General features: G+C 63.8%; 63 protein-coding genes (1 of these 63 cut by a window edge). 58 read left to right on the forward strand and 5 right to left on the reverse strand.

The genetic code is table 11. The annotated features are described in order from the left end of the window. Positions 1-286 precede the first annotated feature (286 nt). The 40 genes from IAE40_RS05095 to IAE40_RS05290 all read left to right on the forward strand — a co-directional run bounded on the left by IAE40_RS05095 (position 287) and on the right by IAE40_RS05290 (position 38158). A complete protein-coding gene (locus IAE40_RS05095) occupies positions 287-1147 on the forward strand; it encodes a flagellin domain-containing protein (protein WP_054891891.1) in 861 nt (286 codons plus the stop codon). Positions 1148-1219: 72 nt separating this feature from the next. Further along, positions 1220-1576 (forward strand): flagellar protein FlaG, encoded by a 357-nt coding sequence (locus IAE40_RS05100; RefSeq protein WP_153774594.1) that lies wholly within the window; start codon positions 1220-1222, stop codon positions 1574-1576. A 79-nt stretch (positions 1577-1655) separates the two neighbouring features. Then, positions 1656-3062, forward strand: a complete 1407-nt coding sequence (gene fliD / locus IAE40_RS05105; protein WP_153774593.1) for a flagellar filament capping protein FliD — start codon at positions 1656-1658, stop codon at positions 3060-3062. Between the two features lie 132 nt (positions 3063-3194). Then, the gene (gene fliS, locus IAE40_RS05110; protein WP_054891888.1) at positions 3195-3590 is read left to right on the forward strand and encodes a flagellar export chaperone FliS; all 396 of its coding nucleotides are present in this window, start codon (positions 3195-3197) and stop codon (positions 3588-3590) included. Between the two features lie 15 nt (positions 3591-3605). Continuing rightward, positions 3606-3902, forward strand: a complete 297-nt coding sequence (gene fliT, locus IAE40_RS05115; RefSeq protein ID WP_054891887.1) for a flagellar protein FliT — start codon at positions 3606-3608, stop codon at positions 3900-3902. A gap of 169 nt (positions 3903-4071) precedes the next feature. Next, entirely contained in the window at positions 4072-5547 is a 1476-nt protein-coding gene (gene fleQ / locus IAE40_RS05120; protein WP_054891886.1) for a transcriptional regulator FleQ, read from the forward strand. A gap of 142 nt (positions 5548-5689) precedes the next feature. Next, positions 5690-6907, forward strand: a complete 1218-nt coding sequence (locus tag IAE40_RS05125) for a sensor histidine kinase (RefSeq protein WP_200602781.1) — start codon at positions 5690-5692, stop codon at positions 6905-6907. Then, a complete protein-coding gene (locus IAE40_RS05130; RefSeq protein WP_200602782.1) occupies positions 6904-8277 on the forward strand; it encodes a sigma-54-dependent transcriptional regulator in 1374 nt (457 codons plus the stop codon). The genes IAE40_RS05125 and IAE40_RS05130 overlap by 4 nt, the downstream gene beginning before the upstream one ends. A gap of 105 nt (positions 8278-8382) precedes the next feature. Beyond that, positions 8383-8715: a flagellar hook-basal body complex protein FliE gene (fliE, locus tag IAE40_RS05135; protein WP_054891884.1), complete on the forward strand. Its 333-nt coding sequence runs from the start codon at positions 8383-8385 to the stop codon at positions 8713-8715. Positions 8716-8729: 14 nt separating this feature from the next. Further along, positions 8730-10505 (forward strand): flagellar basal-body MS-ring/collar protein FliF, encoded by a 1776-nt coding sequence (gene fliF, locus IAE40_RS05140; protein WP_054891883.1) that lies wholly within the window; start codon positions 8730-8732, stop codon positions 10503-10505. Then, positions 10498-11517: a flagellar motor switch protein FliG gene (gene fliG / locus IAE40_RS05145; RefSeq protein WP_054891882.1), complete on the forward strand. Its 1020-nt coding sequence runs from the start codon at positions 10498-10500 to the stop codon at positions 11515-11517. The genes fliF and fliG overlap by 8 nt, the downstream gene beginning before the upstream one ends. A gap of 162 nt (positions 11518-11679) precedes the next feature. Next, positions 11680-12438 (forward strand): flagellar assembly protein FliH, encoded by a 759-nt coding sequence (gene fliH / locus IAE40_RS05150; protein ID WP_153774590.1) that lies wholly within the window; start codon positions 11680-11682, stop codon positions 12436-12438. Then, positions 12428-13786 carry a flagellar protein export ATPase FliI gene (fliI, locus tag IAE40_RS05155; protein ID WP_065862051.1) on the forward strand — a complete coding sequence of 453 codons (1359 nt, stop codon included), beginning with the start codon at positions 12428-12430 and terminating at the stop codon, positions 13784-13786. Before fliH ends, fliI begins: the two co-directional genes overlap by 11 nt. A gap of 6 nt (positions 13787-13792) precedes the next feature. Further along, a complete protein-coding gene (fliJ, locus tag IAE40_RS05160) occupies positions 13793-14251 on the forward strand; it encodes a flagellar export protein FliJ (RefSeq protein WP_054891879.1) in 459 nt (152 codons plus the stop codon). An 87-nt stretch (positions 14252-14338) separates the two neighbouring features. Further along, complete coding sequence (locus IAE40_RS05165; protein WP_054891878.1) at positions 14339-14644, forward strand: STAS domain-containing protein; 306 nt, start codon at positions 14339-14341, stop codon at positions 14642-14644. A gap of 8 nt (positions 14645-14652) precedes the next feature. After that, positions 14653-16344: a fused response regulator/phosphatase gene (locus IAE40_RS05170; protein WP_200602783.1), complete on the forward strand. Its 1692-nt coding sequence runs from the start codon at positions 14653-14655 to the stop codon at positions 16342-16344. 49 nt (positions 16345-16393) lie between these two features. Then, the gene (locus tag IAE40_RS05175; RefSeq protein ID WP_054891876.1) at positions 16394-16741 is read left to right on the forward strand and encodes an Hpt domain-containing protein; all 348 of its coding nucleotides are present in this window, start codon (positions 16394-16396) and stop codon (positions 16739-16741) included. A 72-nt stretch (positions 16742-16813) separates the two neighbouring features. Next, positions 16814-18208, forward strand: coding sequence for a flagellar hook-length control protein FliK (locus IAE40_RS05180; protein ID WP_200602784.1), 1395 nt, complete (start codon positions 16814-16816; stop codon positions 18206-18208). Positions 18209-18466: 258 nt separating this feature from the next. After that, on the forward strand, positions 18467-18964 hold the full coding sequence (gene fliL, locus IAE40_RS05185) for a flagellar basal body-associated protein FliL (protein ID WP_054891874.1): 498 nt from the start codon (positions 18467-18469) through the stop codon (positions 18962-18964). An 11-nt stretch (positions 18965-18975) separates the two neighbouring features. Continuing rightward, on the forward strand, positions 18976-19944 hold the full coding sequence (fliM, locus tag IAE40_RS05190) for a flagellar motor switch protein FliM (protein WP_054891873.1): 969 nt from the start codon (positions 18976-18978) through the stop codon (positions 19942-19944). Positions 19945-19989: 45 nt separating this feature from the next. Further along, the gene (fliN, locus tag IAE40_RS05195) at positions 19990-20457 is read left to right on the forward strand and encodes a flagellar motor switch protein FliN (protein ID WP_054891872.1); all 468 of its coding nucleotides are present in this window, start codon (positions 19990-19992) and stop codon (positions 20455-20457) included. Then, the gene (gene fliO, locus IAE40_RS05200) at positions 20458-20910 is read left to right on the forward strand and encodes a flagellar biosynthetic protein FliO (RefSeq protein ID WP_063545678.1); all 453 of its coding nucleotides are present in this window, start codon (positions 20458-20460) and stop codon (positions 20908-20910) included. After that, a complete protein-coding gene (gene fliP / locus IAE40_RS05205) occupies positions 20910-21665 on the forward strand; it encodes a flagellar type III secretion system pore protein FliP (RefSeq protein WP_054891870.1) in 756 nt (251 codons plus the stop codon). The genes fliO and fliP overlap by 1 nt, the downstream gene beginning before the upstream one ends. Before the next feature lie 22 nt (positions 21666-21687). Further along, on the forward strand, positions 21688-21957 hold the full coding sequence (gene fliQ, locus IAE40_RS05210) for a flagellar biosynthesis protein FliQ (RefSeq protein WP_054891869.1): 270 nt from the start codon (positions 21688-21690) through the stop codon (positions 21955-21957). A gap of 7 nt (positions 21958-21964) precedes the next feature. Further along, entirely contained in the window at positions 21965-22741 is a 777-nt protein-coding gene (gene fliR / locus IAE40_RS05215; protein ID WP_054891868.1) for a flagellar biosynthetic protein FliR, read from the forward strand. Positions 22742-22743: 2 nt separating this feature from the next. Continuing rightward, complete coding sequence (flhB, locus tag IAE40_RS05220) at positions 22744-23886, forward strand: flagellar biosynthesis protein FlhB (RefSeq protein ID WP_153774586.1); 1143 nt, start codon at positions 22744-22746, stop codon at positions 23884-23886. 163 nt (positions 23887-24049) lie between these two features. After that, a complete protein-coding gene (flhA, locus tag IAE40_RS05225; protein WP_065862045.1) occupies positions 24050-26179 on the forward strand; it encodes a flagellar biosynthesis protein FlhA in 2130 nt (709 codons plus the stop codon). A gap of 11 nt (positions 26180-26190) precedes the next feature. After that, positions 26191-27501 (forward strand): flagellar biosynthesis protein FlhF, encoded by a 1311-nt coding sequence (gene flhF, locus IAE40_RS05230; protein WP_054895560.1) that lies wholly within the window; start codon positions 26191-26193, stop codon positions 27499-27501. A gap of 75 nt (positions 27502-27576) precedes the next feature. Continuing rightward, complete coding sequence (gene fleN / locus IAE40_RS05235) at positions 27577-28410, forward strand: flagellar synthesis regulator FleN (RefSeq protein ID WP_016393812.1); 834 nt, start codon at positions 27577-27579, stop codon at positions 28408-28410. Next, the gene (fliA, locus tag IAE40_RS05240) at positions 28407-29147 is read left to right on the forward strand and encodes an RNA polymerase sigma factor FliA (RefSeq protein ID WP_054895561.1); all 741 of its coding nucleotides are present in this window, start codon (positions 28407-28409) and stop codon (positions 29145-29147) included. The genes fleN and fliA overlap by 4 nt, the downstream gene beginning before the upstream one ends. Positions 29148-29251: 104 nt before the next feature. Further along, the gene (locus IAE40_RS05245; protein WP_197891551.1) at positions 29252-29626 is read left to right on the forward strand and encodes a chemotaxis response regulator CheY; all 375 of its coding nucleotides are present in this window, start codon (positions 29252-29254) and stop codon (positions 29624-29626) included. 18 nt (positions 29627-29644) lie between these two features. Continuing rightward, a complete protein-coding gene (locus IAE40_RS05250; protein WP_054895562.1) occupies positions 29645-30433 on the forward strand; it encodes a protein phosphatase CheZ in 789 nt (262 codons plus the stop codon). Between the two features lie 12 nt (positions 30434-30445). Beyond that, on the forward strand, positions 30446-32665 hold the full coding sequence (locus tag IAE40_RS05255; protein ID WP_063545674.1) for a chemotaxis protein CheA: 2220 nt from the start codon (positions 30446-30448) through the stop codon (positions 32663-32665). A 45-nt stretch (positions 32666-32710) separates the two neighbouring features. Beyond that, positions 32711-33841: a protein-glutamate methylesterase/protein-glutamine glutaminase gene (locus IAE40_RS05260; RefSeq protein WP_054895564.1), complete on the forward strand. Its 1131-nt coding sequence runs from the start codon at positions 32711-32713 to the stop codon at positions 33839-33841. Continuing rightward, positions 33841-34581: a flagellar motor protein gene (locus IAE40_RS05265; protein WP_054895565.1), complete on the forward strand. Its 741-nt coding sequence runs from the start codon at positions 33841-33843 to the stop codon at positions 34579-34581. The genes IAE40_RS05260 and IAE40_RS05265 overlap by 1 nt, the downstream gene beginning before the upstream one ends. A gap of 3 nt (positions 34582-34584) precedes the next feature. Continuing rightward, on the forward strand, positions 34585-35472 hold the full coding sequence (gene motD, locus IAE40_RS05270) for a flagellar motor protein MotD (protein ID WP_054895566.1): 888 nt from the start codon (positions 34585-34587) through the stop codon (positions 35470-35472). A gap of 50 nt (positions 35473-35522) precedes the next feature. Further along, complete coding sequence (locus IAE40_RS05275) at positions 35523-36311, forward strand: ParA family protein (protein WP_054895567.1); 789 nt, start codon at positions 35523-35525, stop codon at positions 36309-36311. Continuing rightward, positions 36311-37213: a CheW domain-containing protein gene (locus tag IAE40_RS05280; protein WP_153774582.1), complete on the forward strand. Its 903-nt coding sequence runs from the start codon at positions 36311-36313 to the stop codon at positions 37211-37213. Before IAE40_RS05275 ends, IAE40_RS05280 begins: the two co-directional genes overlap by 1 nt. 68 nt (positions 37214-37281) lie before the next feature. Then, positions 37282-37761, forward strand: coding sequence for a chemotaxis protein CheW (locus IAE40_RS05285; RefSeq protein WP_016393802.1), 480 nt, complete (start codon positions 37282-37284; stop codon positions 37759-37761). Position 37762: 1 nt separating this feature from the next. Beyond that, the gene (locus IAE40_RS05290; RefSeq protein ID WP_054895569.1) at positions 37763-38158 is read left to right on the forward strand and encodes a DUF2802 domain-containing protein; all 396 of its coding nucleotides are present in this window, start codon (positions 37763-37765) and stop codon (positions 38156-38158) included. Between the two features lie 62 nt (positions 38159-38220). Here IAE40_RS05290 and IAE40_RS05295 read toward each other — a convergent pair whose 3' ends face one another. The 3 genes from IAE40_RS05295 to IAE40_RS05305 form a co-directional block, all read right to left on the reverse strand. Next, on the reverse strand, positions 38221-38379 hold the full coding sequence (locus tag IAE40_RS05295) for a hypothetical protein (protein WP_197891555.1): 159 nt from the start codon (positions 38377-38379) through the stop codon (positions 38221-38223). 96 nt (positions 38380-38475) lie between these two features. Then, positions 38476-38802 (reverse strand): EscU/YscU/HrcU family type III secretion system export apparatus switch protein, encoded by a 327-nt coding sequence (locus IAE40_RS05300; RefSeq protein WP_054895570.1) that lies wholly within the window; start codon positions 38800-38802, stop codon positions 38476-38478. Then, positions 38799-40367 (reverse strand): flagellar hook-length control protein FliK, encoded by a 1569-nt coding sequence (locus IAE40_RS05305; protein ID WP_200602785.1) that lies wholly within the window; start codon positions 40365-40367, stop codon positions 38799-38801. Before IAE40_RS05305 ends, IAE40_RS05300 begins: the two co-directional genes overlap by 4 nt. A 246-nt stretch (positions 40368-40613) precedes the next feature. Here IAE40_RS05305 and ccmA point away from each other — a divergent pair, with 246 nt between their 5' ends. The 13 genes from ccmA (at position 40614) to IAE40_RS05370 (ending at position 50356) form a co-directional block, all read left to right on the forward strand. Continuing rightward, the gene (gene ccmA, locus IAE40_RS05310; RefSeq protein ID WP_063545670.1) at positions 40614-41246 is read left to right on the forward strand and encodes a cytochrome c biogenesis heme-transporting ATPase CcmA; all 633 of its coding nucleotides are present in this window, start codon (positions 40614-40616) and stop codon (positions 41244-41246) included. Continuing rightward, positions 41243-41911 (forward strand): heme exporter protein CcmB, encoded by a 669-nt coding sequence (gene ccmB, locus IAE40_RS05315; protein ID WP_153774577.1) that lies wholly within the window; start codon positions 41243-41245, stop codon positions 41909-41911. The genes ccmA and ccmB overlap by 4 nt, the downstream gene beginning before the upstream one ends. Before the next feature lie 46 nt (positions 41912-41957). After that, positions 41958-42725 carry a heme ABC transporter permease gene (locus IAE40_RS05320; protein WP_054895615.1) on the forward strand — a complete coding sequence of 256 codons (768 nt, stop codon included), beginning with the start codon at positions 41958-41960 and terminating at the stop codon, positions 42723-42725. Beyond that, positions 42722-42898 carry a heme exporter protein CcmD gene (ccmD, locus tag IAE40_RS05325; RefSeq protein ID WP_153774575.1) on the forward strand — a complete coding sequence of 59 codons (177 nt, stop codon included), beginning with the start codon at positions 42722-42724 and terminating at the stop codon, positions 42896-42898. The genes IAE40_RS05320 and ccmD overlap by 4 nt, the downstream gene beginning before the upstream one ends. Continuing rightward, a complete protein-coding gene (gene ccmE, locus IAE40_RS05330; RefSeq protein WP_054895613.1) occupies positions 42895-43350 on the forward strand; it encodes a cytochrome c maturation protein CcmE in 456 nt (151 codons plus the stop codon). Before ccmD ends, ccmE begins: the two co-directional genes overlap by 4 nt. 11 nt (positions 43351-43361) lie before the next feature. After that, entirely contained in the window at positions 43362-45335 is a 1974-nt protein-coding gene (locus IAE40_RS05335) for a heme lyase CcmF/NrfE family subunit (RefSeq protein ID WP_200602835.1), read from the forward strand. Next, positions 45332-45868, forward strand: coding sequence for a DsbE family thiol:disulfide interchange protein (locus IAE40_RS05340; protein ID WP_200602786.1), 537 nt, complete (start codon positions 45332-45334; stop codon positions 45866-45868). The genes IAE40_RS05335 and IAE40_RS05340 overlap by 4 nt, the downstream gene beginning before the upstream one ends. Continuing rightward, positions 45865-46341: a cytochrome c-type biogenesis protein gene (locus IAE40_RS05345; protein WP_197891559.1), complete on the forward strand. Its 477-nt coding sequence runs from the start codon at positions 45865-45867 to the stop codon at positions 46339-46341. Before IAE40_RS05340 ends, IAE40_RS05345 begins: the two co-directional genes overlap by 4 nt. Beyond that, positions 46334-47521, forward strand: a complete 1188-nt coding sequence (ccmI, locus tag IAE40_RS05350) for a c-type cytochrome biogenesis protein CcmI (protein WP_054895609.1) — start codon at positions 46334-46336, stop codon at positions 47519-47521. Before IAE40_RS05345 ends, ccmI begins: the two co-directional genes overlap by 8 nt. A gap of 12 nt (positions 47522-47533) precedes the next feature. Then, the gene (locus IAE40_RS05355) at positions 47534-47959 is read left to right on the forward strand and encodes a hypothetical protein (RefSeq protein ID WP_065862031.1); all 426 of its coding nucleotides are present in this window, start codon (positions 47534-47536) and stop codon (positions 47957-47959) included. A gap of 103 nt (positions 47960-48062) precedes the next feature. Next, on the forward strand, positions 48063-49001 hold the full coding sequence (locus tag IAE40_RS05360; protein ID WP_200602787.1) for a 2-hydroxyacid dehydrogenase: 939 nt from the start codon (positions 48063-48065) through the stop codon (positions 48999-49001). A 37-nt stretch (positions 49002-49038) separates the two neighbouring features. Beyond that, positions 49039-49827, forward strand: a complete 789-nt coding sequence (locus IAE40_RS05365; RefSeq protein ID WP_054895606.1) for a PhzF family phenazine biosynthesis protein — start codon at positions 49039-49041, stop codon at positions 49825-49827. Between the two features lie 124 nt (positions 49828-49951). Then, a complete protein-coding gene (locus tag IAE40_RS05370) occupies positions 49952-50356 on the forward strand; it encodes a GFA family protein (protein ID WP_054894747.1) in 405 nt (134 codons plus the stop codon). On the opposite strand, the gene IAE40_RS05375 is transcribed toward IAE40_RS05370, so the two are convergent. Continuing rightward, positions 50353-51246, reverse strand: coding sequence for a LysR substrate-binding domain-containing protein (locus IAE40_RS05375; RefSeq protein WP_125929336.1), 894 nt, complete (start codon positions 51244-51246; stop codon positions 50353-50355). The genes IAE40_RS05370 and IAE40_RS05375 overlap by 4 nt on opposite strands. Positions 51247-51319: 73 nt before the next feature. Between IAE40_RS05375 and IAE40_RS05380 the strand changes: the two genes are divergently transcribed. From IAE40_RS05380 to IAE40_RS05400, 5 genes are all read left to right on the forward strand, one after another. Then, positions 51320-52333 (forward strand): DMT family transporter, encoded by a 1014-nt coding sequence (locus IAE40_RS05380; RefSeq protein WP_325167265.1) that lies wholly within the window; start codon positions 51320-51322, stop codon positions 52331-52333. Positions 52334-52366: 33 nt separating this feature from the next. Further along, on the forward strand, positions 52367-52711 hold the full coding sequence (locus IAE40_RS05385; protein WP_232233468.1) for an FKBP-type peptidyl-prolyl cis-trans isomerase: 345 nt from the start codon (positions 52367-52369) through the stop codon (positions 52709-52711). 174 nt (positions 52712-52885) lie between these two features. Continuing rightward, positions 52886-53545 (forward strand): hypothetical protein, encoded by a 660-nt coding sequence (locus IAE40_RS05390; RefSeq protein WP_054894750.1) that lies wholly within the window; start codon positions 52886-52888, stop codon positions 53543-53545. A 116-nt stretch (positions 53546-53661) separates the two neighbouring features. Next, the gene (locus IAE40_RS05395; protein ID WP_197891569.1) at positions 53662-54141 is read left to right on the forward strand and encodes a hypothetical protein; all 480 of its coding nucleotides are present in this window, start codon (positions 53662-53664) and stop codon (positions 54139-54141) included. 387 nt (positions 54142-54528) lie between these two features. After that, entirely contained in the window at positions 54529-54774 is a 246-nt protein-coding gene (locus tag IAE40_RS05400; RefSeq protein WP_200602788.1) for a hypothetical protein, read from the forward strand. A gap of 79 nt (positions 54775-54853) precedes the next feature. Here the strand turns inward: IAE40_RS05400 and IAE40_RS05405 are convergent, their stop codons facing one another. After that, positions 54854-54883: the end of an aspartate/glutamate racemase family protein gene (locus IAE40_RS05405; protein ID WP_054894753.1), read on the reverse strand. Its footprint extends 699 nt past the window's final position; the window shows 30 of its 729 coding nt (coding positions 700-729); the start codon falls outside the window, past its right edge — the gene reads right to left on this strand; it ends in the stop codon at positions 54854-54856.

Genomic DNA, 54883 nt, shown 5'->3' on the forward strand with positions numbered 1-54883 from the left:
TTTGTTGGTGGGCGGGTTCTCCAAACCCCCGCCCATGGGTCCCCGGGCCGCCGCTTTTGCATTTCTGCTGTCTATTTGGCAGTTCTGCGGGCCCCGGCGGACGCTGTATTTCTGGCGTCAAACCCTTGATTTCATTGGGGTGGCAGCGTGCCACTAAAAAAAATCGCAAAACCCCCTAAAGCAAACCGCCACGACGACGATAACCATTACGAAGGTTCTCTAGGCCACACACCCGGCAAACGCCAGGGCCGGAAGCCGCAGTACCCAATCCAACGAGGAATTCGTCATGGCTTTGACCGTTAACACCAACACCACCTCTCTGGGCGTTCAGAAAAACCTGAGCCGTGCTTCCGACGCTCTGAGCACCTCGATGACCCGTCTGTCGTCCGGCCTGAAAATCAACAGCGCCAAAGACGACGCCGCCGGCCTGCAGATCGCTACCCGCATGACCTCGCAGATCCGCGGTCAGACCATGGCTATCAAGAACGCCAACGACGGTATCTCCATCGCCCAGACCGCTGAAGGCGCGATGCAAGAGCAGACCAACATCCTGCAGCGTATGCGTGAACTGGCCGTCCAGTCCCGAAACGACTCCAACAGCCAGCAAGACCGTGACGCTCTGGACAAAGAGTTCCAGTCGATGCTGTCGGAAATCGACCGTATCGCCGACTCCACCCAGCTGAACGGCAAGAACCTGCTGGACGGTACCGCTGGCGTCATGACCTTCCAGGTCGGCTCCAACTCCGGCTCCGCCAACCAGATCACCGTGACTCTCAGTGCCGCGATGAAAACCACCGGTACTGGCGCTGCGCTGACCGCCCTGGCTGGCAAGAGCATCACCGGTGCCAACAGCACCGCCGCCGAGCAGACCTTCACCGCCGCCATCAGCGCAATCGACGCTGCCCTGCAGGCAATCAACACCAACCGTGCTGACCTGGGTGCCGCCCAGAACCGTCTGACCAGCACCATCAACAACCTGCAGAACATCAACGAGAACGCCGAAGCTGCTCGTGGCCGTGTACAGGACACCGACTTCGCTGCCGAAACTGCCCAGCTGACCAAGCAGCAGACCCTGCAGCAAGCTTCGACCTCGGTTCTGGCCCAGGCCAACCAGCTGCCGTCGGCAGTTCTGAAGCTGCTGGGCTAATCTGCCTGATAGCTGCTGGCGGGGGAGTGCACTTGCGGCGCTCCCCCGCCTTTTCATTACGAGGTGGTGGACATGGACATGAGCGTCAAGCTGAACCTGTCTTATCCGGCCGCACGTTCGGCCGAGCAGGTTGCCGACAAGCCGGTCTCGCGGCCGTTGGAAGCATCCGCCGAGGGTGGCAAGAAGGACGCGGTCAAGGTGCACGACACTGACAACGTCAAGAAAGCCGTCTCGCAGATCGAGCAATTCCTGAAAGAAACCCGACGTAATCTTGAGTTTTCCACGGATGAAGAATCCGGCAAGATTGTCGTCAAGGTCATCGCCAGCGAAACCGGCGAGCTGATCCGTCAGATTCCCTCCGAGGAGGCCCTGCGGATCGCCGAAAGCCTGCGCGATGTCAAAAGTGTACTGTTCAACGCCAAGGTCTGACCGGCGGCGAGCATTGCGCGTTACGAATCATGCCGGCCTTGCAGGAGCGAGGCGGGCGCGTTGAAGAGAGGGGCAGGACATGGCAGCAATTACTCCTAGCACAGGCGTGGGCTACGGCCTCGAGATCAGCAAGATCGTTGATGCCTTGGTGAAGTCCGATACTTCGGCCAAGTCCAACCAGATTGCTCGGCAGTCGAGCAACAACTCGGCGATCCTCTCGGGCATCGGCTCCCTGCGTAGCGCTCTCACGGCGTTCCAGGACGCCATGAAGAAGCTCAACGACAAGGATGCGCCTTCCTTCAACGCCTTTGCCGGTACGTCCGCCAACGAAAGCGTGGTCAAGATCAAGACCACCAACAGTGCGGTTGCCGGTACCTACGATATCCGGGTAAGCCAACTGGCCACTGGCTCCAAGGTCGCCAGCCAGCAGTTCGCCGGGGGGGGAACCTCAGCGATCAGCGAAGGTGAGCTGACCATCAGCCAGAACGGCAAGACCTACAAGGTCAACGTTGCTGCCGGTTCCACGCTGCAAAGCGTGCGCGACCAGATCAACAAGGAACTGGGCAAGGAAGGCATCACCGCCAACGTCGTCAACGAGGCGGGCGGTTCGCGGCTGGTGTTCGGCTCTACCACGACCGGCAAGGGCAGTGACATTTCCGTTGGCGGTATCCCCGAACTTACCATCGATGGCACGCAGAAGATGGTGGGTGCGGGGGGCGGCTTTATCGACGCCTTGGCACAGGATGCCGAGTTCTCCGTCGACGGTTTGAAGCTGACCAGCTCCAAGAACGTCGTCGACAACGCGGTCAGTGGCCTGAGCCTCGAACTTACCGGCACCACGTCGCCCACTGCCACGACCGGGGTCAAGGTGAGTGTGACGCTCGATAACGATGGCCTGAAGAAATCGGTTCAGTCGTTTGTCGATGCTTACAACACCCTGCGCAAGGCTGTTACCGCCCTGACGACACCGACCAAGGACTCTTCCGGTAACGTGACCAGCCTGGGCCCGTTGACCAACGATCCGACCACGCGCTCGTTGCTGAGCGACATCGGCAAGGTGGTCGCCGAAGCCGGTTCGGGCACCCAGCTCAATACCCTCAGCCAGCTGGGTATCAACACCCAGAAAGACGGCACGCTTGAGTTCAACAGCACCAAGTTCACCGCTGCACTGAACGACAAGAAGCTTGGCTCGGAGATTCAGGGGCTGTTCACTGCCGACGGTGGCGTTTTCGACCGGATGACCAAGGCCCTCGATCCCTACGTCAAGACCGGCGGTTCGCTGGATTCGCGCAAGTCGGCGCTCGACAAGGTGACCAAGAACCTGCAGGACCAGCAGGCTGCGCTGGACCGCCGTACCGAGCTGCTGACCACCTCGCTGACCAAGAAGTACGCAGCGCTCGACACCGCCCTGGGCCTGATGAAGAAGCAGGGCGAGCAGATCGTCTCGATCTTCGATGCGATGAATGCCCAGGCCAAGAAAGGCTGATCGCTAAGCGGCGACAAAAGCCCGGTGACACCTTGCAGGTGTACCGGGCTTTGTGTTTCATGGCTAAAGTTTTTTGACGAGCTGGCGATACAGCAGGTATACGCAACCTTTTCGCTGCAATGAGGTAGTTCCATGAACCCGATGTTGGCCCTTCGGCAGTACCAGAAAGTCAACGGTGCTGCGCAGACTTCCGAAGCCAGTCCGCACCGTCTGGTGCAGATGCTGATGCAGGGCGGTCTTGACCGAATGGCCCAGGCCAAGGGCGCCATCGCGCGCAAGGACGTCGCCCAGAAGGGCATTCTGATCGGCAAGGCCATCGACATCATTGGCGGCCTGCGCGAAGGGCTGGATCTGGAGAATCACGCCGACAGCCTGACCGACCTCGACAACCTGTACCAGTACATGAGCCGTCGCCTGATCGAAGCCAACGTCCACAGTGACCCGGCGATCATCGACGAAGTGGCGCGCCTGCTGATCACGGTCAAGGAAGGCTGGGACGCCATCGGCGAACAGGTGCCGGCAGAGTAATTCCAGGAGGCGCACATGAGCGAAGTGATTGCACGTATCGAAGAGACCCGCGATGCCTTGCTGGCAGCGTTCGCTGAGCGCGACTGGGATGCGGTGGGCAAGCTCGACCTGGCATGTCGCGTGTGCGTCGAGGATATCCTGGCCGAAGCGCAGGAAAACGATGCACAGGTCAGGAGCAGTCTGGATGAATTGCTGGCGGTGTATCGGCAATTGATTGAATTTGCAAGTGGTGAACGTCAATCGATAGTCGACGAGATGACGCAGATCCGTCAGGCAAAAAACGCGACAAAGGTATACCATCTGTTCAGCTGATCGCTGGGCAATGCAAGAAGCTGCGCGCCATTAATTTGACTGTGTGCTGTTTTTTGACTTAACTAGTGGCTGTTTTCGAAATTTCAGACGTCCGAACACTGACCATTTCAGTCGGAATGATGTCGAGCACGCCTGCGGGCGCCGATATGACTAGGGAAGTTAGTATTGAATGTGGCGTGAAACCAAGATCCTCCTGATCGATGACGACAGCGAACGCCGCCGCGATCTGGCGGTGGTCCTGAATTTTCTCGGCGAAGAGAACCTCTCCTGCTCCAGTGCGGACTGGCAGCAGTCGGTAGAGGCATTGTCTTCGAGCAGGGAAGTCCTGTGTGTGCTGATCGGGGCTGTGAATGCACCGGCGAGTGTCCTGGGCCTGCTTAAGACAGTGGCTGCGTGGGATGAGTTCCTTCCAGTTCTGCTTCTAGGTGAAATTTCTTCTGCCGAGTTCCCTGAAGACCTGCGCCGGCGCGTGCTGTCCAACCTGGAGATGCCGCCCAGCTATAGCCAGTTGCTCGATTCGCTGCACCGTGCCCAGGTCTACCGTGAGATGTACGACCAGGCGCGCGAGCGCGGTCGTCAGCGCGAACCCAACCTGTTCCGCAGCCTGGTTGGCACCAGCCGCGCGATCCAGCATGTGCGGCAGATGATGCAGCAGGTGGCCGACACCGATGCCAGCGTGCTGATCCTCGGTGAGTCCGGCACGGGCAAGGAAGTGGTCGCGCGCAACCTGCACTATCACTCCAAGCGCCGTGAAGCGCCTTTCGTGCCGGTCAATTGCGGGGCGATCCCTGCCGAGCTGCTCGAAAGCGAGCTGTTCGGACACGAGAAGGGCGCCTTCACCGGGGCGATCACCAGCCGTGCGGGGCGTTTCGAACTGGCCAACGGCGGTACCCTGTTCCTCGACGAGATCGGCGACATGCCGTTGCCGATGCAGGTCAAGCTGCTGCGCGTGCTGCAGGAGCGTACCTTCGAGCGGGTTGGCAGCAACAAGACCCAGAGCATCGACGTGCGCATCATCGCGGCGACCCACAAAAACCTCGAGACCATGATCGAAGAGGGGACCTTCCGCGAAGACTTGTACTATCGCCTGAATGTCTTCCCCATCGAAATGGCGCCGCTGCGCGAGCGTGTCGAGGACATTCCGCTGCTGATGAACGAGCTGATCTCGCGCATGGAGCACGAGAAGCGCGGCTCCATCCGTTTCAACTCGGCCTCGATCATGTCGCTGTGCCGGCATGGCTGGCCGGGCAACGTCCGTGAGTTGGCCAACCTGGTCGAGCGTATGGCGATCATGCATCCGTACGGGGTGATCGGCGTTGCCGAGCTGCCGAAAAAATTCCGCTACGTCGATGACGAAGACGAGCAGTTGGTCGACAGCTTGCGCAGCGATCTCGAAGAGCGCGTGGCGATCAACGGCCATGCGCCGAACTTCTCCAGCCACGCCATGCTGCCGCCGGAAGGCCTGGACCTGAAGGACTATCTCGGCAGCCTGGAGCAGGGGCTGATCCAGCAAGCCCTGGACGACGCCAACGGCATCGTTGCCCGCGCCGCCGAACGCCTGCGCATCCGTCGAACCACGCTTGTCGAGAAGATGCGCAAGTACGGCATGAGTCGCCAGGGCGGCGAAGACCAGGCCGAAGACTGAAGCCCAGCCCCTTGCAGGCGCAACCTCGCGTTGCGCCTGCAAGGGGCTGGTGTGTTTTCAGAAACCCCATCCCCGGCACGGCTATTGCTACACCGCAGGCAAAGTACCGTTTTTATGACGGTCAGCCATGCGAGAGAGCACGATGCCCCAGGCCGCCCACATCTCCCGAGCCCCTGAGCAGCAGGGACGCACCCCGGTCGAACAGGAAAGTCGACAAGGGCTCGAGCAGGCGTTCGCCCTGTTCAACCAGGTTTCCTCCCAGCTCAGTGAGTCGTACAACATGCTCGAGGCCCGCGTCAGCGAGCTCAAGGGCGAGCTGGAGGTGGTCAGCGCACAGCGCATGGCCGAGCTGGGTGAAAAGGAGCGTCTGGCCAACCGCCTGCAGCATTTGCTGGATCTGCTGCCTGGCGGGGTGATCGTCATCGACGGCCAGGGCTATGTGCGCGAAGCCAACCCTGCCGCCTGTGAGTTGCTCGGTGCGCCGTTGGTCGGTGAGCTCTGGCGCCAGGTCATCGCCCGCAGCTTCGCGCCGCGAGAGGATGACGGCCACGAGGTGTCACTGCGTGACGGTCGACGCTTGTCCATTGCCACCCGTTCGCTGGATGCCGAGCCCGGTCAGTTGGTGCTGCTCAACGACCTGACCGAAACCCGTCGCCTGCAGGGACAACTGGCGCGTCACGAGCGTCTGTCGTCGTTGGGGCGCATGGTTGCCTCGCTGGCGCATCAGATTCGCACGCCCCTGTCGGCGGCCATGCTCTATGCCAGCCATCTGGCCGACGACCAGGGCTGCCTGGCTCTGGAAACCCGTCAGCGCTTCGCCGGCAGCCTGAAGGAGCGTCTGCACGAGCTTGAACATCAGGTGCGCGACATGTTGGTGTTCGCCCGTGGCGAGTTGCCGCTCAATGACCGGCTGACCCCAAAGGCATTGTTCCAGGCGCTGCAACAGGCTGCGCACTCCCATGTGCAGGGCCATGCGGTGCGCTGGCAGTGCGACACGCACTTGGGCGAGTTGCTGTGCAATCGCGACACCCTGGTTGGCGCCTTGCTCAATCTGATCGAGAACGCGCTGCAGGCAAGCTCGGAGCCCGCGCGCCTGAAAGTACACCTGTTGCGTCGGGGGCAGAGCCTGCACCTGTGCGTCAGTGATGCTGGCAGCGGGATCGACGCGCAGCTGCTGGCGCGCCTGGGCGAGCCGTTCCTGACGACCAAGGCCACCGGCACCGGCCTCGGCCTGGCGGTGGTCAAGGCGGTGGTCAAGGCGCATCAGGGCAGTCTTGAGCTGCGCTCGAAAGTCGGGCGTGGCACTTGCGTGCGGGTGGTGCTGCCGCTGATCGACGGGCAATCGACGGAGGTGCAGTGATGGTCAAGGTTTTGTTGGTCGAGGACGATCGTGCCTTGCGCCAGGCATTGGGCGATACCCTGGAGATCGGCGGGTTCGACTACCGCGCCGTGGGTAGTGCAGAAGAGGCGCTGGACGCCGTGGCCGAAGAGGCCTTCGGGTTGGTGGTCAGTGATGTGAACATGCCGGGGATGGATGGCCATCAACTGCTTGCGCAACTGCGTCGTCACCATCCGCAACTGCCCGTGCTGCTGATGACTGCGCACGCTGCAGTGGAGCGTGCGGTGGAGGCGATGCGTCAGGGCGCTGCCGACTACCTGGTCAAGCCGTTCGAACCCAAGGCGTTGCTGAGTCTGGTCGATCGTCATGCCGCGGGGCACCTGGGTGTCGAAGAGGAGGGGCCGGTGGCCAGTGAGCCGGCCAGTCGGCAGTTGCTCGAGCTGGCTGCCCGCGTGGCGCGCAGCGACTCCACGGTGTTGATTTCGGGCGAGTCGGGTACCGGCAAGGAAGTGCTGGCGCGTTACATCCACCAGCGCTCGGCGCGCGCCGCGCAGCCATTCGTGGCGATCAACTGCGCGGCGATTCCAGACAACATGCTCGAAGCCACGCTGTTCGGTCACGAAAAAGGCGCGTTCACCGGTGCCATCGCGGCTCAGGCGGGCAAGTTCGAGCAAGCCGATGGCGGCACCCTGTTGCTCGACGAGATTTCCGAAATGCCACTGGGCCTGCAGGCCAAGCTGCTGCGCGTGCTGCAGGAGCGGGAGGTCGAGCGGGTCGGCGGGCGCAAGCCGATCACCCTGGACATTCGCGTGCTGGCCACCACCAACCGTGACCTGGCTGGCGAAGTCGCTGCCGGGCGCTTCCGTGAAGACCTGTACTACCGCCTTTCGGTCTTCCCGCTGGCCTGGCGCCCACTGCGCGAGCGCAGCGCCGATATCCTGCCGCTGGCCGAGCGCCTGCTGGCCAAGCATGTCGGCAAGATGAAGCATGCGCCGGTTCGCCTGTCGGCCGAAGCGCGGGCATGCCTGCAGGCGCACGCATGGCCTGGCAACGTGCGCGAGCTGGACAACGCGCTGCAGCGAGCGCTGATCCTGCAGCAGGGTGGGGTGATCGAGGCGGCGGATTTCTGTCTGGCGGGCGCCATTCCCTTGTCACCAGCAAGCAGTGATATCACAGAGCCATCATCGCTTGAATCGGCTTCTGAGTCCAGTGGCCTGGGCGACGATATGCGTCGTCATGAATTCCAGATGATCATCGATACCTTGCGCGCCGAACGTGGGCGTCGCAAGGAGGCTGCCGAACGGCTGGGCATCAGCCCGCGTACGCTGCGCTACAAGCTGGCGCAGATGCGCGATGCGGGGATGGATGTCGAGGCCAGCCTGTACGGGTAAGTGCCTTTGCGGAGCGACTTTGCGAAGGCTGGCACCTTTGTTGCTTTAACCGTTTTACCCGCTGCATCAGTGTCAAAAAAATGCGGCCGCCGGAGAGAGAAGTTCATGAGCCAAGGTGTTGAATTCAATCGTCTGATGTTGGACATGCGCGCGATGCAGGCCGATGCCATGTCGCTGCCCAAGGTCGCCGCTGCGCCTGAGCTCGCCCCGGGCCAGAGCAGCTTTGCCGACATGCTCGGCCAGGCCATCAACAAGGTCAGCGATACCCAGCAGGCATCGAGCCAGTTGGCCAACGCCTTCGAGATCGGCAAGAGCGGTGTCGACCTCACCGACGTGATGATCGCCTCGCAGAAGGCCAGCGTGTCGTTCCAGGCCCTGACCCAGGTGCGCAACAAGCTGGTCCAGGCGTACCAGGACATCATGCAGATGCCGGTTTGAGGACGAATTGAGTCATGGCCGAAGCAGTCGTCGATAACGCCCCCGCCAAGAGTGGCCCGCCCGTGGCCAAGCCGCCGCTGTTCGGCATGGCGTTCCTGGAAAACATCTCGCAGATGCCCATGCTGCGTCAGGTCGGTCTGCTGGTCGGGCTGGCTGCCAGCGTGGCCATCGGCTTTGCCGTGGTGCTCTGGTCGCAGCAGCCGGACTACCGTCCGCTGTATGGCAGCCTTGCCGGCATGGACACCAAGCAGGTCATGGAAACCCTGGCCGCCGCTGATATTCCCTACACCGTCGAACCCAATTCCGGCGCGCTGCTGGTCAAGGCCGATGACCTCTCCCGTGCCCGCATGAAACTGGCCGCCGCCGGCGTGGCGCCAAGCGATGGCAACATCGGTTTCGAGATCCTCGACAAGGACCAGGGCCTGGGTACCAGCCAGTTCATGGAGGCGACCCGTTACCGTCGCGGCCTGGAAGGCGAATTGGCGCGTACCATCTCCAGCCTGAACAACATCAAGGCTGCTCGCGTGCACCTGGCCATTCCGAAAAGCTCGGTGTTCGTGCGTGACGAGCGCCGCCCGAGCGCTTCGGTATTGGTCGAAATGTTCCCGGGCCGCAACCTGGAAGCCGGTCAGGTGATGGCCATCGTCAACCTGGTCGCCACCAGCGTGCCGGAGCTGGACAAGTCGCAGGTCACCGTGGTCGACCAGAAGGGCAATCTGCTCTCCGATCAGTTGCAGGACACCTCGCTGACCATGGCCGGCAAGCAGTTCGACTACACCCGCCGCATGGAAGGCCTGCTCACCCAGCGTGTGCACAACATCCTGCAGCCGGTGCTGGGCAACGACCGCTACAAGGCCGAGGTGTCCGCCGACGTCGACTTCAACGCCGTCGAATCCACCTCCGAGCAGTTCAACCCTGACCAGCCGGCGCTGCGCAGCGAGCAGTCGGTCAACGAGCAGCGTGCCAGCAGCCAGGGCCCGCAGGGTGTTCCCGGCGCGCTGAGCAACCAGCCGCCAGCCGGTGCTGCTGCACCTGAGAACGCTGCCGGTACCGGTACCCCGGCCGGTGCCATCGCCCCCGGCCAGCCGCTGGTCGATGCCAACGGCCAGCAGATCATGGACCCGGCCACCGGCCAGCCGATGCTTGCACCGTATCCGTCCGACAAGCGTCAGCAGAGCACCAAGAACTTCGAACTGGACCGCTCCATCAGCCATACCCGCCAGCAGCAAGGTCGCCTGACCCGCCTGTCGGTGGCCGTGGTCGTGGACGATCAGGTCAAGGTCGATGCCAACGGCGAGACCACCCGCGCGCCTTGGGGCGCCGAGGACCTGTCGCGCTTCACTCGCCTGGTGCAGGATGCGGTCGGCTTCGATGCCAGCCGCGGCGACAGCGTGACCGTGATGAACGTGCCGTTCTCCGCCGACCGTGGCGAAGTGCTGGCCGACATCCCGTTCTACTCGCAGCCCTGGTTCTGGGACATCATCAAGCAAGTGCTGGGCGTGGTGTTCATCCTGGTGCTGGTGTTCGGCGTGCTGCGCCCTGTGCTCAACAACATCACCGGTGGCGGCAAGAGCGCGGCCACCGACAGCGACATGGAACTGGGCGGCATGATCGGCCTGGACGGCGAACTGGGCAACGACCGCGTCAGCCTTGGCGGGCCGAGCAGTATCCTGTTGCCAAGCCCGAGCGAAGGCTATGAGGCGCAACTGAACGCAATCAAGGGCCTGGTGGCCGAAGACCCGGGCCGTGTCGCCCAGGTCGTGAAAGAGTGGATCAACGCCGATGAGTGACAACCGAGCCGTTACCGCCAAGCTGAGCCGCGTCGACAAGGCGGCGATTCTCCTGCTGTCCCTGGGCGAGACCGATGCAGCCCAGGTCCTGCGCCACATGGGGCCCAAGGAGGTGCAGCGGGTGGGCGTCGCCATGGCGCAGATGGGCAACGTGCACCGTGAGCAGGTCGAGCAGGTCATGAGCGAGTTCGTCGAGATCGTCGGCGACCAGACCAGCCTGGGCGTCGGCTCCGACGGCTATATCCGCAAGATGCTCAACCAGGCGCTTGGCGAGGACAAGGCCAACGGCCTGATCGACCGCATCCTGCTCGGTGGCAACACCAGCGGCCTGGACAGCCTGAAGTGGATGGAGCCGCGTGCCGTGGCCGATGTCATCCGCTATGAGCACCCGCAGATCCAGGCCATCGTGGTCGCCTACCTCGACCCCGACCAGGCCGGTGAAGTGCTGAGCAATTTCGACCACAAGGTGCGCCTGGACATCGTCCTGCGCGTCTCCTCGTTGAACACCGTGCAGCCGGCGGCACTCAAGGAGCTCAACCAGATCCTCGAGAAGCAGTTCTCGGGCAACTCCAATGCTGCGCGCACCACCCTGGGCGGCATCAAGCGCGCTGCCGACATCATGAACTTCCTCGATAGCTCCGTGGAAGGCCAGCTGATGGATGCGATCCGCGATATCGACAGCGACCTGTCCGAGCAGATCGAAGACCTGATGTTCGTCTTCAACAACCTGGCCGACGTCGACGACCGTGGTATCCAGGCGCTGCTGCGCGAGGTGTCCTCGGACGTGCTGGTGGTCTCGCTCAAGGGCGCGGACGAGAAGGTCAAGGACAAGATCTTCAAGAACATGTCCAAGCGTGCTTCGGAACTGCTGCGCGACGACCTGGAGGCCAAGGGGCCGGTGCGGGTCAGCGATGTGGAAACGGCGCAGAAGGAAATCCTCACCATCGCTCGACGCATGGCCGAGGCCGGCGAGATCGTGCTCGGTGGCAAGGGTGCCGAGGAAATGATCTAAGCGATTTCGCGCACCGTTCTGACTGGCGCTGACCCTGTGGGAGCGGGTTTGCCCGCGAAGGCGCCAGGTCAGGCCACGCGTTGCTCCTGCTGACGCTTTCGCGGGCAAGCCCGCTCCCACAGGGATCGCGTTGGCTGAACATGGTTTCGAGAACATGACAGCATGTCCACCAAAGAACATCCCAGCGACCTGATCCGCGCCCGCGACCTCGAGGGTGTCGATATATGGGCATTGCCCAGCTTCGATCCGGAGCCCGAGCCTGAACCTGAACCTGAGCCCGAGGTGGTCGAGGAAGTCGAGGAAGTGCCGCTGGAGGAAGTCCAGCCGCTGACCCTCGAAGAGCTCGAAGCGATTCGCCAGGAGGCCTACAACGAAGGCTTCGCCACCGGCGAGCGCGAGGGTTTCCACAGCACGCAGCTCAAGGTGCGCCAGGAGGCCGAAGAGGCCCTGACGGCCAAGCTGGCGAGCCTGGAGCAATTGATGGCCAACCTGCTCGAGCCCATCGCCGAGCAGGATACCCAGATCGAGAAGTCCCTCGTGCACCTGGTCGCCCATGTCGCCCGTCAGGTGATCGGTCGCGAGTTGGCCAGCGATTCCAGCCAGATCACTCATGTGTTGCGCGAGGCGCTGAAACTGCTGCCGATGGGCGCAGACAATATCCGCATCCACCTCAATCCGCAGGATTTCGAGCTGGCCAAGGCCCTGCGCGAACGCCACGAGGAAAGCTGGAAGCTGCTTGAAGACGAGTCGCTGCTGCCAGGCGGTTGCCGCATCGAGACGGCCCACAGCCGCATCGATGCCACCATGGAAACCCGCATGGAGAAGGCCGTGGCGCAGTTGTTCGAGCAGACCCACGACCAGTCACTGCATCCTGCCGCGCCGGATCTGTCGGTCGACCTGGACAGCCCCGATGCGCCTTGAACGCACCAGTTTCGCCAAGCGGCTGAGCGGCTATGCCGAGGCGGTGAATCTGCCGGAGCAGCCGGTGGTCGAGGGCCGTCTGCTGCGCATGGTCGGCCTCACCCTAGAAGCTGAGGGCTTGCGCGGCGCCGTGGGCAGTCGCTGCATGGTGATCAACGACGACAGCTACCACCCGGTGCAGGTCGAGGCCGAAGTGATGGGCTTTGCGGGCAGCAAGGTCTTTCTCATGCCGGTCGGCAGTATCGCCGGTATCGCCCCCGGTGCGCGGGTTGTGCCGCTGGACGACAGCGGCCGCCTGCCCATGGGCATGAGCATGCTTGGACGGGTGCTCGATGGCGCCGGCCGTGCCCTCGATGGCAAGGGCGGGATGAAGGCCGAGGACTGGGTGCCGCTGGATGGCCCGGTGATCAACCCGCTGAACCGTGATCCGATCAGTCAGCCGCTGGATGTGGGTATCCGCAGTATCAACGGCCTGCTGACTGTCGGTCGCGGCCAGCGCCTGGGTCTGTTTGCCGGTACGGGTGTCGGTAAGTCGGTGCTGCTGGGCATGATGACCCGCTTCACCAAGGCCGACATCATCGTGGTCGGCCTGATCGGCGAGCGGGGCCGCGAGGTGAAGGAGTTCATCGAGCACATCCTTGGCGAAGAAGGGCTCAAGCGCTCGGTGGTGGTCGCTTCGCCGGCCGACGATGCACCGCTGATGCGCCTGCGCGCAGCCATGTATTGCACGCGCATCGCCGAGTATTTCCGCGACAAGGGCAAGAATGTCCTGTTGTTGATGGATTCGCTGACCCGTTTTGCCCAGGCGCAGCGGGAAATCGCCCTGGCCATCGGCGAGCCGCCCGCCACCCGTGGCTATCCGCCGTCGGTGTTCGCCAAGTTGCCCAAGTTGGTCGAGCGCGCGGGTAATGGTGAGGCGGGTGGTGGTTCGATCACCGCGTTCTATACCGTGCTTTCCGAGGGGGATGACCAGCAGGACCCGATCGCCGATTCGGCACGTGGGGTGCTGGACGGACACTTCGTGCTGTCCCGGCGCCTGGCCGAGGAAGGGCATTATCCGGCGATCGACATCGAGGCTTCGATCAGCCGGGTGATGCCGCAGGTGGTGGATGCCGACCATCTGCGCCAGGCGCAGAAGTTCAAGCAACTATGGTCGCGCCTGTCGCAGAGTCGCGATCTGATCAGCGTGGGTGCCTACGTGGCCGGTGGCGATCCGGAAACCGACCTGGCCATTGCCTTGCAGTCCAAGCTGGTGGCGTTCTTGCGCCAGGGGCTGGACGAGAGTGTCGGCATGGCCGAGAGCGGCGAGCAGCTGGGCGCGGTGTTCGCCCCACCGGCGGGCGGCTGATAGGCCATGGCCCTGCCCAGTCGTGCCGCGCGCCTTTCGCCGGTGGTGGAGATGGCCGAGGAGGCCGAGCGCAAGGCTGTCCAGCGCATGGGCCACTTCCAGCAACTGGTGGCCCAGGCGCAGGCCAAGCTCGCCGAGCTTGAGCGTTTTCGCGAGGACTACCAGTTGCAGTGGATCAACCGCGGCAGCCAGGGCGTTGGCGGCAGTTGGTTGGTCAACTACCAGCGCTTTCTGGGGCAGTTGGAAACGGCCATGACCCAGCAGCGCCAGAGCCTGACCTGGCACCAGAACAACCTCAAGAATGCCCGCGACGCCTGGCAACAGGCCTACGCCCGGGTCGAGGGTCTGCGCAAGCTGGTGCAGCGTTACCTGGACGAAGCCCGCCGGGCCGAAGACAAGCGTGAGCAGAAGCTGCTCGACGAGCTGTCACAGCGCTTGCCCAGGCAGAATCATTTTCCAGGCTGACACCGCTCAAAGCCGCTGCGCTTGCGGCCCAGCCGGGCTGCTGCTAAACCTTCCTGAGTCGTAGCCATCATCGAAGGAATCGCACGCATGGCAGTCGAAACTGATTTTTCACCGGACGAAAAGCAGCTGACGATCAAGGTCAAGGGCCGTTTCGATTTCGGCAAGCATCAGGAATTTCGTGACGCCTACGAGCGCCAGCACCCGGCCCCGGACTCGGTCGTGGTGGATCTCAAGGATGCGACGTACCTGGACAGCTCAGCGCTGGGCATGCTGCTGCTGTTGCGCGATCACGCCGGTGGTGACCACTCGGATATCAAAGTGATCAATACCAGTTCTGATGTGCGCAAGATCCTCGCCATTTCCAACTTCGAAAAATTGTTCGACGTCAGCTGAGGCCGCTCATGCCCGCCGAACAGGGATTGAGGGTGCTGATCGCCGAGGACGGTGCCGCGGACCGCTTGCTGCTCGCGCAGATCGTGCGGCGCCAGGGACACGAGGTGGTCACTGCCGAAAACGGCGAGCAGGCCGTTGCGCTGTTCGCCGAACAGAGGCCGGACCTGGTGCTGCTCGACGCCTTGATGCCGGTGATGGATGGATTCGAGGCGGCGCGACGGATCAAGGCCATGGCCGGTGAAGCGCTGATACCGATCATCTTCCTCACCTCGATGAACGAGGAGCAGGGGCTGGTGCGTTGCCTGGAAGCCGGCGGCGACGATTTCATGGCCAAGCCGTATAGCGCAGTGATTCTGGCTGCCAAGATCGGCGCCATGGATCGCCTGCGTCGGCTGCAGGCCACGGTACTGGAGCAGCGCGACGAACTGGCCCGGCATCACCATCACCTGCTCAACGAGCAGCGCGTAGCCAAAGCGGTGTTCGACAAGGTCGCCCATTCCGGTTGCTTGAGAAGCAGCAACATCCGCTACCTGCAGTCGCCCTACGCATTGTTCAACGGCGATCTGCTGCTGGCGGCGTTCGCGCCTTCGGGCGACATGCATGTGCTGCTGGGTGATTTCACCGGTCACGGCCTGCCGGCGGCCGTGGGGGCGATGCCCCTGGCCGAGGTGTTCTATGGCATGACCGCCAAGGGCTATGGTTTGGTCGAGACGCTGCGCGAGATGAACGCCAAGCTCAAGCGCATCCTGCCGGTGGACATGTTCTGTTGTGCGCTGCTGCTGAACCTGAGTTTCGAGCGTGGCACGGTCGAGGTGTGGAACGGGGGCATGCCCGATGGCTATCGTTTGTCGGCCGCCGGCGAGGTGCTGTCTGTGCTGCAATCCCGGCACTTGCCGCTGGGCATCCTGGCGCCCGAGCATTTTGACGACCGCACCGACATACTGCCGCTGGCAGCGGGGGAGCGATTGTTCCTGCTGTCCGATGGCGTGGTCGATACCAGCGATGCGACGGATCGATTGTTTGGTGTGGAGCGCTTGTGTGAGGTGTTGGCGGCCAACCGCGATTCCGGGCAACTGTTCGATGAAGTGATGCAGGCGCTGGAGCGTTTTGGTGGTGTGCCGCGAGACGACATCAGCCTGTGCGATATCCGCATGGCCGAACCTGGTGGCCTGGCACCTGTGGCGCCGGTGTATTCCGACAGCGGTCGCTCCAGTCCGCTGGATTGGTCGTTGTCGCTGGTGCTGCATGCCGACAGCCTGAAGCGCTTCAACCCGGTACCTTATCTGTTGCAGTTCCTCCAGGAAATCCATGGTCTGCGTCCCAGCAGCGGGGTGTTGCACAGTGTGCTCGGTGAGCTGTATTCCAATGCGCTGGAGCACGGGGTGTTGGGCATGGACTCACGGCTCAAGCAGGATGCCGAGGGATTTGCCGAGTACTACCGCGAACGCGGTCGGCGCCTGGCCGCGTTGTCCGAGGGCTTCGTGCAGATCGCACTGAGGGTGGAACCCATGGCGGCAGGTGGTCGTCTGACAGTTGAGATCAGCGACAGTGGCACGGGTTTTGATATCGAGAAAGTCTTGGCGCGCCCTGCGTCGGAAAAAGGTTTCAGCGGGCGTGGGCTACAGTTGGTACAGCGCTTGGGCGTCAAGGCTCAATGGCTCGACGAGGGGCGGCGGGCGCGGGTGGAGTTCGGTTGGTGAGCGGCCTCGGCGATTGAGGCATAATCAAGCTTGATCAAGGAGTGAGCAAGTGACACACGAGCATATCGATCAAAAGGTCCTTAGCGACCTGCAGGAGGTCATGGAAGATGGCTACCTGCAGTTGCTGGAAACCTTCCTGGAAGACTCCGAGCGCCGTCTCAGTCAGTTGCACGAGGCCAAGGACGCCAGCGAGTTGGGGATGGCCGCCCACAGCTTCAAGGGCAGCAGCAGCAACATGGGCGCAGTTGGCCTGGCCAGTCTGTGCCAGCAGCTCGAGGAGCGTGTGCGGCAACAGCCTTTGTATGGCATCGAGGACCTGATCAATCGGATCGACCAGGAGTTCGTCGAGGTCCAGCGCTTCTACCGTAGCGAGCGCGAGCGGGTTTCTGCAGGCTGACGGCAAAATTGGCGCGAGTTTTGCCTGTCTTCACCCAGATTCTATTTCGGTTCACTGGCGTGGAGAGTTTCAATGCCTGTCGCATCCAATCCCTTGTTGCAAGCCGGCCTCGCCAACGCGACCTCGCGGGCGACCAGTCCTGCGGCGGACAAAACCCCGCAAGCACCGGGCAACCAGGGCAGCGGCTTCGACCAGCTGATGGCCCGACAGCAGAGCGACAAGATGCCGGTGCGCAACGACAAGGCCTCTGTACCGGCGCCCAAGGACAAGCCTGACTTCAATGCCGGCGGCAAGGGCGGCAACGACCGATCTTCGCCGGTTGCCGGTAATGGCAAGAACTTGCCAGCCAACAGCAACAAGGCCGCATCGGCCGCTGACAAGAACAACCAGGGTAGCGACAGCACTCAACAGGCGGGTGACAGTACCCAGCAGGCCTCCAGCGACGGCAATCAGGCAAGTGACTCGAGCTCCCTGGACGCCAGCCTGGTGGCAGGGCAGGTGACCGACGCCCAGGCGGGTGCGCAATTGCTCCAGGCCCAGGCCGAAGCTGTCGCCCCTGTGCTGCAGGCCGCGATCCAGCAGCCTGCTGCGCAACCGGTCCCTGAAGAGCTGGCGCCGCCGGTCGCCGAGCAGGACGACAGCGACTTCGATCCCGAGGCCGACGCCCTGGCGAACATGCCGACCTTGCGCCTGGCGCTCGAGCAGAGCGCCCAGGCCAAAGGCACCACCTCGACGCACGCCTCTGGCCAGGGTGACAAGACCCAGGCCCAGGACGACAGTGCCCAGGCCAACGTCAATACCTTGGCGAACCTGGCGGTCAAGCCTGAGGGTGAATCCGAGCGCGGACAATCACAGCCTGGCGAAAAAGGCTTCTCCGAGCTGTTGTCCAATGGTCTGAAGGACGTCAAGCATGCCGACAGCGACACCCGCGTGGACGACTTCGCCAATCGCCTGGCCAACCTGACCCAGGCCGTCACCGCCAAGACTGCCCATGCCGTACCGCCGACCAATCCGCTGCACCAGCCCCTGGCGATGAATCAGGGGGCCTGGACCGAAGGGTTGGTCAACCGCGTCATGTACCTGTCGAGCCAGAACCTCAAGTCGGCCGACATCCAGCTCGAGCCTGCCGAGCTCGGCCGTTTGGACATTCGCGTCAATGTCGCGTCGGACCAGGCCACCCAGGTGACCTTCATCAGTGGTCACGCCGGCGTGCGCGATGCGCTGGACAGCCAGCTGTACCGTCTGCGCGAACTGTTCGCCCAGCAGGGGCTGGCCCAGCCTGACGTCAACGTCGCCGACCAGTCGCGTCAGCAACAGCAGCAGGCCCAGCAGGGTGGATCGAATCTGTCTGGTGTCGCTGCGCGCCGCGCCGGGGAGGCGGGCGAGGACGGTGAGCTGGCCGATGCTTCAAGGCCGGTGGAGCAGCAGGTGGTGATCGGCGACAGTGCAGTCGATTACTACGCCTGATCATTCGGGCCGCGTCTGACACCGGTGCGGGCTTTTGTGAGCAACTGTCTTGCTCAAAATCTAGAAACCAGCCCAAATCCCTGTGGGAGCGGGCTTGCCCGCGAAAAATACACCGCGCTGCCTGGCACGGACTACGCCCGTGTTCGCGGGCAAGCCCGCTCCTACCACCTCCTCAAGCCCGCTCGGCCAAATCTGGCATAACACTTGCTCAGCCACGTCATCCTTTCTTGAAACCCCGATGGACGACGGATTATTGGCATGGCGAAGAGCGACGCAGTCAAAGACCCCGCCACTAAAGGCAAACTGAAGCTGATCCTGCTGCTGGTGCTGGCCTTGCTGCTGGCCGTGGGCCTGTCGGTGGGCGCCACCTGGTTCATCATGCACAAGAGCGAGCCTGCACCTGCGGCCGACCCTGCCGTGGCCAGCGTCAAGCAAGCGGCGATCTACGAGCCCCTGGCGCCGGCCTTCGTGGTCAATTTCAACCAGAACGGCCGCCAGCGCTACATGCAGGTGAGCATTACCCTGCAGGGCCGCAACCAGGCTGACCTCGATGCGCTGAAAGTGCACATGCCGGTGATTCGCAACAATCTGGTGATGATGTTCTCCGGGCAAGGCTTCGACAGCCTGGCCAGCAGTGCCGTGGGCCAGGAAATGCTGCGCCAGAAGGCCACTGCGGTGGTCCAGGAAGTGGCGCAGAAGGAAGTCGGCAAGCCGGTCATCGACCAGTTGCTGTTCACCAATTTCGTATTGCAGTAGGAGCACACTCGATGGCCGTGCAGGACCTGCTGTCCCAGGATGAGATCGATGCCCTGCTGCATGGGGTCGACGATGGGCTGGTACAGACCGAGAGCGCTGCCGAACCCGGTGGCGTCAAGAGCTACGACCTGACCAGCCAGGACCGGATCGTCCGCGGTCGCATGCCGACCCTGGAGATGATCAACGAGCGCTTCGCCCGTTACACCCGCATCAGCATGTTCAATCTGCTGCGTCGCTCCGCCGACGTGGCGGTGGGTGGCGTGCAGGTGATGAAGTTCGGCGAGTACGTGCATTCGCTGTACGTGCCGACCAGCCTCAATCTGGTCAAGATCAAGCCGCTGCGCGGCACCTCGCTGTTCATCCTCGACGCCAAGCTGGTGTTCAAGCTGGTAGACAACTTCTTCGGTGGCGACGGTCGCCACGCCAAGATCGAAGGCCGTGAGTTCACCCCGACCGAGCTGCGTGTGGTGCGCATGGTCCTGGACCAGTGCTTCGTCGACCTCAAGGAAGCCTGGCAGGCGATCATGCCGGTGAACTTCGAATACATGAACTCCGAGGTCAACCCGGCCATGGCCAACATCGTCGGGCCCAGCGAGGCGGTGGTGGTCTCGACCTTCCACATCGAGCTCGACGGCGGCGGCGGCGACCTGCATGTGACCATGCCGTATTCGATGATCGAACCGGTGCGCGAGATGCTCGATGCCGGTTTCCAGTCCGACCTGGACGATCAGGACGAGCGTTGGGTCAAGGCCCTGCGCGAGGACGTGCTGGACGTCAATGTGCCGCTCTCGGCCACCGTTGCCCGTCGTCAGCTCAAGCTGCGCGACATCCTGCACATGCAGCCGGGCGATGTGATTCCGGTAGAGCTGCCCGAACACCTGGTACTGCGCGCCAACGGCGTGCCGTCGTTCAAGGCGCGCCTGGGCTCGCACAAGGGCACCCTGTCGCTGCAGATCATCGACCCGATCGAGCGCCGCTGACGGCGAGCCGGTCGCACTACGAATTGAAAGCCTGTCGAGGACTTTATGGCTAACGAAAACGAGATCACCTCCCCAGAGGAACAGGCCCTGGCCGATGAGTGGGCGGCAGCCCTGGAAGAAACCGGTGATGCAGGCCAGGCGGACATCGATGCGCTGCTGGCAGCTGACAATGGTCGCTCCTCCGGCGCAGGTCGCCTGCCGATGGAAGAGTTCGCCAGCTCCCCGCGGCCGAGCGAGAACGTCGGCCTGGAAGGGCCGAACCTGGACGTGATCCTGGACATCCCAGTGAGCATCTCCATGGAGGTGGGCGCCACGGAAATCAGCATTCGCAACCTGCTGCAACTGAACCAGGGGTCGGTCATCGAGCTTGATCGCCTGGCAGGCGAACCGCTGGATGTACTGGTCAATGGTACGCTGATCGCCCATGGCGAAGTGGTGGTGGTCAACGAGAAGTTCGGCATTCGCCTGACCGACGTGATCAGCCCCAGCGAACGCATCAAGAAGCTGCGCTGAGTGAAGGGCCTGATACGCGGCGTCGCCGCCCTGGGCACATTGCTCGCCAGCGAGGTGGTGATCGGCGCAGCTGACCCCGCGTCGGTGCCGGCCAGCACGTCCGCGCCCGGCGGCATGGGTGGGCAACTGGCGCAGATGGTCTTCGGTCTGCTCGTGGTGGTGGGCGCCATCTTCCTGCTCGCCTGGCTGTTGCGCCGCCTGCAGGTGGCACAGCCGCGCGGCGGGCAGGTGATCGAGATCGTCGGCAGCCGAGCCCTCGGCCCGCGCGACCGCCTGCTGCTGGTGCAGGTGGGCAAGGAACAGATCCTGATCGGCCACAGCCCTGGCAGCATCGAAGCGTTGCACGTCATGGCCGAGCCCGTGGAGGTGCCTGTCGGCGCGCGTCAGGCGGCACCGGAATTCGCCCAGCGGCTGCTCGAGCTGATGGGCAAGGACCAGAAGGACAAGAAGTGATGAGCGGCGCGCTGCGCTTACTGTTGACCCTGGCGCTGCTGCTGGCCGCGCCTGTGGCCCTGGCCGCCGATCCGTTGTCGATCCCGGCCATCACCCTGTCCAATGGGCCTGACGGCCAGCAGGAATATTCGGTCAGCCTGCAGATCCTGTTGATCATGACGGCGCTGAGCTTCATTCCGGCGTTCGTCATCCTGATGACCAGCTTCACCCGCATCATCATCGTCTTCTCCATCCTGCGCCAGGCCCTGGGCCTGCAGCAGACGCCGTCGAACCAGTTGCTCACCGGCATGGCCCTGTTCCTGACCATGTTCATCATGGCGCCGGTGTTCGATCGGGTGAATCGTGACGCGTTGCAGCCCTACCTGAACGAACAGATGACCGCGCAACAGGCCATCGACAAAGCCCAGGGGCCGCTGAAGGACTTCATGCTGGCGCAGACCCGGCAAAGCGATCTGGACCTGTTCATGCGCCTGTCCAAGCGCACCGACATCGCCGGCCCCGACCAGGTGCCGCTGACCATCCTGGTGCCGGCATTCGTCACCTCCGAGCTCAAGACCGCGTTCCAGATCGGCTTCATGATCTTCATCCCGTTCCTGATCATCGACATGGTGGTCGCCAGCGTGCTGATGGCGATGGGTATGATGATGCTGTCGCCGCTGATCATCTCGCTGCCGTTCAAGATCATGCTGTTCGTCCTGGTCGATGGCTGGGCGCTGATCATGGGTACGCTGGCCGGCAGTTTCGGCGGCGTCTGAGGCCGCTCAAGGAGAGTTTTCGATGACCCCTGAAGTTGCCGTCGACCTGTTCCGCGATGCGCTCTGGCTGACGGCCCTGATGGTAGCGGTACTGGTGGTGCCGAGCCTGCTGGTCGGCCTGCTGGTGGCGATCTTCCAGGCGGCCACGCAGATCAACGAACAGACCCTGAGCTTCCTGCCGCGCCTGCTGGTGATGCTGATCACCCTGATCGTGGTCGGTCCGTGGCTGGTGCAGAAGTTCATGGAATACATGACCGGCCTGTACAGCGGCATTCCGCAGTTGATCGGATGATGAGCCCATGCTCGAGCTGAGCGCCGCGCAGATCGGCACCTGGGTCGCCACCTTCATCCTGCCGCTGTTTCGCGTGGCAGCGGTGCTGATGACCATGCCGGTGTTCGGTACGCGCATGCTGCCGGCGCGCATACGCCTGTATGTGGCGGTCGCGATCACCGTGGTGATCGTGCCCGGCCTGCCACCGCTGCCCGAGTTCGAGCCCTTGAGCGTGCGTGGCGTGCTGCTGTGCGCCGAACAGATCATCGTCGGCGCGCTGTTCGGGTTTTCCTTGCAGATGCTGTTCCAGGCGTTCGTCGTCGCCGGGCAGATCGTGGCGATTCAGCTGGGCATGGCGATGGCCTCGATGATCGACCCGGCCAACGGCGTCAACGTGGCGGTGGTCGGGCAGTTCCTGACCATGCTGGTGAGTGTGCTGTTCCTGCTGATGAACGGCCACCTGGTGGTGATCGAGGTACTGACCGAAAGCTTCACCACGCTGCCGGTGGGCAATGCCCTGGTGGTCGCGCATTTCTGGGAGATTGCCGGACGCCTGGGCTGGGTGCTGGGAGCGGGGCTGGTTCTGATCCTGCCAGTCATCGCAGCCCTGTTGGTGATCAACATCGCCTTTGGCGTGATGACCCGAGCCGCGCCACAGCTGAACATCTTCTCCATCGGCTTCCCGCTGACCCTGGTGCTGGGGCTGGCCATCTTCTGGGTCGGGCTTGCCGACATCCTCTCGCACTACCAGCAACTGGCCAGCGAGGCCTTGCAGTGGCTGCGTGAGCTGGCACGGGCGCCCTGAGCATGGCAGAGAGCGAGAGCGGTCAGGACAAGACAGAGGAACCTACCGAGAAGCGCAAGCGCGACGCACGGGAAAAGGGTGACATCGCCCGTTCCAAAGAGCTCAACACCTTCGCGGTGACCCTCGGCGGCGCCGGCGCCTTGCTGGCCTTCGGCGGCCACCTTGCCGAAACCCTGATGACGCTGATGCGCGTTAACTTCAGCCTGTCGCGCGAAGTGATAGTCGACGAGCGGGCCATGGGCGCCTTCCTGATGGCCTCGGGCAAGATGGCCATCTGGGCCACCCAGCCGGTGCTGGTGCTGCTGTTCGTCGTATCGTTCGTGGCCCCTATCGCCCTGGGCGGCTTTCTGTTTTCCGGCTCCTTGCTGCAGCCCAAGTTCAGCCGGATGAACCCGCTGTCCGGGATCAAGCGCATGTTCTCGCTGAACTCGCTGACCGAACTGCTCAAGGCGGTGGCCAAGTTCTTCCTGGTACTGGTGGTGGCGCTCGTGGTGCTGGCCAACGACCGCGAGGCATTGATGGCGATTGCCAAGGAGCCGCTCGAGCAGGCGATCATCCACAGCGTGCAGGTGGTGGGCTGGAGCGCCTTGTGGATGGCGGCGGGTCTGCTGCTGATCGCCATCGTCGATGTGCCGTTCCAGCTCTGGCAGACGCACAAGAAGCTGAAGATGACCAAGCAGGAAGTGCGCGACGAATACAAGGATACCGAGGGCAAGCCGGAGGTGAAGCAGCGCATTCGCCAACTGCAGCGCGAGGCGTCGCAGCGCAGGATGATGGCGGCGGTGCCCGAGGCCGATGTGATCATCACCAACCCGACGCACTATGCCGTGGCGCTCAAGTACGACCCGGAGAAGGGCGGTGCGGCGCCGCTGCTGCTGGCCAAGGGCACCGACTTCCTGGCGTTGAAGATCCGCGAGATCGGCCAGGAGCACAAGGTACAGATCCTCGAATCGCCGGCGCTGGCACGGGCGATCTACTACTCCACGGAGCTTGAGCACGAAATTCCGGCCGGGCTGTACCTGGCAGTGGCGCAGGTGCTGGCGTACGTGTTCCAGATTCGCCAGTACCGCTCGGGCAAGGGCAAGCCGCCCGAGCCGCTGAAGAAGGATTTGCCGATCCCGCCGGACCTGCAGCGCGACAATTGATTCTGTAGGCGCGGGCTTGCCCGCGAAAAGAACACCGCGGTGGACCGCGAAAACACCGCAACAGAGCGCCTGGCCCCGCACCCCGGCAAAGTTGGAAAGCTTCTTGCAAAGCCACGCCCAAGCGCCGTCCAGGCGTCAAAGTTTTGCTTGAAGAGGATACCCGGTGGATCGCGCTCAGTTAATCAGCAACGCCCGTAACAACCTGGCCGGTCTCGGTCGGGGGAACCTGGGTGTGCCGCTGTTGCTGCTGGTGATGCTGGCAATGATGATGTTGCCCATCCCGCCGTTCCTGCTCGATGTGTTCTTCACCTTCAACATCGCGCTGTCGATCGTGGTCCTGCTGGTCTGCGTCTACGCCCTGCGCCCACTGGATTTCGCCGCCTTTCCGACCATCCTGCTGGTGGCGACGCTGCTGCGCCTGGCGCTCAACGTCGCCTCGACCCGCGTGGTCATGCTGCACGGCCAGGAGGGCCACGGAGCGGCGGGCAAGGTGATCCAGGCCTTTGGTGAGGTGGTGATCGGCGGCAACTACGTGGTCGGTGCGGTGGTGTTCGCCATCCTGATGATCATCAACTTTGTCGTGGTGACCAAGGGTGCCGGGCGTATTTCCGAGGTGAGCGCGCGCTTCACCCTCGACGCCATGCCCGGCAAGCAGATGGCCATCGACGCCGACCTCAACGCCGGCCTGATCGACCAGGCCCAGGCCAAGGCGCGTCGTGCCGAGGTCGCCCAGGAGGCCGAGTTCTATGGTTCGATGGACGGTGCCAGCAAGTTCGTGCGTGGTGACGCCATCGCCGGCCTGCTCATCCTGTTCATCAACCTCATCGGCGGCATGCTCATCGGCATGCTGCAGCATGGCATGACCTTCAGCGACGCCGGCAAGGTGTACGCTTTGTTGACCATCGGTGACGGTTTGGTGGCGCAGTTGCCCTCGCTGCTGCTGTCCACTGCGGCCGCGATCATGGTCACCCGCGCCTCGGGCTCCGAGGACATGGGCAAGCTGATCAACCGGCAGATGTTCGATTCGCCCAAGGCGCTGGCCGTTTCCGGCGCGCTGATGGTGGTGATGGGGCTGGTGCCGGGTATGCCACACATCGCCTTCCTCAGCCTCGGCGTGCTGGCCGGCGGCGGCGCCTACATGGTGTGGAAGAAGCAGCAGAAGGCCAAACTCATGGCCGTGCAGGAAGCGCAGCGCCAACAGGATCTGCTGCCATCGCCCCAGCGCGCCATGGAAACCAAGGAGCTGGGCTGGGACGACGTCACGCCGATCGACATGATCGGCCTGGAAGTCGGCTATCGCCTGATTCCGCTGGTCGACCGCAACCAGGGTGGTCAGTTGCTGGCGCGGATCAAGGGCGTGCGCAAGAAGCTCTCGCAAGACCTGGGCTTTCTCATGCCCACCGTGCACATTCGCGACAACCTCGACCTGCAGCCCAGTGCCTATCGCCTGACGTTGATGGGAGTGATCCTGGCCGAGGCCGAGATCTACCCGGACCGCGAGCTTGCGATCAACCCTGGGCAGGTGTTCGGCACTCTCAATGGTATCGCCGCGCGCGACCCGGCCTTTGGCCTGGAGGCGGTGTGGATCGATGTGGCCCAGCGCGCCCAGGCGCAGTCCTTGGGTTACACGGTGGTCGATGCCAGCACCGTGGTCGCCACTCACCTGAATCAGATCCTGCAGAAGCACTGCCACGAGCTGATCGGCCATGAAGAGGTCCAGCAGTTGCTGCAGGTGCTGTCCAAGGCATCGCCGAAACTTGCCGAGGAACTGGTGCCGGGTGTCATTTCCTTGTCGGGGTTGCTCAAGGTCCTGCAGGCCTTGCTTGCCGAGCAGGTGCCCGTGCGTGACATCCGCAGCATTGCCGAGGCCATCGCCAACAATGCCGCCAAGAGTCAAGATACCGCCGCGTTGGTGGCTTCGGTGCGGGTCGGCTTGTCACGCGCCATCGTGCAAAGCATTGTCGGCGTTGAGTCCGAGCTGCCTGTGATCACCCTTGAACCAAGGTTGGAACAGATCTTGCTCAATAGTCTGCAAAGGGCCGGGCAGGGTCAGGAAGACGGTGTTCTTCTTGAACCGAGCATGGCCGAGAAGTTGCAGCGTTCGCTGATCGAGGCGGCGCAGCGCCAGGAGATGCAAGGCCAGCCGGCCATCCTCCTGGTCGCCGGCCCGATCCGTGCCATGCTGTCGAGATTCGGTCGTCTGGCCGTGCCCAACCTGCATGTGCTGGCGTACCAGGAAATACCGGACAACAAGCAAGTCACCATCGTTGCCACCGTGGGCCCTAACGGCTGAGGTAGTGGGTTATGCAAGTTAAGCGTTTTTTCGCCGCCGATATGCGTCAGGCCATGAAGCTGGTCCGTGATGAGCTTGGCGCCGATGCCGCAATCATCGGCAACCGGCGTATCGCCGGCGGTGTCGAACTGACGGCCGCGCTGGACTACAAACTGTCCGCCCTGGCCCCACGCGTGCCGAATGTCGAGCTCGAGGACGAGCTGCGCAAGACCCATTCGCGCATCGCCACCGCCCAGGCCGAGCTGGACGGGCGTGGTGACGCCGAGCTCGGCAACCGGCAATTGTTTGCCGGCCTGTCGCTGACCGCGTCCGAGCCGCTGGTCGAGCCGCATGTGGATGTTCCGGCGCCCGCGCCGGCCCCTGCGGCCCCGACGGTCGACAAGCGCGTCTTCGACGCCATGCGTTCGGAGCTTTCGGGCTTGCGCGAGCTGCTTGAAGTGCAGCTTGGCTCGCTTGCCTGGGGCCAATTGCAGGGCAACAAGCCGCAGCAGGCCAACCTCTGGCGTCGCTTGCAGCGCCTGGGCCTGTCTGGCCCGATCGCCCGTGATCTGCTTGAGCGGGCCGGTGAGATCGAAGACCCGCGTCAGGCTTGGCGCATGGTCCTGGCGCACCTGGCGCGTCTGATCGAGGTGCCTGAGGTGGAGCCGATCGAGGAGGGCGGGGTCATCGCCATGGTCGGCCCGGCCGGCATGGGCAAGACCACCACCCTGGCCAAGCTCGCCGCGCGCTATGTGCTCAAGTACGGCTCGCAGCACCTGGCGCTGGTGAGCATGGACAGCTACCGCATCGGTGCCCAGGAGCAGCTCAAGACCCTCGGGCGCATCCTCAATGTGCCGGTGACCTACGTCGATCCGGGCCAGTCGCTGGCCCAGGCCCTGGAGCCACTGCTGCGCAAGCGCGTGGTGCTGATCGATACCGCCGGCCTTCAGGCCAGCGATCCGGCGCTGCGCATGCAGCTCGAATCGCTCGCCAGCCGCGGCATCGCCGCCAAGAACTACCTGGTACTGGCCACCACCAGCCAGAAACAGGTGCTGACCGCCGCCTATCACAGCTACAAGCGCTGTGGCCTGGCCGGTTGCATCCTGACCAAGCTCGATGAAACGGGCAGCCTCGGCGAAGTGCTGAGCCTGGCCATCAGTCACGAACTGCCCGTGGCCTATCTCACCGATGGTCCGCGCATTCCTGACGACCTGCAGTTGCCGCGCAAGCATCAGTTGGTGAGCCGCGCGGTCAGCGTGCAGTTGCAGGAAGAGCCCAGCGAAGAGGCCATGGCCGACATGTTCGCTGATCTCTACCACAATCCCGATAAGCGCGCGGGTTGAAGATGAACGGCGCAGGGGGTCGACAGCGGCCCTTCAAGTGGGCAGGTCCCACGCGAGACAAGGTAAAGAACAGACATGGGTAGCATGCATCCCGTACAGGTGATCGCCGTCACCGGTGGCAAAGGTGGCGTCGGCAAGACCAACGTTTCAGTGAACCTGTCCCTGGCGCTGGCTGAACTCGGCCGCCGGGTCATGCTGCTGGACGCCGACCTGGGTCTGGCCAACGTCGACGTGCTGCTGGGGTTGACCCCCAAACGTACCCTGGCCGACGTCATCGAAGGACGCTGCGAGCTGCGCGACGTGCTGTTGCAGGGGCCGGGCGGCGTGCGCATCGTGCCGGCGGCCTCGGGTACCCAGAGCATGGTGCACCTGGCGCCGGCCCAGCATGCCGGGCTGATCCAGGCGTTCAGCGAGATCGGCGACAACCTCGATGTATTGGTGATCGACACCGCTGCAGGTATCGGTGACTCGGTGGTCAGTTTCGTTCGCGCGGCGCAGGAAGTGTTGTTGGTGGTGTGCGACGAGCCCACTTCGATCACCGACGCCTACGCCCTGATCAAGCTGCTCAACCGCGATTACGGCATGAATCGTTTCCGCGTCCTGGCCAACATGGCGCAGAGCCCGCAGGAAGGACGCAACCTGTTCGCCAAGCTGACCAAGGTCACCGACCGTTTCCTCGACGTGGCCTTGCAGTACGTGGGCGCCGTGCCCTACGACGAATGCGTGCGCAAGGCGGTGCAGAAGCAGCGCGCAGTGTACGAGGCCTTCCCGCGCTCCAAATGCGCCCTGGCGTTCAAGGCCATTGCGCAGAAGGTCGACAGCTGGCCGCTGCCGGCCAACCCGCGCGGGCACCTGGAGTTCTTCGTCGAGCGCCTGGTACAGCCCACCAGTGCGGGGCCGGTGCTATGAGCGCGAGCGGATTCAAGATGTACAGCAAGGCGTCCAAGGACGCTCAGTACGAGCTGGTCGAGCGCTATGCCCCGCTGGTCAAGCGGATTGCCTATCACCTGTTGGCACGCCTGCCGGCCAACGTGCAGGTCGAGGACCTGATCCAGGCCGGCATGATCGGCCTGCTGGAAGTGGCCAACAAGTACGACGCCAGCAAGGGTGCGAGTTTCGAGACCTATGCCGGCATCCGCATCCGTGGCGCCATGCTCGACGAGGTGCGCAAGGGTGATTGGGCGCCGCGTTCGGTGCACCGCAACACGCGCATGGTCAGTGACGCGATTCGCGCCGTCGAAGCAAGAACCGGTCGTGACGCTAAAGATCACGAGGTTGCTGCCGAACTCCAATTGGGTCTCGACGATTATTACGGGATTCTGAACGATACCTTGGGCAGCCGCCTGTTCAGTTTCGACGACCTGCTGCAGGACGGCGAACACGAAGGGCTGCACGAGGACGGTGTCAGCGGCCAGGTCGAGCCGTCGCGTGACCTTGAAGACGAACGCTTCCAGGCTGCACTGACCGATGCGATCGCCAACCTGCCGGAGCGCGAGCGCCTGGTCCTGGCGCTGTACTACGACGAAGAGTTGAACCTCAAGGAAATCGGGGAAGTGCTGGGGGTCAGCGAATCGCGTGTCAGCCAGTTGCACAGCCAGTGCGCGGCGCGTCTGCGCAGTCGGTTGGGTGAATGGCGAGCGCGGTGAACCCGGGTTCGATGCAGTCGTTTTACGTGGTGCCGAATTGATTGAGCGCGCGCTTGTGAGACGAGCGCGTTTAAGACTGCTTGGAGGTCTAATTGAACAAAGATATGAAAATCCTCATCGTTGACGACTTCTCGACGATGCGGCGGATCATCAAGAACCTGTTGCGTGATCTGGGCTTCACCAACACCGACGAAGCCGACGATGGCACCACGGCTCTGCCGATGCTCGAAAGCGGTCACTACGACTTCCTGGTGACCGACTGGAACATGCCTGGCATGTCCGGCATCGACCTGCTGCGCAAGGTGCGCGCCCACGACCGTCTCAAGAGCATGCCGGTGCTGATGGTGACCGCCGAGGCCAAGCGCGACCAGATCATCGAAGCGGCCCAGGCCGGGGTCAACGGCTATGTGGTCAAGCCTTTCACCGCGCAGGTACTCAAAGAAAAGATCGAAAAGATCTTCGAACGCGTCAACGGCTGAGCCATGTCTGGGGGCGCTATGGAATCAAGAAACGATTCTCTGGGGGAGTTCGAGTCGACCCTGAAGAAGCACGCCGAGCAACTGGTGCAAAGCCTGGAACGCGGCCAGTTCGGCGAGGCGGTGCAGCTGATCCACCAGCTCAACCAGACCCGCGACCGCGGCCTTTATCAGGAAGTGGGCAAGCTCACTCGCGAGCTGCACAGCGCTATCGTCAGTTTCCAGATCGATCCGCGCATGCCGCAGGCCGAGGAAGTGTCGCAGATCACCGACGCCACCGAACGGCTGTCCTACGTGGTCCGGCTGACCGAGAACGCGGCCAATCGCACCATGGACCTGGTCGAGCAAAGCACGCCTGTGCTCAACGATCTGGCATCCGAAGCCCAGAACCTGTCTGCCGACTGGCAGCGCTTCATGCGCCGCGAGGTGGCAGCGCCTGAATTTCGTGAACTGGTCAAGCGCGTCGACAGTTTCCTGACGCACAGCGCCGAAGGTAACCGCAAGGTGGCCGGCCATCTCAACGATATTCTCCTGGCTCAGGACTATCAGGACCTGACCGGACAGGTGATCAAGCGGGTGACCGCGCTGGTCACCGAAGTCGAAAGCAATCTGCTCAAGCTCGTGTTGATGGCAAGTCAAGTCGACCGCTTTGCCGGCATCGAACATGACCACGATCAATTGCGCGCTGAAAAAGATGAAGAAAAACATCCAACTCGGGGTGAAGGTCCGCAGATTCATGCCGATAAGCGTGAAGACGTCGTGTCCGGTCAGGACGATGTCGACGATCTGCTGTCCAGCCTGGGTTTTTAGGGAGCACGTTTAATGAGCTTCGGCGCCGATGAAGAAATCCTTCAGGATTTCCTGGTAGAAGCCGGCGAAATCCTCGAGCAACTGTCCGAGCAACTGGTCGAGCTGGAAAGCCGACCTGATGATGCGGACCTGCTCAATGCGATCTTTCGCGGTTTTCACACTGTAAAAGGGGGCGCCGGCTTCCTTCAGCTCAATGAGCTGGTGGAGTGCTGCCACATTGCCGAGAACGTCTTCGACATCCTGCGCAAGGGAGAGCGCCGGGTCGATGCCGAACTGATGGATGTGGTGCTCGAAGCGCTCGACACGGTCAACAGCATGTTTGGCCAGGTTCGCGAGCGCAGCGACATCACCCCGGCCACGCCAGAGCTGCTCGCCGCGCTGTCGCGCCTGGCCGAACCGGCCAGCGCCGATGCCGTGGCACCGGTTGCCGTGGCGGCGGTCGTCGAGGCACCGGCTGCCGAGGCGGACATCACCGATACCGAGTTCGAGCAACTGCTTGACTCCCTCGACGCGGTCAAGGCCCAGGCCGAGGCGGCCGAGCAGTCGCAGGGCGAAGCCGTTTCTGGCAGTGCCGACGAGATCACCGACGCCGAGTTCGAGTCGCTGCTCGACCAACTGCATGGCAAGGGTCAGTTCTCGCCGGAAGTCGCGGCGAGCGAACCGGAGGCTGCAGTCGCGACGCCGGCCGGTGACGAGATCACCGACGAAGAGTTCGAGGCGCTGCTCGACCAGTTGCATGGCAAGGGCGCTTTTGCCGCCGATGCACTGCCGAGCGTCGAAGCCACCGCCTCTGCGCCAGCGGCCGAACCTGTCGGCGATCACATCACCGACAACGAGTTCGAGGCCCTGCTGGACCAACTGCATGGCAAGGGCAAGTTCAGTGGCGATGCCGTCGCGGCTGAAGCGCCAGCCGTTGCCGTGGCTGCCGCGCCTGCTGCCAAGGCCGAAAGCAAGCCTGTCGCCAAGCCGGCGCCTGCCCCCGCCGCGGCTGCCAAGCCGGCCGCTGCTCCGGCACCGGCACGCGCTGCAGCGCCGGCTGCCGACAAGCATGGCGCCAGCGAAGCGGAAACCACGGTGCGGGTCGATACTGCGCGCCTGGATGAAATCATGAACATGGTCGGCGAACTGGTGCTGGTGCGTAACCGCCTGGTGCGCCTGGGCCTGAACAGCGGCGACGAGGCCATGTCCAAGGCCGTGTCCAACCTCGACGTGGTCACTGCCGACCTGCAGACCGCGGTCATGAAGACTCGCATGCAGCCGATCAAGAAGGTCTTCGGCCGCTTCCCGCGCCTGGTACGCGACTTGGCCCGCCAGCTCAAGAAAGAGATCAACCTGGAGCTGGTCGGCGAAGAGACCGACCTGGACAAGAACCTGGTCGAGGCCCTGGCCGACCCGCTGGTGCACTTGGTGCGCAACGCGGTCGACCATGGCGTCGAGACCCCCGAGGAACGCGAGGCCTCCGGCAAGGCGCGTACCGGTCGGGTGGTGCTGTCGGCCGAGCAGGAGGGTGACCATATCCTGCTGTCGATCTCCGACGACGGCAAAGGCATGGACCCGAACGTCCTGCGCGCCAAGGCGGTCGAGAAGGGCCTGATGGACAAGGATGCAGCCGACCGCCTGAGCGAGTCGGATTGCTACAACCTGATCTTCGCCCCGGGCTTCTCGACCAAGACCGAGATCTCCGACGTGTCCGGCCGCGGTGTGGGCATGGATGTGGTGAAGACCAAGATTTCCCAGCTCAATGGCTCGATCAACATCTTCTCGGCCAAGGGCCAGGGCTCGAAGATCGTCATCAAGGTGCCGCTGACGCTGGCAATCATGCCGACGCTGATGGTGATGCTGGCCAACCAGGCGTTCGCCTTCCCGCTGGTCAACGTCAACGAGATCTTCCATCTCGACCTGTCGCGCACCAACGTGGTCGATGGCCAGGAAGTGGTGATCGTGCGCGACAAGGCGCTGCCGCTGTTCTACCTCAAGCGCTGGCTGGTCCAGGACCAGCAGCATGAGGAGCAGCTCGAAGGGCATGTGGTGATCCTGTCGGTCGGTACTCAGCGCATCGGCTTCGTGGTCGACCAGTTGGTCGGCCAGGAAGAGGTGGTGATCAAGCCGCTGGGCAAGATGCTGCAGGGCACCCCGGGCATGTCCGGCGCCACCATCACCGGTGACGGTCGTATCGCGCTGATCCTCGACGTCCCGAGCATGCTCAAGCGTTACGCCGCCCGGCGTATTTGATTTCGGCGGCGTGGCCTGGCGGTCGCGCCGCCTAACGGAGTGTTTATGGCAGTCAAGGTCCTGGTGGTGGATGATTCCGGTTTCTTCCGCCGCCGTGTCTCGGAAATCCTCTCGGCGGACCCGACCATCCAGGTGGTCGGCACCGCGACCAACGGCAAGGAAGCGATCGACCAGGCGCTGGCGCTCAAGCCTGACGTGATCACCATGGACTACGAGATGCCGATGATGGACGGCATTACCGCCGTGCGGCACATCATGCAGCGCTGCCCGACGCCGGTCCTGATGTTCTCTTCGCTCACCCACGAAGGTGCGCGTGTCACCCTCGATGCGCTGGACGCAGGGGCGGTCGACTACCTGCCGAAGAACTTCGAGGATATTTCGCGCAACCCCGAGAAGGTCAAGCAGATGCTGTGCGAGAAGGTCCATACCATCTCGCGCAGCAATCGCCGTTTCAGCAGCTTCGCCAGCCACGCGCCAAGCCCGGTTGCCAGCGCTGCGTCGAGCACCAGCCATGCCCCGGCCAGCACCTTGGGCAGCGCTGCACCGACACGCCCTGCGGCGCCGGTACGCAGCGTTGCGCCTGCCGCCAGCCATTCGCCGGCGCCCAAGCGCAAGCCCTACAAGCTGGTGGCCATCGGCACCTCCACAGGCGGTCCGGTTGCCCTGCAGCGGGTGCTGACGCAACTGCCCGCCAACTTCCCGGCCCCCATCGTGCTGATTCAGCACATGCCTGCGGCGTTCACCAAGGCCTTTGCCGAGCGCCTCGACAAGCTGTGCAAGATCAGCGTCAAGGAGGCCGAGGACGGTGATGTGCTGCGTCCAGGCCTTGCGCTGCTGGCCCCGGGAGGCAAGCAGATGATGGTCGATGGCCGTGGCACGGTGAAGATCCTGCCGGGGGACGAACGCCTGAACTACAAACCCTGCGTGGACATCACCTTCGGCTCGGCGGCCAAGACCTACGGTGACAAGGTGCTGTCGGTCGTGCTGACCGGCATGGGTGCCGACGGACGCGAAGGTGCTCGCCTGCTCAAGCAGGGCGGCAGCACCGTATGGGCCCAGGACGAGGCAAGCTGCGTGATCTACGGCATGCCCATGGCGATCGTCAAAGCCAACCTGGCCGACGCCGTGTACAGCCTGGACGAGATCGGCAAGCACCTGGTAGAGGCCTGTGTCTGATGGATGTTCTTAGCCTTATCGGCCTGATCCTGGCGTTCGTCGCCATCGTCGGCGGCAACTTCCTCGAGGGCGGCCACGTCGGTGCGCTGCTCAACGGCCCTGCCGGGCTGATCGTCATCGGCGGCACCCTGGCCGCGGCGCTGCTGCAATCGCCGCTGTCGGCGTTCAAGCGTGCGTTGCAGATCCTGCGCTGGATTTTCTTCCCGCCTCGGGTCGACCTGGCTGGCGGCATCGATCGGGTCGTCAACTGGAGCCTGACTGCGCGCAAGGAAGGCCTGCTGGGGCTGGAGGGCGTCGCCGATGCCGAACCGGACCCGTACGCACGCAAAGGTCTGCAGTTGCTGGTCGATGGCGCGGAGCCGGAGTCGATCCGCAGCATTCTCGAGGTCGACTTCCTCACCCAGGAGAGCCGTGACATCCAGGCTGCCAAGGTCTTCGAGAGCATGGGCGGCTACGCGCCGACCATCGGTATCATCGGTGCGGTGATGGGCTTGATCCATGTGATGGGCAACCTGGCCGATCCGTCGCAACTGGGTAACGGCATCGCCGTGGCCTTCGTCGCCACCATCTATGGTGTGGCCAGTGCCAACCTGATCCTGCTGCCGGTGGCCAACAAGCTCAAGGCCATCGTCATGCGCCAGTCGCGTTATCGCGAGATGCTGCTTGAGGGGCTGCTGTCGATCGCCGAAGGCGAGAACCCACGCTCGATCGAGCTGAAGCTGCAAGGCTTCATGGAGTAAGCCATGCGTCGTCGTCGCCATACCGAGGAGCACGAGAACCACGAGCGCTGGCTGGTCTCGTACGCCGACTTCATCACCTTGCTGTTCGCCTTTTTCGTGGTGATGTACTCGATTTCCTCGATCAACGAGGGCAAGTACAAGGTCATTTCCCAGGCGCTGATCGGAGTGTTCAACGACCCCGAGCGCAGCCTCAAGCCGATCCCGATCGGCGATGAGCGCCCGCTGACGATCAAGCCGGCAGAACCGTTGATCAAGGACAGTGACCAGGTCGATGCAGGCCTGGGACAGACCAGCGTCGACCCGCTCAAGACCATCACCGACCAGGTGGCCGATGCTTTCGGCGACTTGATCAAGTCGAACCAGATGACCGTGCGTGGCAATGAGCTGTGGGTGGAGATCGAACTCAACTCGGCATTGTTGTTCGGCAGCGGCGATGCCATGCCCAGCGACATCGCCTTCGAGATCATCGAGAAGGTGGCCCGGATCCTCAAGCCGTTCGCCAACCCGGTGCATGTCGAAGGCTTCACCGACAATCTGCCGATCCGCACTGCCCAGTACCCGACCAACTGGGAGTTGTCGTCGGCGCGCGCGGCGAGCATCGTGCGCTTGCTGGCAATGGAAGGGGTGAACCCGGCGCGCATGGCCTCGGTGGGTTACGGCGAGTATCAACCGGTCGCCAGCAACGATACCGCCGATGGCCGGGCGCGCAATCGTCGCGTGGTGCTGGTGATTTCGCGCAATCTCGAAGTGCGCCGCAGCCTGACGGGCTCCGGCAGCGCCAACGCCACCCCGGACGCAGCGTTGCGCCGTGCTGGCACACAAAGTGCACCAGCTACGCCAGCCACGACGGTCGGGAGCAATCCCGTCAAATCTCCGTCACCGAATCTATAGAACCGTTCCCGGCGGGACATTTCGCCCATGCTGGGAGGAAGCAACGCACGATGAGAGTCTGGGCAGTAGCCAATCAAAAAGGTGGCGTCGGCAAGACCACCACCACCATCGCCCTGGCCGGCCTGCTGGCCGAGGCGGGCAAGCGCGTGGTCGTCGTCGACCTCGACCCGCACGGCTCGATGACCAGCTATTTCGGGCACAATCCCGACGCCCTGGAGCACAGCTGCTACGACCTGTTCCTGCACAAGGGCGTGGTGCCCGAGGGGCTGCCGGGGCAGTTGCTGCTGCCGACCAGCCATGAGCGTATTTCGTTGCTGCCCTCGAGCACTGCACTGGCGGTGCTGGAGCGCCAGTCGCCGGGCCAGAATGGCCTGGGCCTGGTAATCGCCAAGAGTCTGGCGCAGCTGTGGCAGGATTTCGACTTTGCCCTGATCGACAGCCCGCCCTTGCTGGGTGTGCTGATGGTCAACGCCCTGGCGGCCAGCCAACAACTGGTGATCCCGGTGCAGACCGAGTTCCTCGCGGTAAAGGGCCTGGAGCGGATGGTCGGCACCCTGGCGATGATCAACCGCTCACGCAAGCAGGCGCTACCCTTCCAGATCGTCCCGACCCTGTTCGACCGTCGTACCCAGGCCTCGCTCGGCACGCTCAAAGTGCTGCGCGACACCTACGGCGAGCAGGTCTGGCAGGGTTACATTCCGGTCGACACGCGCCTGCGCGATGCCAGCCGCAACGGCGTCACGCCCTCGCAGTTCGACGGCAAGAGCCGCGGTGTGATCGCCTACCGGGCGCTGCTCAAGCACCTGCTGACCTACCGCAACGCATTGCAGGTGGCCTGATGAACCGCGCTCCGCAGATCACCAGCAAACCGCAACTGGCCCTGCAGTCGTACCTCGATGGCCTGTTGCAGGAAGCCACCGAGCCGGTTGAAGTGCCTGAGGCGCCGCCGCTGCCGACAGTGCAGCCACAGGCAGCCGAGCCCAGCGACGAATTCGCCGCTGCGGTTCGTGAAGAACAAGCCCGCGATGCCGTCCGCCAGCCTGAGTCGGTGGTGGCGCTCAAACCCTTTGCCGAGCCTGCGCCCAGGATCCTGCCGACGCTGTTGCCGCCGGTGGAGCCGGTGGTCAGCGTGGTCGAAGAGCAAGTGCTGGCCGAGGCTTCGATTCCGGTGCTGACCCAGACCCAAGCCATAGAGCCGGTCGCCCCGCTGGTCGAAGTCCACCTGCCGTCACCTGCTGCACCGGTGCCGCCGGCTACCGTCGACGGGCGTCCGGCCTGGGCTGCGGAGCCTTTCGAATGCCTGCTGTTCGACGTCGCCGGGCTGACCCTGGCGGTGCCGCTGGTGTGCCTGGGGTCGATCTACAGCCTGGCCGGCCAGGAGCTCACGCCGCTGTTCGGCCAACCGGACTGGTTCCTCGGCATCCTCAGTTGCCAGGCCGGCAACCTGAAGGTGCTGGACACCGCACGCTGGGTCATGCCTGACCGCTACCGCGAGGATTTCCGCCAAGGCTTGCAGTACGTGATTTCCGTGCAGGGCTACGAGTGGGGGCTGGCGGTGCATCAGGTCAGCCGCTCGCTGCGCCTGGACCCGGCCGAGATCAAGTGGCGCAGCCAGCGTGGTCAACGCCCGTGGCTGGCAGGCACCGTGATCGAACACATGTGCGCCTTGCTCGACGTCGCCGAGCTGGCCGAGCTGATCGCCAGTGGTGCGGTCAAGCAGCTGAATACCAAACACAACTGACATGGGCGCCGCATCTGCCGCGGCCTCAACGAGCACACCGCCAACGGCGGTACAAGAGGGCTAGGGGAATGAAAAAGTCGTCTGCACAAGGTTCCGAAGATCCGATCCTGCAGTGGGTCACCTTCCGTCTGGACAACGAGTCCTACGGCATCAACGTCATGCAGGTGCAGGAAGTCCTGCGCTATACCGAAATCGCTCCGGTGCCGGGTGCGCCGAGCTATGTGCTCGGTATCATCAACCTGCGCGGCAACGTGGTCACCGTGATCGACACCCGCCAGCGTTTCGGCCTGATGCCTTCGGACGTCACCGACAACACCCGTATCGTGATCATCGAGGCGGACAAGCAGGTGGTCGGCATCCTGGTCGACAGCGTGGCCGAAGTGGTCTATCTGCGTCAGTCGGAGATCGAGACTGCGCCGAACGTCGGTAACGAAGAGTCGGCCAAGTTCATCCAGGGCGTGTGCAACAAGAACGGCGAGCTGCTGATCCTGGTCGAGCTGGACAAGATGATGACCGAGGAAGAGTGGTCGGAGCTGGAGAACATCTGAGGTGATCTTCGAGGCTGCGGTAATCCTCCTGGCGCTGTTGTGGGCGCTGAGCCTGTGGTTCTTCCTCAACTACAGCAAGCGCCAGCGCGAGCTGGCCAGCCAGCAGGCTCAGGGCGATGCGCTGCGTGACCAGCGCATCAGGGACCTGGCCAAACGTCTGGATGACTACCAGAACGTCACCGTGCGCATGGGGGAAGCTATCCATGAACTGCGCGCGGCGGTCGCGCCGCTGCCTGACAGGCTCCTGCAACTGGAGCAGCGCGACCCCAACAATGTCACCTTCTCCCAGGCGGCCAAGTTGGTGGGGATGGGCGCAAGCGTGTCCGAACTCACTGAAAGCTGCGGGCTGACCCAGGCCGAAGCGGAGTTGATGAGCAAGTTGCATCGGCGCGACTGAGTGTCGAAGGGCACTTATTCGAGCTTGTCATCGCGGGCCGCTTTGCGGCCCCGTTTCTCCCCTCATTCCCTCAGCCAGGATTGGCTGCCGCCGACCCGTACCACCGGTCCCAGCGGTAACAGCTCGTCCACCAACCCCTGCGCCTGTGCCAGGTCAACGAACAGCCATGAGTTGATGCGCTGGATACCACACAGGTTGTTTATCTCGCGCAGCGTATTCAACAGCGGCAGGCCCGGTCATCCGTCTGAGCCGGGCGATATGGCGATAGAAACCGGCTGTTAGATATAGGTGCCCCTGCACCGGCAAGCTCAATGGCGCTACGGCAGCAGCGGGTTGCCAGGGGTGATGTCACGCTCGCCCGGCGCCGAGTCGTCGAAGTTCTCCGGTACCTTGCCACGCAATTGCCAGGCGAAGGCAATGATTTCGGCGATAGTCAGGTACAGCGCTTCGGGGATCTGCTCACCCAGCTCCAGGCGTGCCAGCAGGCTTACCAGTTCGGCGTTCTCGTAGATCGGCACTTCGTGTTCGCGGGCCAGGGCGAGGATGGCTTCGGCCAGTTCGTCCTCACCCTTGGCGCTCAGGGTGGGCGCCTGATCACCGTCGTAGCTCAGGGCAATGGCCTGGCGGGGGGCTTTGTTGCTCATGCGGTTTCATCCACCCAGCGTTGTTCCAGTCGTGTGCGCGGGCCTTGTGGCGGGATGCCGGGGTGACATTCCAGGTCGCCAACGTCCAGGCCCCGTGCCAGCAGGCGTTCGCGCAGGCTGCCAAGCTGGCTGTCGATCAGTTCGGCGGTTTGCGGGCGCTCGGCCCACAGCTGGCCGCTGAGTCGCCCTTGGGTGAGCTGGGCCTGGACCTGTAGTGGGCCCAGCGGCGGCAGGTCGAAGGCCAGGTCGATGCGCCACAACGACTCGAGCGGATCGCGCTGCTCGCGCTGCGAGTCGGCTTGCTGCCGTGGGGTGTCCTCGCGTTGCAGCTTGGCCTGCAGCGGGATGAACTCCTGGCCGTGGCGCAAGGGGATCTCGGTTTGCCAGGTGGTCTGCTGGTTGCCGCTCTCGGTGGTACCGGTCTGCTGCAGGCTGGCCAGTTGATGGCTTTGTACCCGCGAAATGGCGGCGGCGGCCAGGCGCAGCAGTTGCTGCAGGTCGCCTTTTTCTTCCAGGCTTTGCAGCAGACGTGAGGGCAGGGGGAAGGTGCCGGGTTGCGGGCGGCTGCTGACTTGGTCGAGCATGCCCAGGGCGCTGCGGGCCATGCCCGGCAGGACCTGGGCCAGGGCGGTGGCGGCCAGCGCCGGATTGAATGTGGGGTTGCCCGGAACGCTCGGCAAGACTTGCGCCACCAGGCGCACCAGCTGCGCCTTGAGGTCTGGAGCCACTCCCGCGCCAAGGCCGCCGAGCAGCTTGGCTTCGAGAAACGCGCCACTGTTGTTCAGCGCCTGGGCGATGCTCTTGGCGTCGCCCAGCTGTGCGGGGGTTGGCAGGCTGGCCAGCAGGCGCGCGGCGGTAGCGCTCAGCTCGCTGTTGCCAGCGGGGGCGCTGGCGATCTGCTGCAAGGCGTTGAGCAAGGTTGGCAGCGACGCCTGGCGGCTGGTTTGGGTCAGCAGTTGCTGGGCGATGGTCAGTTGGTCCTGGCGCCCGCTCAGGGGTACGAAGCGCAGCGACTGGTCGCCTTGCACCAGCGCGCTGAGCAGGCTGCCGACCGCCAACGGCCGTGGGCTGTCGATGGTCAGGGTGGCGCCGGCCTGGCTGCTGTTGAGCAGACTCACCAGCGAGCGGAACGCTGTGGTCTGCGCCGCGCCGCCTGGCAGTGCCTGGCTGGTCAGCACCTTGCCTTGCAGCAAGGTGCCGATCGGTATCTTGCCGGTGTCGAGCTGAGTGAGGGTGGCGATGTTGCTGGCGCTGGCCTGTTGCAAAACCACCGCCAGGCGGTTGCTATCGGCTTGGCCAAGCGTGATCTGGCTGCCGGGGGGCAGGGGCTGGTTGGCACTGGCCTGCACCTGGGCCTGGTTGCCGTTGGGCAGGCTCAGGCGCAACAGCATCATGAAGTCCTGGCCCACCTGGCGCAGGTTCAGCACTTCGGCCTGGGCAGTCTGGCCCGGGGGGATCAGGCCGGGTTGTGCTTGACTCAGGCGCAGCAGCTCACCGGTCAGGCTGGCCTTGGCCACCTGCGCTGCGAATGCGCTTTGTGCGCCGAGACTATTGATTTCCGTCATGATTGTATACAACCTGTCGAGCCAGCCCTCTTTGCAGCGGGATGGCACATGTAATAATGCCGGTCGCGTTGCCACTGCCAGTATAACGGCCAGTGGCAGGGCGACTTGAGACAAGGGTGTTGATCTGCGGTGTTTCATTCGCGGGCAAGCCCGCTCCCACAGGATCGCTGCTGCCTCTGTGGGAGCGGGCTTGCCCGCGAAGAAGGCGCACTGCTCGACACGCCATGAACAGCATAAGGCGAAACCGTGACCCTCCACCTCCAAGCCGCGAACCTTGCCTGCGAGCGCGACTGGCGACTGCTCTTCGAGCACCTTGACTTCGAACTGCGCCCTGGCGACATGCTGCAGGTCAGCGGCCCCAATGGCAGCGGCAAGACCAGCCTGCTGCGCCTGTTGGCCGGCCTGATGCAGCCGACGGCAGGGCAGATCCTGCTCGATGGCCGCGCCCTCGGCGAGCAGCGCCATGCCCTGGCCAGTATCCTGCTGTGGATCGGGCATGCTGCCGGGATCAAGGAGTTGCTGACGGCCGAAGAGAACCTTGCCTGGCTCTGCGCCCTGCATCGACCCGCGACCCGCGAGGGCATCTGGACGGCTCTCGAGGCGGTCGGCCTGCGCGGATTCGAGGATGTGCCTTGCCACACCCTCTCGGCCGGCCAGCAACGCCGCGTCGCCCTGGCCCGCCTGTACCTGGACTGCCCGCCACTGTGGATCCTCGATGAACCGTTCACCGCCCTCGACAAACAGGGGGTGGCCCAGCTCGAAGCGCATCTGGCCGCGCACTGCGAGCAGGGGGGCACGGTGGTGCTGACCACCCATCACAACCTCGAGCACAGACCGTCCGGCTACCGTGAACTCAACCTGGGGCAGTGGGCGGCATGAGCGTATTCCTTCTGTTGCTGCGCCGCGAAGCGCGCCTGTTGTTCCGTCGCCCGGCGGAGCTGGCCAACCCGCTGGTGTTCTTCGCCATCGTCATAGCGCTGTTTCCGCTGGCGGTCGGCCCCGAGACGCAATTGTTGCAAACCTTGTCGCCTGGACTGGTCTGGGTCGCGGCCTTGCTCGCGGTATTGCTGTCACTGGACGGCCTGTTCCGCAGCGATTTCGAAGATGGCTCGCTGGAGCAGTGGGTGCTATCACCGCATCCACTGCCATTGCTGGTGCTGGCCAAGGTTTTGGCGCACTGGACCTTTTCCGGGCTGGCGCTGGTATTGTTGGCGCCACTGCTGGCGCTGATGCTGGGTTTGCCAGTCGCCTGCCTGCCGGTGCTGCTCGGCTCGCTGCTGCTGGGCACTCCGGTGCTGAGCTTGCTGGGGGCGGTGGGCGCGGCGTTGACGGTCGGGCTCAAGCGCGGTGGTTTGCTGCTGGCGTTGCTGATTCTGCCGTTGTATATCCCTGTATTGATCCTGGGCAGTGGTGCGTTGCAGGCGGCGTTGCAGAATATGCCCGCGACCGGACACCTGCTCTGGCTGGCCAGCCTGACCGCCCTGGCCGTGACACTGACACCCTTTGCGATAGCGGCCGGCCTGAAGATCAGCGTCGGCGAATAACGAGTCCCGGGCACCGAAGCCCGGCAAAGACCCTGGATGTACCCTGATGAAAATGAGCTGGACGTGGTTCCACAAACTGGGTTCCCCCAAATGGTTCTATGCCATCAGCGGCCGTATGCTGCCGTGGCTGACCATCGCTGCCGTGCTCCTGCTGCTGGTGGGCATCGCCTGGGGCCTGGCTTTCGCCCCGCAGGACTACCAGCAGGGCAACAGCTTCCGCATCATCTATATCCACGTACCTGCGGCCATGCTCGCGCAGTCCTGCTACGTGCTGCTGGCGGTCGCCGGTGTGGTGGGGCTGGTGTGGAAGATGAAGCTGGCCGACGTCGCCCTGCAGTGCGCCGCCCCCATCGGGGCCTGGATGACCGCGGTGGCGCTGGTCACCGGGGCGATCTGGGGCAAACCGACCTGGGGCAGCTGGTGGGTGTGGGACGCGCGCCTGACCTCGATGCTGATCCTGCTGTTCCTGTACTTCGGCATCATCGCCCTGGGCCAGGCCATCAGTAACCGTGACAGCGCCGCCAAGGCGTGCGCGGTGCTGGCCATCGTCGGGGTGGTCAACATCCCGATCATCAAGTACTCGGTGGAGTGGTGGAACACCCTGCACCAAGGCGCCACCTTCACCCTCACCGAAAAACCGGCCATGCCCGCCGAGATGTGGCTGCCGCTATTGCTGACGGTGCTGGGGTTCTATTGCTTCTTCGGCGCCGTGCTGCTGCTGCGCATGCGCCTTGAAGTGCTCAAGCGCGAAGCGCGTGCCAGTTGGGTGCGCGAAGAGGTGCTCAGCAGCCTGGGCCGGGAGACCGTGCGATGAGTTTCGCCTCCTTCAGTGATTTCCTCGCCATGGGCCATCATGGCCTGTACGTGTGGTCGGCCTATGGCATCTGCCTGATGGTACTGGCGATCAATGTCGCCCTGCCGCTGCAGGCCCGCCGCCGCTACCTGCAAGAAGAGGCGCGCCGTCTGCGCCGGGAGAACCACCAGTGAATCCGCAGCGCAAGAAACGCCTGTTGCTCATCCTCGGCCTGCTGGTCGGCGTCGCCGTAGCCCTTGGCTTTGCCCTGAGTGCCCTGCAGCAGAACATCAACCTGTTCTACACGCCCACCCAGATCGCCAACGGCGAGGCGCCGCAGGACACACGCATTCGCGCCGGCGGCATGGTCGAGAAGGGCTCGGTGCAGCGCTCGGCCGACTCGCTCGACGTACGCTTCGTGGTCACCGACTTCAACAAATCGGTGCCGATCACCTACCGTGGCATCCTCCCGGACCTGTTCCGCGAAGGGCAGGGCATCGTTGCCTTGGGCAAGCTCAACGCCGAGGGCGTGGTGGTGGCTGACGAGGTGCTGGCCAAGCATGACGAGAAGTACATGCCGCCTGAGGTGACCAAGGCGCTCAAGGAGAGCGGCCAGGCCGCCACTGCCGGCGAGGTCAAGCCATGAACGCTGCCCTGGTGATCCCCGAGCTTGGCCAGTTGACGATGATCCTGGCGATCTGTTTTGCCGTGGTGCAGGCCAGCGTGCCGCTGCTCGGTGCCTGGCGTGGCGACCGTCTCTGGATGAGTCTGGCGCGCCCTGCGGCCTGGGGCCAGTTCGCCTTCCTCGCCTTTGCCTTCGCCTGCCTCACCCATGCCTTCATGACCGACAATTTCTCGGTCGCCTATGTCGCCCACAACTCCAACACCGCACTGCCCTGGTACTACAAGTTCAGCGCCGTGTGGGGCGCCCACGAAGGCTCGCTGCTGCTCTGGGCGTTGATCCTGGGTGGCTGGACCTTCGCCGTGTCGGTGTTCTCGCGCCAGTTGCCGCAGGTGATGCTGGCGCGGGTGCTGGCGGTGATGGGCATGATCAGCACCGGTTTCCTGTCGTTCCTGATCATCACCTCCAACCCGTTCACCCGCCTGCTGCCACAGGTGCCCACCGACGGTCGCGACCTCAATCCGCTGCTGCAGGACTTCGGCCTGATCGTCCATCCGCCGATGCTGTACATGGGCTACGTGGGCTTCTCGGTGGCCTTCGCCTTCGCCATCGCGGCGTTGCTCGGTGGTCGCCTGGATGCCGCCTGGGCGCGCTGGTCGCGGCCCTGGACCATCGTCGCCTGGGCCTTCCTCGGCATCGGCATCACGCTCGGCTCCTGGTGGGCCTACTATGAGCTGGGCTGGGGCGGCTGGTGGTTCTGGGATCCAGTGGAAAACGCCTCGTTCATGCCATGGCTGGTCGGCACTGCGCTGATTCACTCGCTGGCAGTGACCGAAAAGCGCGGGGTGTTCAAGAGCTGGACCGTGCTGCTGGCCATCGCGGCGTTCTCGCTGAGCCTGCTGGGTACCTTCCTGGTGCGCTCCGGGGTGCTGACCTCGGTACATGCCTTCGCCGCCGACCCGTCGCGCGGTGTGTTCATCCTGATCTTCCTGCTCTTCGTGGTCGGCGGCTCGCTGACCCTGTTCGCCCTGCGCGCACCGGTGGTCAAGAGCCACGTGGGCTTTGGCCTGTGGTCGCGCGAGACGCTGCTGCTGGCCAACAACCTGGTGCTGGTGGTGGCGGCCTCGATGATCCTGCTGGGCACGCTCTACCCGCTGGTGCTCGACGCCCTGACCGGCGCCAAGCTGTCGGTCGGCCCACCTTACTTCGATGCGTTGTTCCTGCCGTTGATGGCGCTGCTGATGGTAGTGCTGGCGATTGGTGTGCTGGTGCGCTGGAAGGATACGCCTGGCAAATGGCTGTTCGGCATGCTGACGCCGGTGCTGATCGGCAGCGCGATCCTGGCGCCGGTCGCCGGGCTGATCGTCGACGACTTCGACTGGCCGGCGCTCAGCGTCTTCGCCCTGGCCGCCTGGGTGGTGCTCGGCGGGGTGCGCGATATTCTCGACAAGACCCGTCACAAGGGCCTGCTCAAGGGGCTGCGCGGCCTGCATCGCAGCTACTGGGGGATGCACCTGGCGCACCTGGGGTTGGTGGTGTGTGCCCTGGGCGTGGTGCTGTCGAGCAACAACAGCGCCGAGCGCGACCTGCGCATGGCGCCGGGCGAAAGCGTCGAGCTGGGCGGTTATCACTTCCTGTTCGAGGGCGCCAAGCACTTCGAGGGTCCGAACTTCATCTCCGACAGGGGCACCATCCGTGTGTCGCGCGAGGGGCGTGAAGTGACCGTGCTGCACCCGGAAAAACGCCTGTACACCGTGCAGCAATCGATGATGACCGAGGCCGGTATCGATGCCGGCTTTACCCGCGACCTCTATGTCGCCCTGGGCGAGCCACTGGAGAGCGGTGCCTGGGCGGTACGGGTACACATCAAGCCCTATGTGCGCTGGATCTGGCTGGGCGGCTTGCTGACCGCATTGGGCGGGCTGCTTGCAGCGCTCGATCGGCGTTATCGGGTCAAGGTCACGGCGCGGGTGCGCGATACATTGGGCCTGTCTGGAGCGACGGCATGAAGCGTTGGATCATGGTAGTGCCATTGGCGGTGTTCCTGCTGATGGCCGTGTTTCTGTACAAGGGGCTGTTCCTCAAGCCCGACGAACTGCCGTCGGCGATGATCGGCAAGCCATTCCCGGCATTCTCGCTGCAGAGCGTGCAGGGCGACCGGACCCTGACCCAGGCCGACCTGCAGGGGCGACCGGCGCTGGTCAACGTCTGGGGCACCTGGTGCCCATCGTGCAAGGTCGAGCACCCTTACCTGAACCAACTGGCCGAGCAAGGCGTGGTGATCCACGGCATCAACTACAAGGACGACAACGCCGCCGCGCTCAAATGGCTGGCGGAGTTCCACAACCCTTACCAGCTCGACATCCGCGACGAGCAGGGTACTCTGGGCCTGGACCTTGGTGTATACGGCGCGCCGGAAACCTTCCTCATCGACGCCAAAGGCATCATCCGCTACAAGCATGTCGGTGTGGTCGACGCCACGGTCTGGCGCGACCAACTGGCGCCGCTTTACCAGGGGCTGGTCGATGAGGGGCGGCCATGAAGCGCTGGCTTGCCGCCGCCATACTTGGCTTGAGCCTGGCCGGCATGGCCAGGGCGGCCATCGATACCTATCAGTTCCGCGACGATGCCGAGCGCGAGCGCTACCAGCAACTGACCAAGGAACTGCGCTGCCCCAAGTGCCAGAACCAGGACATCGCCGACTCCAACGCACCGATCGCCGCCGATCTGCGCCGGGAAATCTTCCGCATGCTCGGCGAAAACCAGAGCAACCAGCAGATCATCGACTTCATGGTCGATCGCTACGGCGACTTCGTACGCTACAAACCAGCGCTGACGGCGCGTACCTGGTTGCTCTGGTTCGGCCCTGGCGTGTTGCTGGCTGGCGGCTTCGTGGTGCTGGCGGTGATCGTCCGTCGGCGTCGCAGCCCGGTGGCGCAGGGCAACTCCGAACTCTCCGTGGACGAACGCGAACGTCTCGCCAAACTGCTGGATAAAGAACAGACCCATGACTGAATTCTGGCTGAGTGCGGGCCTGCTGTTGCTCGCCGCCCTGGCTTTCCTGCTGATCCCGATCCTGCGTGGCCGCCGCCAGCAGCAGGCCGAAGAAGACCGCACCGCGCTCAACGTGGCCTTGTATCAGGAGCGGGTCGCTGAGTTGACTGCGCAGCAGGAGGCCGGGGTGCTCGACGCCGGGCAACTGGCCAAGGGGCGCGACGAGGCGGCCCGTGAACTGCTGTCCGACACCGAAGGTAGCGAGGCGCCGCGTCAGGGGCATCTGGGCAAGACCCTGCCGCTGGTGGCTGCCGTGCTGGTGCCGGTAATGGCGCTGGGGTTGTACCTGCATTTCGGCGCCGCCGACAAGGTCGAGCTGACCCGTGAGTTCGCCGATGCGCCGAAAACCATGCAGGAGATGACCACGCGCCTGGAGCGTGCCGTGCAGGCTCAGCCGGACTCTGCCGAGGGCCTGTATTTCCTCGGCCGCGCCTACATGGCCGACCAGCGTCCTGCCGATGCCGCCAAGGCCTTCGAGCGTGCGGTCGCCCTGGCCGGTCGTGAACCCGAGCTGCTCGGGCAGTGGGCCCAGGCGCAGTACTTCGCTGCCGACAAGCAGTGGAGTGCGCAACTGCAGAGCCTGACCGACGAAGCACTCAAGGCCGACCCGAACGAGGTTACCAGCCTGGGGCTGCGCGGCATCGCTGCCTTCGAGGGCGAGCGCTACCAGGAAGCGATCGATTACTGGCAGCGCCTGCTGGCGCAACTGCCTGAAGGCGATGCCTCGCGCGCCGCCCTGCAGGGCGGTATCGACCGTGCCGCCGACAAGCTCAAGGCCGATGGCGGCAAACCGGTGCAGGCGGCGAGCCTGACCGTGCGTGTTGAGCTGGCCGCAGCGCTCAAGGACAAGGTCAAGCCGGACGACACCGTGTTCATCTTCGCCCGCGCCAGCAACGGCCCGCCGATGCCGCTGGCGGCCAAGCGGGTGACTGTGGCGCAGTTGCCGATCGAAGTGCAGCTGTCGGATGCCGACGCGATGATGCCGCAGATGAAACTGTCGGACTTCGCTGAAGTCCAACTGGTTGCGCGCGTATCGCGTGCCGGCCAGCCGACCCAGGGCGAGTGGATCGGCCAGAGCGCGCCGCTGGCTACCCGCGGCCAGCCAACCCAGCACCTGACCATCGACCGTCCCGACCGATAAGAGATTGCCGCCATGAACCGCAGCGTACGCCTGACCCTGATCACCCTGGCCCTGGGGCTTTCTGCTTGTACGGTGCACCAACCAGGCGAGCGCGAGTCGCTGCCACCGATCGAGACTACGCCACCACCGCACCAGGGGCCGGTGGTCAAGCCGCTACCGGGCGGACAGCCCGCACCGCAGCCTGGCGCGCCGTCCGGTATTCCCAAGCCGATGCCACGCACCTCCGCGAGCTTCGCGCCCCCGCCAGGCGGTGCCAGCCACTGGGACCCGAAGCTTGGCGTCTATGTGCTGGAGAAGCAGCCCAACACCTTCTATCGTCAGCGCACCTACTACCGTTATGACAAGGGCTGGAGCTGGTCGCTGAGCCCCAACGGCCCCTGGCAGGAAACCGACAGCAGCGGTGTGCCGGGCGGGTTGGGCAGGGCCTTCGCGCAGTAAGTATCCTTCACGTCCCTGTCGTGGGCTCGCCCCCGCGATAGAGGCCCTCGCAGTCTCCCGCCGAACTGGCATAATCCCCCTCTGAATCGAACCGGAGGGTGGCATGAGCAAAACAGTCCTGGTACTGGTGGAAACCGTCGATGATTACCTGCCGCTGCTGGAGCAGGCCGGTTACCGCCTGATTCGTGCCCCATCCCCGCAACGGCGAGCGCAAGCCATCGCCGAGCATGCCGAGCAGATCGATGCTGTCCTCACCCGTGGCCCGCTGGGCCTGACCGGTGCTGAAATCCAGGCACTGCCCAAACTCGAAATCATCTGCGTGATCGGCGCAGGCTATGAGCAGGTCGACCTGGCCGCCGCCAAGGCCCGTGGCATCACCGTCACCAACGGTGCTGGCGCCAACGCAGGTCCGGTCGCCGATCACGCCATGGCCCTGTTGCTGGCAATGTTGCGCGACATTCCCCGGGCCGATGCCAGCACCCGGCGCGGTGAATGGAACCGGGTCATCAGCCCATCGGTGAGCGGCAAGCGCCTTGGCATCATCGGCCTTGGCGCCATCGGCCAGGCCATCGCCAAGCGTGCAGCCCAGGGCTTCGACATGAGCGTCAGCTACCACAGTCGTACGCCGCGTGGTGATGTGCCCTACACCTGGTACGACAGCCCGTTGCAACTGGCCCAGGCCGTGGACATCCTGGTGATCGCCACCCCGGGTGGTGCCGGTACCCTGCATCTGGTCGATGCCCCGGTGCTCGAGGCGCTGGGGGGCGAGGGGTATCTGGTCAATATCGCCCGCGCGAGCGTGGTCGATACCCAGGCGCTCGTGCAGGCATTGCAGACGGGCGTCATCGCTGGCGCAGCGTTGGACGTCTTCGATGACGAGCCTGCCGTGCCCGAGGCACTCAAGGTGTTGGGCAACACCGTGCTGACCCCGCATGTCGCCGGCCAGTCGCCGGAAGCGGCGCGCGACACCGTGACCCTGGTGCTGCGCAATCTCCAGGCATTCTTCGCTGGCGAGCCGGTGCTCACGCCAGTACTGTTGTAGCCCCAGCTTTCGATCCCGCCTGACAAGGAGTGTGTGCATGCAACTTGAGATCTTCCAGGTCGATGCTTTTTCGGCCGAACCGTTTGGCGGTAACCCAGCGGCGGTGATTCCGCTGGACAGCTGGCTGCCGGACGATGTGCTGCAGCGCGTCGCCGAAGAGAACAACCTGTCCGAGACGGCCTACTTCGTGCGTAACGGCGAAGGCTTCGACCTGCGCTGGTTCACCCCGGCCGTGGAGGTCGATTTGTGCGGCCACGCCACGCTGGCTTCGGCCTGGGTGTTGTTCGAGCAGTTGCATGAGCAGGCCGAGGTGTTGCGCTTCAATACCCGCAGCGGTGAGCTGCGCGTCAGTCGCGGTGCAGATGGCTTGCTGGCCATGGACTTCCCGGCCAAGCAACCTGTGGCGGTGGACATCCCCGATGGCCTGCTCGAGGCCCTCGGCCTGCCGAGCGCCCGCGCGCTGTACCGCTCGGATGACTTCGTGGTGGTGATCGATGATGCTGCGTTGATCGATCCACTCAAGCCCGATTTCGTCGCGCTGTCGGCCTTCGATGTGCGTGGCATTGCCGTGACTGCGCCGGGGCGCGGCTTCGACTTTGTCACCCGCTGGTTCGGCCCTCGCGTGGGGATCAACGAAGATCCGGTGACCGGCTCGGCACACACCTCGCTGGCGCCTTACTGGTCCGAGCGCCTCGGCAAGCGCAGCCTCAGCTGCGAGCAGGGCGGGGTGCGCAAGGGGCAGTTGCAGTGCGAGGTGCCGGGTAACGGCCGGGTGATCATCAGTGGGCGTGGGGCGCTGTATATGCGAGGGACAGTGTTCATCTGACTGGCGAGGGTGGCTTGCGGGTCTCTTGTGGGAGCGGCGGTTCGCCGCTGCGACTTGCCCGCAAAGAGGTCTGTAGCGGTACCGCTATACTTTGCAGCTTCCCCACCCGCCAGGAGCCCATCCCATGTCTCATACCAAGCACGGCGCCTGCCTCTGCGGCGCCACCCGCCTGACTGCCACGGTCGAAAACCTCGAAGTCAACGCTTGCCACTGCAGCATGTGCCGCACCTGGGCCGGGGGCCCGATGTTGGCAGTGCACTGCACCCAGCCGCCCAGTTTCGAAGGCGCTGTTCCCAGCGTCTTCCGCTCCTCCGACTGGGCCGAGCGGGGCTTTTGCGGGCAGTGTGGCACTCACCTCTACTACCGGTTGATCGCCAAGAACGAATACGCCTTGCCGGTCGGCCTGCTCAAAGGCGATGACTGGCAGTTCACGATGCAGATCTACGTCGACGAGCGCCCGAGCTGGTACTGCTTCTCCAATCAGACCCAGGACCTCACCGGCGAGCAGGTCATGCAGCTGTTCAGCTAGGCCTGCTCCAGCAGCCATTCGGCGAACACCTCGGCGGCGGACGAGGGCGGGTTCTGTCGGTCGTGCACGAGGTAGTCGGCCTGGCCGGTGCGGACCACGAAGTCCGACACCGGTCGGATCAGCCCGCTTTTTATGCGTTCGCGAGCCATGGCTTCCCAGCCCAAGCCCACCCCCATGCCCTGCAGCACGGCATCGAACACCAGATTGACCTGATTGAAGGTCAGCGCATCGGCCGGCGGCTGGTAGCGCAAGCCGAAATGGCTGAACCAGTCATGCCAGTCCAGGCAGTTCCAGGCCGAGGCATCCAGCTGAATCAGCGGTAGCCCCTGCAACTGCGCAACGTTGTCGATGGTGGGCAGCGCGCGTGCGGTACTGGCGATCGGGAAGATCACCTCGTCGAACAGCTTGCCGGCCTGCAACGAGGCCCAGCGGCCATGCCCATAGAGAATACCGAGGTCGTAGTCGGCGATCAGGCTCTCGTTGATGTCGTTGCTGGCGTGGATATTCACCGTCAGTTCTGGATGCTGCTCGTTGAACCGCAGCAGGCGCGGGAACAGCCAGTACTGGGCGACGGCGTGGGTGCAGATGACACTGACGTGTCGATCGCCGTGCCCGCTCTTGAGCCGCTGCACGTGGGCCAACAGTTTGTCGAGCATCGGCTCGACGAAACCGTGGAACTGCGTGCCCGCGGTGGTCAGGACGATGCCTCGGGCGCGTCGCTCGAACAGCTGTGCACCGAGATGATCCTCGAGCAGGCGGATCTGCTTGCTCACCGCGCTTTGCGTCAGGTACAGCTCGCCTGCTGCACGGGTGAAGCTGCCGGTGCGTGCCACGGCTTCGAAGGCGATCAACGTGTCGAGGGGCGGAAGGTGACGGCTGTAGCGGCTCATGGTGGTTGCGCCTGCTGGGATTACAGAGCGTCAGCATACTCAGCTGAAAGCCATTCCTCCAGGGAATGGCTGCATGCCCATTCATCTTTTGTCGGTCAAGCGTGCAACCGGTAGCCTGCGCGCATCCACCAACAGGAGAGACAAGGTGAAACGCGGGGTGATGTATGCCGGCACGGCTGGCGCAATGTGGGGGGTGGTACTGATGGTTCCGGAGGTGCTGCCAGAGTTCAATCCGGTGTTGCTCAGCACCGTGCGCTATGTGATGGTCGGCTTGATCTCGGTGCTGCTGGCACTGCCCATGGCCCGCCAGTTGCGACGCCTGACGGTGGGCGACCTGTGGATGCTGTTGCGCCTGTCGGTGATCGGCAACCTGCTGTACTTCATCTGCCTGGTGGCGGCGATCCAGCGCCTGGGCGTGGCCCCCGCCTCGCTGATCGTCGGTGTGCTGCCGCTGACCATTACTCTCTATGGCCGCAACGACAGCGGGGCGGTGCCGCTGTCGCGCCTGATCGGCCCGCTGATGCTGATCCTGCTCGGCATGTCGTGCATCAACCTCGAGACATTCGCCTTCGCAGCAGGCGATGCTGGCGACAAGTTCATGGGCCTGGTCTATGCGCTGGTCGCCCTGGCCTGCTGGACCTGGTACGCCGGGGAGAACAGCCGCTACCTCAAGCAGTGCGCACGTTTCGACAGCCACCAGTGGTCGGTGCTGTGTGGCGCGGTTACCGGTCTTGTCAGCCTGGTGCTGCTGGCCATTCTGGCCCTGTGGTTCCCGCAGCAATTGCAGGCGCAGGCCAGTGTCGAACGCTGGTGGTTGTTCTGGGTTGCCGCGCTGGGTTGCGCCGTGCTCGGCTCCTGGTTGGCCATGGCCTTGTGGAATGCCGCCTCCAAGCGTCTGCCACTGACCTTGAGCGGGCAACTGATCGTGTTCGAGACGCTGTTCGGCCTGCTGTATGCCTTCCTCTGGCGCCAGTCTGGCCCAACCTTGCTGGAGGCAGCAGCCATCGTGCTGGTGATCGGTGGCGTGCTGTGGTCGATGCGCCAGCACGACGTCGCCCCCGGACTTGCCAAATCCGTGCATTCCTGAGAAAAGGGCGGCCTCGAAATCTGCCGCAAGGAAATGACCGTGACTCAGGAACTGCACATCACCGAGATCCAGGAAGGCGACGGCAAGGCCGTGGTCAAAGGCGCCCTGATCACCACCCAGTACACCGGCTGGCTGGCCGACGGCAGCGAGTTCGACTCGTCCTGGTCGCGCGGGAAGCCCTTCCAGTGCGTGATCGGTACCGGCCGGGTGATCAAGGGCTGGGACCAGGGCCTGATGGGCATGCGCGTGGGCGGCAAGCGCAGGCTGCAGGTACCCGCGCACCTGGGCTATGGCGAGCGCTCGGTCGGCAGCATCCCGCCGAACTCGGACCTGACCTTCGAGATCGAGTTGCTCGAGGTGCTGACGCGGGATGATTGATGTCCGGTTGTTGCAAGGGTGACGTAATTCGGCAACATCGATGGTCCAACATGGCTGCTGCCAGGGAGGGCCAGCATGGAAGAGCCCATCAGGCGGCCGGTGCCTTGCACCGCCGCCGGCAAGGATGGTGCACAAGCAAGGATGCTCCCCGTCCTTAGCCGAACGAGCCCTGCCATGAAGTGGATGCAATACCTGCGACGCCGTCACCTGTTTCTCGGTCTCACCCTCGCCGCGGTGCTGATACCGCTGACCCTCGATGTGGTGCAAAGCCGCGACCAGCACGGTGATGGAACCCAGACGCTGGTGTTCCTGCGCCATGCCGAGAAGCCCGGCGAGGGGCTGGGGCAACTGAACTGCCAGGGCCTCAACCGCGCCATCGACCTGGCCACGTTGCTGCCGGAGCGTTTCGGCGCTGCCGACTACGTGTTCGCCGCCGACCCCGGCCGGCATGTCGAGGAGGGCAGCGAGGATAAACGCTACAGCTACATCCGCCCGCTCATGACCATCAGCCCCAGCGCCATCCGCCTCGGGCTGCCGGTCAATATCGACTTCGGCGCCAACGACTACGACGATCTCGCCGAAGAACTGCTGCGCGCCAAGTACCGCAACGCCACGGTCTACACCGCCTGGTCGCACGGCTACCTGCCAGACCTGATAAACGCCGTGGCTGGCAAGGCCCTGGGCGAGAAGCGCGTCATCACCTCGGACTGGGACGGCGATGATTTCGACACTCTGTACGTGATCACCCTGACCTGGCATGACGGCAAGGCCACCATGCTCAGCCGCAACGTGCGTCAGGAACTCGATGGTGGGTCCGAGGTTTGCCCGACCTGATTCAGACGTTTCTGACTCGGTCGGGGTGTCCAGACTGACTTATTTCCAAGTGACGACAGGGCACTGTTCACGGGTTTCCGGAAATCCGATTCCGGGCGTGAGGAATGCGGAGTTGCATGGAAATCGATCGGTCTTATCGGTTCATCGGTCATCGCGGCGTGACCTTCGACGTCATCGAGTTCACCGTGAGGGCCGATAACTGCTGCTGGCTCAATACGCTGCATATTCCAACAGCGGGCCGACATCAGTATCGCGTGGTCGGCAAGGTGAAGGAACTGTACGAGCGGATGCAGGCCGGGCAGTTGCCCTGCGTGATGGTGGTGGCGGTTTCATTGCCGTTGACGCGTGAGCAGGCGGATCAACTCAATATGCAGCGCTGGACCGTGGCGAGTGTGGTTTCGGGAGCTGTGGGCGGTGCGGTTGCGGCCGTGGCAGGTCCGCTGGCTGGCGGGTTGACAAAAGCCAGCGTGGTTCCGCTTGTCGCCTCCCGTCTTCCCACCTTCCATGCCGGCGATGTCCTGATAGGCATAGACGCGAGAGTCCGTGGTGGTATCGGGCCGCAGCACTCCTCGATGGCTGTCAGGCTTTACCAATGATGCTGGATATGTATGAAGATCCGGTGCAGATAGGCTTGATGCTGGTAGTGACGGTTATCATTGACCATGTCATCAGATCGCCTGTCTGGCGCAAGTGGCTTGGGCTGTTCCTATTTCCCTTTGGGTTGTTCAGCCTACTTTTCGTCCAAGCCTGGTCCTACTACGGCATTGATCTAATGTTGTGGAAGGCGTGGTGCATGATGATGGGGTCATGCTTGTTCTTTCGTCGCTACCACCATGTGCAACGGGACTGATTGCACACTGTTGGCTACAACGCCCTTCGACGCTCATCCTACGGGATGTCGAGGGGCGTTGACCTTTAAGGGCTACCGCCCCAACCGCCGCACCGCAGTTCTACTTCCCTGATACCAGAAGCTGGGGTTAAGCATGTCGCTCGATGATCTGCTGCAGCCGATTTTGATCATGATCATCTGGTGGGCACTGGATCGCTGGACCGTATCACCCTGGCGCGGATGGGTAGGGCTGGCCCTTCTAGCGGGTGGCTTGGCCAGCTTTTTATGGACCGAAATGTGGAGAGTTTTCGGTCACGAAATAATCATGTGGAAGTCGTCCGCTGTATCCATCGGCATTTTTCTCATGCTGCGCAGCAACCGGCAGGTCGACCAGTCGTAAGCATCACTGGGAGAGTGGGGCAGCTTGTGACAAGGCCGCCGCGCCTTCAGGATGACGATACGGCGGCCTCGAGCTGAATTTACCGCCCCAGCCGCATCGGCCAGCCCAC

The organism is Pseudomonas sp. S44, from assembly GCF_016624805.1.
In the GTDB taxonomy this organism is placed as follows: domain Bacteria; phylum Pseudomonadota; class Gammaproteobacteria; order Pseudomonadales; family Pseudomonadaceae; genus Aquipseudomonas; species Aquipseudomonas machongensis.

What these genes read in the sequence shown, in the direction of transcription:
- fliS (WP_054891888.1), top strand. Translation starts at nt 3,195, where the DNA reads ATGAACCCGATGTTGGCCCTTCGGCAGTACCAGAAAGTCAACGGTGCT.
- fliD (WP_153774593.1), top strand. Translation starts at nt 1,656, where the DNA reads ATGGCAGCAATTACTCCTAGCACAGGCGTGGGCTACGGCCTCGAGATC.
- IAE40_RS05365 (WP_054895606.1), top strand. Translation starts at nt 49,039, where the DNA reads ATGCAACTTGAGATCTTCCAGGTCGATGCTTTTTCGGCCGAACCGTTT.
- IAE40_RS05275 (WP_054895567.1), top strand. Translation starts at nt 35,523, where the DNA reads ATGAGAGTCTGGGCAGTAGCCAATCAAAAAGGTGGCGTCGGCAAGACC.
- fliT (WP_054891887.1), top strand. Translation starts at nt 3,606, where the DNA reads ATGAGCGAAGTGATTGCACGTATCGAAGAGACCCGCGATGCCTTGCTG.
- fliM (WP_054891873.1), top strand. Translation starts at nt 18,976, where the DNA reads ATGGCCGTGCAGGACCTGCTGTCCCAGGATGAGATCGATGCCCTGCTG.
- ccmD (WP_153774575.1), top strand. Translation starts at nt 42,722, where the DNA reads ATGAGTTTCGCCTCCTTCAGTGATTTCCTCGCCATGGGCCATCATGGC.
- flhB (WP_153774586.1), top strand. Translation starts at nt 22,744, where the DNA reads ATGGCAGAGAGCGAGAGCGGTCAGGACAAGACAGAGGAACCTACCGAG.
- fliR (WP_054891868.1), top strand. Translation starts at nt 21,965, where the DNA reads ATGCTCGAGCTGAGCGCCGCGCAGATCGGCACCTGGGTCGCCACCTTC.
- IAE40_RS05280 (WP_153774582.1), top strand. Translation starts at nt 36,311, where the DNA reads ATGAACCGCGCTCCGCAGATCACCAGCAAACCGCAACTGGCCCTGCAG.
- IAE40_RS05390 (WP_054894750.1), top strand. Translation starts at nt 52,886, where the DNA reads ATGAAGTGGATGCAATACCTGCGACGCCGTCACCTGTTTCTCGGTCTC.
- IAE40_RS05285 (WP_016393802.1), top strand. Translation starts at nt 37,282, where the DNA reads ATGAAAAAGTCGTCTGCACAAGGTTCCGAAGATCCGATCCTGCAGTGG.
- ccmI (WP_054895609.1), top strand. Translation starts at nt 46,334, where the DNA reads ATGACTGAATTCTGGCTGAGTGCGGGCCTGCTGTTGCTCGCCGCCCTG.
- fliE (WP_054891884.1), top strand. Translation starts at nt 8,383, where the DNA reads ATGAGCCAAGGTGTTGAATTCAATCGTCTGATGTTGGACATGCGCGCG.
- IAE40_RS05250 (WP_054895562.1), top strand. Translation starts at nt 29,645, where the DNA reads ATGGAATCAAGAAACGATTCTCTGGGGGAGTTCGAGTCGACCCTGAAG.
- fliA (WP_054895561.1), top strand. Translation starts at nt 28,407, where the DNA reads ATGAGCGCGAGCGGATTCAAGATGTACAGCAAGGCGTCCAAGGACGCT.
- fliH (WP_153774590.1), top strand. Translation starts at nt 11,680, where the DNA reads ATGTCCACCAAAGAACATCCCAGCGACCTGATCCGCGCCCGCGACCTC.
- IAE40_RS05360 (WP_200602787.1), top strand. Translation starts at nt 48,063, where the DNA reads ATGAGCAAAACAGTCCTGGTACTGGTGGAAACCGTCGATGATTACCTG.
- IAE40_RS05375 (WP_125929336.1), bottom strand. Translation starts at nt 51,246, where the DNA reads ATGAGCCGCTACAGCCGTCACCTTCCGCCCCTCGACACGTTGATCGCC.
- fliL (WP_054891874.1), top strand. Translation starts at nt 18,467, where the DNA reads ATGGCGAAGAGCGACGCAGTCAAAGACCCCGCCACTAAAGGCAAACTG.
- IAE40_RS05095 (WP_054891891.1), top strand. Translation starts at nt 287, where the DNA reads ATGGCTTTGACCGTTAACACCAACACCACCTCTCTGGGCGTTCAGAAA.
- IAE40_RS05400 (WP_200602788.1), top strand. Translation starts at nt 54,529, where the DNA reads ATGTCGCTCGATGATCTGCTGCAGCCGATTTTGATCATGATCATCTGG.
- fliJ (WP_054891879.1), top strand. Translation starts at nt 13,793, where the DNA reads ATGGCCCTGCCCAGTCGTGCCGCGCGCCTTTCGCCGGTGGTGGAGATG.
- fliF (WP_054891883.1), top strand. Translation starts at nt 8,730, where the DNA reads ATGGCCGAAGCAGTCGTCGATAACGCCCCCGCCAAGAGTGGCCCGCCC.
- fleN (WP_016393812.1), top strand. Translation starts at nt 27,577, where the DNA reads ATGGGTAGCATGCATCCCGTACAGGTGATCGCCGTCACCGGTGGCAAA.
- IAE40_RS05380 (WP_325167265.1), top strand. Translation starts at nt 51,320, where the DNA reads ATGCCCATTCATCTTTTGTCGGTCAAGCGTGCAACCGGTAGCCTGCGC.
- fliI (WP_065862051.1), top strand. Translation starts at nt 12,428, where the DNA reads ATGCGCCTTGAACGCACCAGTTTCGCCAAGCGGCTGAGCGGCTATGCC.
- IAE40_RS05370 (WP_054894747.1), top strand. Translation starts at nt 49,952, where the DNA reads ATGTCTCATACCAAGCACGGCGCCTGCCTCTGCGGCGCCACCCGCCTG.
- fliN (WP_054891872.1), top strand. Translation starts at nt 19,990, where the DNA reads ATGGCTAACGAAAACGAGATCACCTCCCCAGAGGAACAGGCCCTGGCC.
- IAE40_RS05340 (WP_200602786.1), top strand. Translation starts at nt 45,332, where the DNA reads ATGAAGCGTTGGATCATGGTAGTGCCATTGGCGGTGTTCCTGCTGATG.
- IAE40_RS05170 (WP_200602783.1), top strand. Translation starts at nt 14,653, where the DNA reads ATGCCCGCCGAACAGGGATTGAGGGTGCTGATCGCCGAGGACGGTGCC.
- IAE40_RS05300 (WP_054895570.1), bottom strand. Translation starts at nt 38,802, where the DNA reads ATGAGCAACAAAGCCCCCCGCCAGGCCATTGCCCTGAGCTACGACGGT.
- IAE40_RS05125 (WP_200602781.1), top strand. Translation starts at nt 5,690, where the DNA reads ATGCCCCAGGCCGCCCACATCTCCCGAGCCCCTGAGCAGCAGGGACGC.
- IAE40_RS05245 (WP_197891551.1), top strand. Translation starts at nt 29,252, where the DNA reads ATGAAAATCCTCATCGTTGACGACTTCTCGACGATGCGGCGGATCATC.
- fliG (WP_054891882.1), top strand. Translation starts at nt 10,498, where the DNA reads ATGAGTGACAACCGAGCCGTTACCGCCAAGCTGAGCCGCGTCGACAAG.
- fliQ (WP_054891869.1), top strand. Translation starts at nt 21,688, where the DNA reads ATGACCCCTGAAGTTGCCGTCGACCTGTTCCGCGATGCGCTCTGGCTG.
- IAE40_RS05265 (WP_054895565.1), top strand. Translation starts at nt 33,841, where the DNA reads ATGGATGTTCTTAGCCTTATCGGCCTGATCCTGGCGTTCGTCGCCATC.
- IAE40_RS05345 (WP_197891559.1), top strand. Translation starts at nt 45,865, where the DNA reads ATGAAGCGCTGGCTTGCCGCCGCCATACTTGGCTTGAGCCTGGCCGGC.
- ccmB (WP_153774577.1), top strand. Translation starts at nt 41,243, where the DNA reads ATGAGCGTATTCCTTCTGTTGCTGCGCCGCGAAGCGCGCCTGTTGTTC.
- IAE40_RS05320 (WP_054895615.1), top strand. Translation starts at nt 41,958, where the DNA reads ATGAAAATGAGCTGGACGTGGTTCCACAAACTGGGTTCCCCCAAATGG.
- IAE40_RS05385 (WP_232233468.1), top strand. Translation starts at nt 52,367, where the DNA reads ATGACCGTGACTCAGGAACTGCACATCACCGAGATCCAGGAAGGCGAC.
- IAE40_RS05255 (WP_063545674.1), top strand. Translation starts at nt 30,446, where the DNA reads ATGAGCTTCGGCGCCGATGAAGAAATCCTTCAGGATTTCCTGGTAGAA.
- IAE40_RS05305 (WP_200602785.1), bottom strand. Translation starts at nt 40,367, where the DNA reads ATGACGGAAATCAATAGTCTCGGCGCACAAAGCGCATTCGCAGCGCAG.
- IAE40_RS05355 (WP_065862031.1), top strand. Translation starts at nt 47,534, where the DNA reads ATGAACCGCAGCGTACGCCTGACCCTGATCACCCTGGCCCTGGGGCTT.
- motD (WP_054895566.1), top strand. Translation starts at nt 34,585, where the DNA reads ATGCGTCGTCGTCGCCATACCGAGGAGCACGAGAACCACGAGCGCTGG.
- flhF (WP_054895560.1), top strand. Translation starts at nt 26,191, where the DNA reads ATGCAAGTTAAGCGTTTTTTCGCCGCCGATATGCGTCAGGCCATGAAG.
- IAE40_RS05180 (WP_200602784.1), top strand. Translation starts at nt 16,814, where the DNA reads ATGCCTGTCGCATCCAATCCCTTGTTGCAAGCCGGCCTCGCCAACGCG.
- fliP (WP_054891870.1), top strand. Translation starts at nt 20,910, where the DNA reads ATGAGCGGCGCGCTGCGCTTACTGTTGACCCTGGCGCTGCTGCTGGCC.
- fleQ (WP_054891886.1), top strand. Translation starts at nt 4,072, where the DNA reads ATGTGGCGTGAAACCAAGATCCTCCTGATCGATGACGACAGCGAACGC.
- IAE40_RS05165 (WP_054891878.1), top strand. Translation starts at nt 14,339, where the DNA reads ATGGCAGTCGAAACTGATTTTTCACCGGACGAAAAGCAGCTGACGATC.
- IAE40_RS05395 (WP_197891569.1), top strand. Translation starts at nt 53,662, where the DNA reads ATGGAAATCGATCGGTCTTATCGGTTCATCGGTCATCGCGGCGTGACC.
- IAE40_RS05100 (WP_153774594.1), top strand. Translation starts at nt 1,220, where the DNA reads ATGGACATGAGCGTCAAGCTGAACCTGTCTTATCCGGCCGCACGTTCG.
- IAE40_RS05260 (WP_054895564.1), top strand. Translation starts at nt 32,711, where the DNA reads ATGGCAGTCAAGGTCCTGGTGGTGGATGATTCCGGTTTCTTCCGCCGC.